The sequence below is a fragment of the Phytoactinopolyspora limicola genome, assembly GCF_011320225.1.
GTDB classification, from domain to species: Bacteria; Actinomycetota; Actinomycetes; order Jiangellales; family Jiangellaceae; genus Phytoactinopolyspora; species Phytoactinopolyspora limicola.
The window spans coordinates 1-51,682 of sequence record NZ_JAAOEN010000026.1; the positions used below are offsets into that span (position 1 = coordinate 1).

The following is a 51,682-nucleotide window of genomic DNA, read 5'->3' on the forward strand; positions in this document are numbered from 1 at the left end:
CCGGTGCCGCTGGCGCCAAGCACGCTGTCGGCCTCCCAATGACCGAACTCGGCTCGGTCCTCGATCACCGCGGGGCGCTGGTGGATCGGGATCCGATAGCGGATCTGGGGTGCTCGGCGGACCTTGCGGGCGGGTCCTCGCTTGCGACGTTTGCGCTGTCCACGTGCCAGGTATTGCCACAGGGCCAGCCCACGTTGGACTGGTGAGTAGATCCACGCATAGAGGGTTTCGTGGCTGACTTGGTGAACCGGGCCCTGTACAGCGCGAGCAAAGGCGCGGTCGCGGCGTTGACGTTGGCGATGGCCGCTGACCACGTGGGCGAGGGGATCCGGGTGAACTGTGTGAATCCGGGCACGGCGGACACGCCGTGGGTGCAGCGGTTGCTAGACGCGGCGGAGGATCCGGCGGCCGAGCGGGCCGCTCTGGACGCGCGTCAGCCGTTGGGGCGGCTGGTCACCGCGAATGAGGTGGCGGAGCCGATCGTGTATCTGGCAAGCCCAGCGGCGGGTTCGGTGACCGGGACGGCGCTGGCGATGGATGGCGGGATGCAGGGGTTGCGGGTCCGCCCGGTGGGTCAGCGATGAGCGGCCCGGCGGGGCACGGTGGGGCTGCCGGTCACCCCGGCGAGCCGGGCGAGGGTGCGGAGCGGGTGGTCGGCGCCGAGCGGGTGCTGGTGGTGTTGCGGGAGCTTGCCGGGCATGCGGACGGCGCGACGTTGGACGAGGTATCTCGGGCGGTGGGTGGGTCGAAGCCGACTATTCACCGCGCCTTGGGGGCGCTGCGCAAGGTCGGGTTCGCCCGTCAGGATGAGCGGGGGCGGTACGTGCTGGGGGATGAGTTCCTGCGGTTGGCCTTCGCCCACCATGAGCAGCGCCCGGAGCATGTGCGCATCCGCCCGGTGCTGCAGGCGCTGGCGTCGAGGTTCGGGGAGACCGCGCATTACGCGGTGCTGGACAGGCGGGAGATCGTGTACCGGGCGAAGGTGGACCCACCTACGGGCGCGGTGAAGCTGACCTCAGAGATCGGGGGCCGTAACCCTGCGCATTGCACCGGGGTAGGCAAGCTGCTGCTGTCCCACGCGTTGGGGTCGGATGAGGCGGTGCGGGTTTGGGTGCATGCGGGCGGGGACCTGCCGCGGCGCACCGCGAACACGATCACCCGTGCCGACGCGTTCGTGGCGGAGCTGACCCGGATCCGGGAACGCGGGTATGCGGTCGATGACGAGGAGAACGAGGACGGCGTCGCGTGTGTCGCGGTGCCGGTGTGGCTGGGCTCACCGTCGGTGCCCAGCGGCGCGGTGAGTGTCAGCGCCATCGCCTACCGCACCCCGTTGCGCACCCTGGTGGGCGCGGTGGACGAGATCCGCTCGATCACCGGGGGGATCGGATGAACTTCGATGTGGTGATCCACGGTGGGCTGGTGGTGGACGGGACGGGGGCGCCGCCGTGGCGGGCTGATGTCGGCATCACTGGTGGTGCGGTGTCGGCGTTCGGGCAGCTGGCCGAGGTGTCGGCGGGGGAGGTTGTCGACGCTGCTGGGCGGCTGGTGATGCCGGGATTCGTCGACGCGCATTCGCACGCGGATGTGCGGGTCCTCGACGACGACGTGCAGCTGGCGTTGTTGCGCCAGGGTGTCACGACGGTGGTGACCGGGCAGGACGGGGTTTCCTTCGCGCCCGGTGGTGCTGCGGCGGTGCAGTGGGCGGGGGAGTACTTCGCGGGAATCAACGGTCCGGCCGAGGTGTCGTGGCGGGATGGGTTGTCGCTGGCGGAGTATCGGGCCGGGCTGGATGGGCGGGCGCGGGTGAATACGGCGCATCTGCTGCCGCATGGCACGCTGCGCTACGACGTCGCCGGTCTGCAGCCGGAGCTGGATGGTGATCAGCTGCGAGGGTTGGTGCGCCGGGTCGAGGATGGTCTGGGCGAGGGCGCGGTCGGGTTGTCGACCGGGTTGCATTACGTGCCTGGCCTGTATGGGGATGTGGATGAGTTCACCCTCATCGGTGGGGCGCTGGCGGCTGCGGGCCGGCCGTGTGTGACGCATATGCGCGGGTATGAGGCCGATGCGTGGATCGGGATGGGCGAGGTCCACACCATCGCGACCCGGTCCGGGGCGGCGGTGCACGTGTCACATTTCCACGGCCCGTCGAACATGCTCGTGGACCTGGTCGACCAGGCCCGCGAGGACGGTGTTGACCTCACCTTCGACTCCTACCCGTACCTGCGGGGATTCACCCTGTTGACGGTGCCGCTGCTGCCCGCGGATCTGCTCGCGCTGCCGCCCAGGGTTCTGGTGGACCAGCTCGGCGATGCCGGTGTGGTGAGCCGGCTGCTCACCGACTGGTTTCCCAAGGTTGGGGACGTGTTCGACCGTGCCGTGATCGCGGGCGCACCCGCGGTGGAGTTCACCGACGTCGAGGGCCTGTCGGTGACGGAGGCCGCGGCGAAGGCGGGGATGGGCCCGGGGGAGTTCGCCATCGCGTTGCTGCGGGCGACCGGCGCGGCGGCGACGGCGGTGTTCTGCCAGCCTCCGACCAACACCGACGCAGATGTGCGGGCCCTGCTGCGGCACGAGGCACACATGGGCGGCTCGGACGGGATCTTCCTGGGCGGTCACCCGCACCCGCGGGCCTGGGGCACCTTCGCCCGCTACCTCGCGCTGCACACCCGAGACCTGGGCGATTGGACGTGGGGCGAGGCGAGCCTGCACCTGGCTGGGCATCCGGCGCGCCGGTTCGGCCTGGCGAGGCGGGGTGTGCTGCGCCCGGGCGCGGCGGCGGACGTCGTGCTGGTGGACCCGGGCCTGGTGCAGGACACCGCGACCTACCCGGACCCGGCCCGGCTGGCAGTGGGGATCGACGAGGTGTGGGTCAACGGTCAACGCGTCCTGCACTCCGGCGAGCTCACGCCGCAGTTGGCGGGACGGGCCCTGTCATGGGGCGACTGAGAAGAACCATCAACAAGAGGAATCATCGGCCAATCGCGTGTCCGATACATGCGACGCACGAAGGGGATCAGTAGTGCCTGAGTTCATCATCAGCGAGAATTTGCCGGAGCCGGCCGGCCCGTACAGTCATGTCGCCCGCGCGGGAGGCACCGTGTGGACGGCCGGGTTTGGCCCGTTCGACCCGGCCACGGGGGAGGTCCCGGAGGGGATCGAGGCGCAGACCGAGGTCACCATCGACAACGTCGAGCGAGCGTTGAAGGCGGCCGGGCTTGGGCTCGGCGACGTGGTGAAGGTGACCGCGCATTTGCAGCATCTGCATGAGCACTTCGCCCCGTTCAACGAGGTCTACGCGCGCCGGTTCACCGGCACTCGCCCGGTGCGCACCACGGTCGGCTCGGACCTGCTGAACATCCTGGTCGAGATCGACGTCGTCGCTGTGGCCGACACGACTGAAACGTCGTGACCCAGCCGATCGGCGTGAACGGGCAGGTCGCCGTCAACCAGACAGCAGATGCGAACCGACGGTCTGCGAGCGCGGATGGGTGGGTGATCGACTGGCGGTGCAAGAGCTTCCCACCTTCCGCGGACGGGGTGCACGCCGCGCAGGTCCACACCGCCGGGTGGGACCTGTTCGACGACTTCAGCACCCCGATCGCGGTGCTGGATGCCTCGGCGTTGGAGCACAACCTGGACACGATGCGCCGCTTCTGCGCCGAGCGTGGGGTGCGCCTCGCCCCGCACGGCAAGACGACGATGTCCCCGGAGCTGATCACCCGCCAACTCGCTCACGGGGCGTGGGGGATGACCGCCGCGACGGCGTGGCAGGCGCGCGCCATGGTCACCATGGGGGCGCGGCGGGTGATCATCGCGAACGAATGCCTCGATCCGCCCGGGCTGGGCTGGATTGTGGAGCGGATGCGCGACGACCCCGGTCTGGAGTTGTTCGTGTTCGCTGATTCCTCCGCGGCGGTGCGCCAGATGACGCTGATCGTGAACCAGATCGATGGCGGGCGGGCGTTGCCGGTGCTGGTGGAGGTCGGCGTCCCGGGTGGACGCGCCGGCGCCCGCGACGTCGCGTCGGCGGTGGCGGTCGGTGAGGCGATCGCGAGCGCGCCGGGCCTGGAGCTGGCCGGGGTGGCCGGGTTCGAAGGTGTGATCGGCGGGGCACGCGATCCCGCCACCCTGACCCAGGTCCGGGCGTTCCTGGCCACGATCAGGACCACGGCTCAGGAGTTGATGACCCGGCGGGCGTTCCGGTCCGGTGCGCCGGTGCTGCTGTCGGCCGGTGGGAGCATGTTCTTCGACCTGGTCGCCGATCAGCTCACCCCGGCCAGTGGCGGCGTGGGGTATCACCTGCCGGTGGAGGTGGTGATCCGCTCGGGCTGTTACCTCACCCACGATCACGGCATCTACCACGCGAACACACCGCTGGGCGGCCCGGACGGGCTGCGCCCGGCGATGCGGGTGTGGTCCAGGGTGATCTCCACCCCCCAACCGCACCTGGTGATCATCGACGCGGGCAAACGGGACATCTCCAGCGACACCGGGATGCCCACGGTGCTGGCACGCCGCCGCGACGGGCACGTCACCGACATCAACAATGCCACCAACCGTGGCTCGGTGGTGGACGACGTGGTCGTGGTCGATCACTTCAACGACCAGCACGGCTTCGTCCACACCACCACCCCCGGGACGCTGCAGGTGGGTGACCTGGTCGCACTCGGGGTGTCGCACCCGTGCACCACGTTCGACAAGTGGCGCGCGATCCCCGTCGTCGACCACGAGCATCGGGTGATCGAAGCGATCCGCACCTGCTTCTAGCGCACGAGTGAAGGGACCGTGAGGAGAGGGCTATGACTGACTGGACATCGAAGACTGTGGTGATCACCGGCGCCGCCGGAGGGATCGGTTCAGTGTTGAGCCGCTGGTACGCCACGGCCGGTGCCCGGGTGGCGCTGGTCGGCCGCACCGAGGCGATTGTCGCGAAGCTCGCCGCCGAGCTCCGCGACGACATCGACAGCGACGGCGACGTACGGGTCAGTCACCACGCCGCGGACATCTCCGACGCCGACGACGTCGACCGGCTCTTCACCGACGTTTATGCGGCTTGGGGGAGCATCGATGTGATGGTCAACAATGCGGCGTTCGCCTACGACGAGGACCTGCTCGCCACCACCCCGCAACAGTGGGACGAACAGGTCGCCACCACCCTGCGTGGTCCGTACCTGTGTGCCCGCGCGGTGCTGCCCGGCATGCGCGAACGCGGGAACGGGGTGATCCTCAACATCTCCTCGGTCAACGCCCAGGTCTATGTCGGCAACGAGGCCTACAGCGCCGCGAAAGCCGGCCTGGACTCACTCACCCGCAGCATCGCCGTCCGGTACGGCCCCGACGGTGTCCGCGCGGTCGGGCTCGGGGTCGGCACCGTCGTCACACCCGGGGCATGGGACGCCCGCATCGAACGCGACCCCGGCGTGCTGGAGCGGCTCACCCGCTGGTACCCCGCCGGGCGCCTCGGACAGCCCGACGACATCGCCCACCTCGCCGGATTCGTCACCTCCGATCAAGCATCCTGGATCACCGGCACCACCATCATGATCGACGGCGGGCTCACCGCCGGCAACCCCGTCATGGCCGCCGACATCCTCAGCGAGGTGTGACACGCATGCGAGCACTAGTGTTCAACGGGGCATGGGACCTCGCCGTCACCGAAATCCCCGAACCCGCCCCGGGCGAGGGCGAGGTGCTGATCCGGGTGATCGCCACCGGGATCTGCGGCTCGGACATCCACGGCTACACCGGCAAGAACGGTCGCCGCTTCCCTGGCCAGATCATGGGCCACGAAACCGTCGGCCGCATCGAGACCCTCGGCCCCGGCGTGCCCACCTCTTCCGGGCTGCACCCCGGCACGCTCGTCACCGTGAACCCCGTCATCGGCTGCAGCACCTGCCCAGCCTGCACCGGTGGGCAGGAACAGCGATGCGCCGACCGGCAGGTGATCGGAGTGACACCCGAGATCCAGTCCGCATTCGCCGACCTGTTCACCGCCCCCGCGACCAACGTCGTCGCACTCCCCGACAGCATACGCGCGGAGATCGGCGCACTGACGTGAGTGTCGACTATTTGATTCTGTTCTAGTTGTTCGAACTATGCCTGGAGGGCTGTGGTGGAAAGCGGTAATGACCTCGCTGGAGTTTCGGTCGTTGTGACGGGCGGTGCGTCGGGTATTGGCTTGGCTACGGCTCAACTGTTGGCGCGCGGAGGAGCGCAGGTGGCGGTGTTCGACCGCGACGTGGGCGTCTTGCCGGCTGGTCTGTACGGCGTTAGGTGTGACGTGAGTAACGACGCGTCGGTGCGGCGCGCCATTGACGGCGTCGCCGACCGGTTAGACGGCGTGGACGTGTTGGTGAACAACGCTGGTGTCGGTGCAGCAGGCACGGTAGAGGACAACAACGATGCCGAGTGGCATCGGGTATTGGACGTGAATGTCGTCGGAATTGCCCGAGTGACCCGTGCGGCGTTGCCGCACCTGCGCCGCTCGGGTCGGCCGGCGATCGTCAATGTCTGCTCAATTGCCGCGACAGTCGGGCTGCCACAGAGTGCGTTGTACAGCGCGAGTATGGGTGCGGTGCTGGCGTTGACTAAGGCGATGGCCGCCGATTATCTGAGTGAAGGGATCCGAGTGAACTGCGTAAACCCGGCCCCAGTGGATGCATTTTGGGCGCACCGGCAGGTGGATGGGGCAGGGGACCGTGATATCGAGCGCACCGCGCTACAGGCTCGTCAATCGCCCGGGGTCACAGTGAGCGCGGAGCAGGTGGCCTCGGCGATCGTCTATCTGGCGAGTCCAGCGGCCGCATCCGTGACCGGTGCCGCGTTGGCTGTGGATGCTGGCACGCATGGCGTGCGATTACGTGCGGAGGCGACATGATGGCGCTGGGGGACACCGTGCATGTTGATGAGATTTCTACTGATGTCGTGGTCGTGGGAGGTGGTCTTGCTGGTGTTTGCGCTGCGGTTGCCGCCGCTCGGATGGGTCGGTCTGTTGTGTTGATTACGAACCGACCGGTTCTCGGGGGGAATTCGTCCAGCGAGGTTCGTGTCTGGGTGGTCGGCGCGACCGCACACGGAAAGCACCGATACGCGCGAGAGACCGGAATCATCGGTGAATTGTTGGTGGAGAATCAGTACCGTAATCCGGATGGAAACCCGTACTACTGGGATCTCGTCGTGCTGGAGGCGGTGCGTTCCGAGCCGAATATCCAGCTTTTTTTGAACACGGATGTGCGAGAGGTCGTCGCGTCTGGGCCCGAAGATGCCAGATCGATTGATGCAGTTGTCGGGTGGACGATGGGTTCGGAACGCTTGACCACATTCCGTGGCTCGATGTTCCTCGACTGCACCGGTGACGGGCTGGTGGGGTGCCTGGCTGGCGCGCGGTACCGGATCGGGCGGGAGGCCCGTTCCGAGTACGGCGAGCTCTGGGCTCCAGACGTCGCCGACGATCTGACGTTGGGCTCGACGATCCTCTTCTACACCAAGGACGTCGGCCATCCGGTGCCTTACGTTCCACCTAGTTTCGCCCGGGATATTACGGCCACGCCGATCCCGGAACAGCGCATCATTCGGACCGGCAGCAACGGGTGTTTCTACTGGTGGATCGAGTTCGGTGGTGAGCTGGACACGGTCCACGACAACGAAGCGATCCGGGACGAGCTCTGGGCCGCAATCTACGGAGTCTGGGACTACATCAAGAACTCCGGCCGGTTCGATGACGCGGAAAATCTCACCCTGGAATGGGTCGGCGCTGTGCCAGGCAAGCGCGAGTATCGGCGATTTATCGGCGATTACACGCTGACGCAGCAAGACGTTGTCGGCCAGTACGACTTCTCTGACGCTGTAGGCTTCGGTGGCTGGTCAATCGACCTGCACCCTCCGGGCGGAATGTATGCCACGGAGCCCGGTGCGAAGAAGTGGCATATCGACGGCAGCTATCATATTCCGCTGCGGTGCCTGTATTCCGCTAACGTTTCTAACCTGTTCTTTGCTGGGCGGAACATCAGCGCCAGCCATGTCGCGTTCGGTAGCACGCGAGTGATGGCTACGTGTGCCGTGGTCGGCGAGGCCGCGGGCACAGCAGCCGCGCTCTGCGTCGATAAACAGGTCAACCCCAGGAGCTTGGCGCAGAATCACGTCGAGGAACTCCGCCAGACGCTACTGCGTCACGACGCCGCAGTCCTCGGATTGGCGAACACCGATCCCACAGATCTGGCCCGATCCGCAATGGCGTCAGCCTCTAGCACAATGGCCCGACTGACAGTCGACGAGCCCGACGGGCGCCACTTGCTGGAGGCCGATCTGGGTCTCATCGTCCCTGTCGATCCGGCGCTCAGCGGCATCGACCTGCTCCTCGACGCCGACGAACAGACCGAGGTCACCGTCGACATCTACGACACGGCGAAACCGCAGAACTACGTGCCCCACACGTTGATCGCGTCGACGACGACGGTGCAGCCATGCGCGGACGAGTGGGTCCGGTTTGATCTGCCATGGCACCCCAGCACACCGCGAAACGCGTTCGTTGTCGTCAGGGCCAATCCCGCTGTCACCGTCCACACTGAAACCGGCCGTACTCCGGGCGTGCTGTGTTTCACCCGTACCGAACCACCGGAGGCGGATTATCCACAGCCGTTGTTGGAATGGCGCAACACCCTGGGCCGGGAGACAGCGTGTTTCCGGCTTGATTCGGACACCAGCGCATACACGCCCCAAATGGTTGTCGGTGGGTATGCGCGTCCGTATGGTGGGCCGCAGATGTGGGTGTCCGAGCCGCTGTCGCGCGATGATCGGCCGTGGCTTCAACTCACCTGGCAGCGTCCTGTCGTGGTTGGTGCTGTGGAGATCATTTTCGATGACGATGTCCATGAGGATCTGATCAATCTTCATCACCACTACACGCCGGAACGGATCCTGCCCACGCTCGTGCGTGACTTCCGGATCGAAGCCAGGATCGGCGGCGGATGGACCACGCTGGTCGAGGTCAGAGGCAATCGTCGACGCAAACGTGTCGTGAAGCTCGACCAGGCGGTCACGACCGGCCGTCTACGTCTGGTCGTTGAAGCCACAAACGGCGCACCGCGAGTTCACGTCGTCTCGTTTCGTGTGTTTCCGCGAGCGTGACCTACCCCGGCGACAGAGCCGCTGGCAAGAAACGAACAGAAGGCAGATCCGAGCAATCAGTAGATCGGACTATCTCGATGCAAGGAGCATGAGGATGGCTAGGAAGCGGTATGTGGTGGTGGGTTTGGGTTCGCGGTCGCGGATGTATACGCGGGCGTTGCTGGCGGATCACCGGGATGACGGCGAGTTGGTGGGTTTGTGTGATGTGAACCAGAACAGGATGGATGTCCAGAACAAGTGGTTCGCTGACGAGTTTCACGTCGGCCCGGTGCCGACCTATGACGCGGCGGAGTTCGCTCGGATGCTGGATGAGCAGCGCGCGGACGCGGTGATCGTGACGTCGGTGGACCGTACGCATGATCATTACATCGTGGCGGCGATGCGGTCTGGCCGGGATGTGATCACCGAGAAGCCGCTCACCACGGATGAGGTGAAGTGTCAGCGGATCCTGGACGCCCAGGCCGACACTGGCCGGGCGGTGACGGTGACGTTCAACTACCGGTACGCGCCGCGTAACAGCAAGGTCCGTGAGGTCATCGCCTCCGGCGCGATCGGTGACGTGGTGTCGGTGCATTTCGAGTGGCTGCTGGACACCCGGCACGGGGCGGACTACTTCCGTCGGTGGCATCGGGACAAGCGCAACTCCGGCGGGTTGATGATCCACAAGTCCAGCCACCACTTCGATCTGGTGAATTGGTGGCTGGGTGCGGTACCGGAGACGGTGTTCGGTTTCGGGGGGCTGCATTTCTACGGTTGGGACAACGCCCAGGCGCGCGGCGAGGCGGTCCGTAGCTACCGCAGCCACGGCAGCGACGATCTGGTGACGAATCCGTGGGCGATCGATCTGGCCGAGTCGCCGGAGCTGAAGGGCCTGTACCTGGATGCCGAGCATGAGGACGGCTACCTGCGCGACCGTAATGTGTTCACCGACGGGATCAGCATCGAGGACGACATGGCGGTGCTCGCCCGGTATGACACCGGGGCCACGCTCACTTACCACCTGACGGCATACTCGCCGTGGGAGGGCTACCGGGTCGGGTTCAACGGCACGAAGGGGCGGCTCGAGCTCGACGTGGTGGAGCGGTCCTATGTCTCTGGTGGCGTCATCGATCCCAACGCTGCGGGTGTCGATCAGCCCGGAAACGAGGCGATTGACCGCACCCGGATGACGCTGCGGCCACACTGGGAGCCGCCGCAGCCGGTGGAGATCGACGAGGAGGGCGGCGGCGGGCACGGCGGCGGCGACCGCCGGCTGCTGGCCGATATCTTCGGTGAGCGCCCCGAGCCGGACCCGCTGGGCCGCGCCGCTAAGCACACCGACGGCGCCTACGCCATGCTCACCGGAGCGGCCGCCAACCGCTCCTTCGCCACCGGACAACCCGTGTCCATCTCCGACCTGATCGACCTGCCGTGAATTTCATCGCTGTGAGCCGAGGCAAGGTCTGCGAACGAGTTCGTTCGTTCTGAACCGCCTGCACGACGATCCGGCTGACTATGGCTGATTGAGATGTACGAACACCGCAAGACGAGGCGTTGGAGTGTGCACATGCCACGCCTCGACGCCGTCAATCACGCGATCTGAGCGATGTGTCCATGTCTGAGGCTGCTGCTCCATGGTTGGCCGGGGTCGGGAGGGTGATGATCGACGGAAAGGCATGAAACGTGTGCTGATGATGTCGAGATGGAACGGGTTGAGCGGTGTTGCGCAGGGTCGATGTCTGTATCTACGGAGGGACGCCAGCGGGGTGCGCGGCCGCGGTGGCGGCGCGCCAGGAAGGCGCATCTGTGGTCTTGGTGGAGCCGAGCCGGTGGTTGGGTGGGATGTTGGGGGCGGGGTTGGGTCCGGCGCAGGATTGTCCGATGCCCGACGCGGTGGGGGGTATGACCCGAAACGTGGTGTTCGGCTTTGGCGATTGGCCGCCACGGGCCCGGAAGGGGTTTGCGGCTTGGTTGGACCGCGAGGGAGTGCCGGTGTTGTTTGATCACCGGGTGCAGGAGGTACAAGCGGAGGCCGCGCGGATCGGCACGGTGCGGTTTGGTCATGCTCCGTTCGATGGATGTGGAGTGCCCGCACCCGGGTTTAGCTCGGAGGGCTCCCACGTGGTGGAGGCAAAGATCTTCATCGATGCATCCTACGAAGGTGACTTGATGGCGCAATCAGGCGTGAGCTACCGAGTTGGGCGGGAGAGCACTGATGCGTTTGGCGAGCCTCTGGCAGGTGTGGGCGAGCCAACGAACTGGACCCCCATCGACCCGTACCTGGATCCCGGTCAGCCGGAGAGCGGGTTGTTGGTTGGCGTTGACCCTGATCACGGACTGGCTCAAGGTTCGGCCGATGGATACACCCAGGCGTACAATTTTCGGTTCTCAGTGACGACTGACGCGCGCCGCCGGGTGCCGTTTGGTCGTCCGCGGCGGTACCGGTGCGAGGAATATGAGCTGGTTGGGCGGTACGTGCAGCACCTGGTTCAAGAACACGGCGACGACCAGGATGAGCTGGCTCGGCGCCTAGTTGGGATCTTCCCTGGGTGGTTGAACGAAGGGGACTACAACTATCAGCGCGCGTCGTTGGTGACCATCGCTCCGCTAGGGGAGAGCCGCCACTACCAAGACGCCGGCTGGGATGAACGCTCGGCGATCTGGCGGCACCACATCGAGTACCTGCGCGGTCTGCATTACTTCATGAGCACCGACCTGCGTGTACCGGAGTTCTTTCGCGTTCGCACGGCCGAGCTAGGGTTGGATCGGGCGATGTACCCGGATACGGAGGGGTGGCCGCATCAGCTGTATGTGCGAGTAGCCCGTCGCATGCGTGGCCGCTACACCCTCACGCACCAGGACGTGACCGACCAATTTACTGTCGACGACTCCGTTGGGTTGGCGCTGTACGGAGTCGACGTGTACCCGGTGCGCCGCTACGCGTGCCGCGGCTCAGACTACGACTCGCCGCAGATAGGTGTGGCCACTGAGGGCAATATGTTCATAGGTGGCTCTAACGGGACGGGCCGCCCTTTTCAAGTTCCATACCGCGCGATCACTCCCCAGCGAGACGAGTGCGTCAACCTCCTGGTTCCGGTCTCGTTGTCCGCGACCCACGTCGCCTACGCTGCGACCCGGATGGAACCCGTATTCAGTGTCCTCGGCGAATCCAGCGGCGTCGCCGCCGCGCACTGCGTACAAGAAGACCATGACGTGCAAGACCTTGACATCCCCAAACTACAGGAACGACTCCAGACGCGAGGACAAGTGATTAGTTGGCCAGAGTTGCCGACAGACGGATCATCACCCATTGTCGCGGCGCGATCGATCCCCGTTGCCGATGGCAGAGCGCGATGACACGTGCCGAGAAGGCGGATCTGAGCGGATTCGGTGACCTTTCCCGATCAGGAATCGAGATCGAGAAACACCGAGTGGCCGATTGCGTGTTGACGGTACAGACGCCAGCAGGGCCAGTGGAGCGAGGCGAGGTCAGAGTGACCATCCAACGTCATGGCTTCATGTTCGGCGCCAACGCGTTCGGCCTGGGAAAGATGGCCCTGGTGCCCGAGGGCGACAACCCAGACCAGAACGGCGCGGATGCTGCGGTGAGTGGTGCGAGGGTGAGCGGATTACCTCACGAGGTGGCGGGCAAGATCGCGGATGCGGCGATAAACCGGCGGGTTCAGCAGCACGGAGCAGAATATGAACCCCAACGCGCTACTGACGATCTGGTGTACTCCGAGTTGTTTACGCGGGTGTTCAATCTCGCGGTGGTCCCGGTTTACGAGGGAAGCCTCTCTCCTACGCCGGGCATGTTTAGGCTTTGCCGACCTGCGTCGATCATTAGATGGGCAAGAACGCACGGGCTCACTGTGAAAGGGCACCCGCTAATATTTCACAACCGCAGGCTCCTCCCACCATGGTTGACGCGCATAGATGAGGCCGCCTACTGGCCATGGGCGGAACGACGGATCCAGACCCTCCTCGCTCGGTTCGACTGCGTGGTTGACATTTGGGACTGCGTAAACGAACCCCTCGGCCACCCCCCACCGGGGTGCCTTGGCAGCGGTTCACCGAGCGTTCAGCTATGCGAGAGCACAAGCCCCACGTGGACCGCTGACGCTGAACATCAGCGGCTCAGAAGCGTTCAGCGCGCAGAAGATGCCACTCTCGGTCGAACTCCTAAAACGGGCATTCGATGCCGGAGCCCCTCCAGATGTAATTGGCCTCCAAGCCCACCTAGGCAAACTGAACGGTGTGGCCGAACGCCTAGTCCGTGGGCTGGACGCGTTCAGCGAGTTCGGGCTGCCGATCCACATCACCGAGATCACGTTCAAGACTGATGGCGATAACACGTTTGCCGATGAAGACCGCCAAGCCCGCGATGTCGAGGCGTTCTACACCTATATGTTCTCTCGTCCTGAGGTCAAAGCGTTGAACTGGTGGGATCTGACCGACCGCCACAGTTTCTCCGAAGTGGGCGGACTACTGCGACGAGACCTTTCGCCGAAACCCGCCTACGATGTGCTCACGGAGTTGATCCGGCGACGCTGGTCAACCGACACCACCACCTCGATTGAGAATGGAGAAGCTCACTTCCGGGGCTTCTTCGGAGACTATGAAGCGGAAGTCCGGCTTCCGAACGGCTCTACCGAACATGCGACCTTTACCTTGCATCCCGAAATTGACCAGCCTGTTGCGCTCCAAGTGGGAACGGGGTGCCGCGAACTTCGTCCAGTGTGGGATACGCCCACACGCCGAGGGGTACGACCTTCTGCGGCCGCACATCGACTACGTCCAGATCAAGGATGCGCTGATGGTCGATAGAACGGTGGTGCCTGCGGGGGAAGGTGACGGTGAGGTGGCCGCGACCGTTGTCGCGCTGCTAGCGGATGGGTTCGGCGGGTTCTTCTCCCTGGAGCCGCACCTGAAAGCTGGCGAACGCTACGGCGGCTACAGCGGACCGGACCTGTTCCGCGTGGCGACACATGCATTCACCGCCATCCTTGACCGCCACGACATCCCGTACCACTGATGACCCGTGGCCCATCTGATGGCCGTGCGACAACCGCGACGGCGCGATGTGTTCACCCAGGCCGTGACCGGCCTGATCAGCACGAGTGTTTGGAGTTTCGAGTGATGACGCAGTTAGGTACACCGCCAGCAGAGCCGATCGATGATGAGGAGCTGCGGGAACGTGTTGAGAGGCTGACGCTTGAGCAGAAGATCCGCCTGCTGACCGGAGCCGACAAGTGGCGTCTTCATGTCGAGCCCGCGGTGGGGCTGGGGCAGGTGGTGTTGTCCGATGGCCCGTCGGGGGTTCGTGGGGCGTTCTGGGATGAACGTGACCCTAGTGTGAATCTGCCGTCGGCGACGGCCCTTGGTGCGACCTGGGATGCTGCGTTGGCGTACCGGTATGGCGCGGCCCTGGCGGCAGAGGCCCGGGTAAAGGGCGCGCACGTGGTGCTGGGCCCGACGATCAACCTTCACCGTACCCCGTTGGGCGGGCGCCATTTCGAGGCGTTCTCCGAGGATCCGCTGCTGACCTCGCGGTTGTGCGCGAGCTATGTCCGGGGTGTGCAGGACAACGGGATCGGCGCGTGCCCGAAGCATTACGTCGCCAACGAGTTCGAGACCGACCGTAAGACGGTGAACATGGTCGCCGGGGAACGTGTGCTGCGAGAGGTCTACCTGGCCGCGTTCGAGGACACGGTCATCACCGAGCGGCCGTGGCTGGTGATGGCCGCCTACAACTTTGTGAACGGCGCCGCGATGACGGAGAACCCGCTGCTGGCGGAGCCGCTGTGCGGGGAGTGGGGCTTCGACGGCGTCGTTGTCTCGGACTGGGGCGCAGTGTATAGCGTCGAGCCGGCCGCACGGGCACGGATGGATCTGAGAATGCCCGGCCCGGACCGAGGGTGGGGCCTGCAGGTGCTAGACGCGGTGCGAGCCGGGCGGGTCAACGACGACGCGGTCGATGAGAAGGTGATCCGGCTGCTCAGGCTGGCTGGGCGGGTTGGTGTGCTTGATGGTGTCGAGCCGGTGGTGGCCTCGTCGGCGCCGCCGGTGGATGGTGCGGAGCTGGCCCGTGAGGTCGCGGCCGACGGCATGGTGCTGGTCCGCAACAACGACAACGAGCTGCCTTGGAACGCCTCGACGCTGGGCTCGGTGGCCGTGATCGGCAATCACGCTCTGGTGCCGCGTTCTCAAGGCGGCGGAAGCGCCCGGGTGGCACCCGCCCACGTGGTGTCCCCACTCGAGGGGCTTCGCCAGGCACTCCCGGGAACGCAGATCAGCTGGACCCTCGGCGCGGCGGTCGCGCACGGCAAGATCGCGCCGCTGGCGTTGGACTCGCTGTCTGACCCGGTGACAGGCGAGCCCGGGATCAGGGTCCGGTTCCTCGACGCCCAAGGTGAGGAACTGCTCAGCGAGAACCGCCGCAGCGCCGACCTCGCCGCACTGAATATCCGCACGCGTCCGGACGTCGCCAGTGTCGAGGCTCGGACCCGGTACCTGCCGCCGCACACCGGAACGGTCCAACTCGGGGTCGCCACGAGGGACCCTGTCCAGCTTGCCGTGGACGGGTCTGGCGTTCTGGAAGCTGGCCTTGGCCGGGCTGACAATGCTGGCCTGGATAGTCCGCTGCTGCCGCGCCCGGTCAGCACCCCAATTGAGGTGACCGCAGGACGGCCGGTGGAGCTCCTGGTCCGTCTAGACGTGCGGGCCCGTGGAACAGCGGAAGGGCCATTCTCGCTCACGATCGGCATCGACCACGCCACCAGCACACCGCAGGAGGAGATCGCCGCGGCGGTGCGGGCTGCCCGTGAGGCTGATGTCGCGGTCGTCGTGGTGGGCACGAGCGACGCCGAGGAGAGCGAAGGATACGACCGGACGACGCTGGCGCTCGCTGGAGGTCAGGACGAGCTCGTCCACGCGGTGGCAGCCGCGAACCCGCGCACGGTGGTGGTCGTCAACGCTGGTGCGCCGGTCCTCATGCCGTGGCGGCATGAGGTCGCCGCGGTACTGCTCACCTGGTTCGGTGGGCAAGAGTTCGGGCATGCGCTGGCCGACGTGCTTCTCGGCGTTGTTGAACCCGGTGGGCGTCTGCCCACCACATGGCCAGCGGCCGAGGCCGACGTGCCGCTGCTCGCCACCGCCGCGACCGACGGGGCCGCGGACTACGACGACGCCGGTGTCCACGTCGGATACCGCGCGTGGCTGAAGTCCGGTGCCGAGCCTGCCTACCCGTTCGGCTTCGGCCTGGGCTACACCACGTGGCAGATCACCGACCTGCAGGCACCCCAGACCATTCGCCCGGGCGAAAGCCTGGACGTCATCGTCACTGTGCGCAACACCGGCCACCGTGACGGCAAATACGTCGCCCAGCTGTACCTATCACGCGACACGACCGAGATCGACCGCGCGCGGCGGTGGCTAGCCGGATACGCCGTCGTCCGTGCCCGTGCTGGCTCCGAGGAGTCGGTCACCATCAAGGTACCGGCCCGGGCCTTCGCGCACTGGGACAACGGCTGGCACACCGAATGCGGCCCGTACACGATCCACGTCGGCCCACACATCAACGACCTACCCCACCGCGGCCAGGTCGACATTCACTGACGACCTGTCATGTCCGCGGGCTGGCGAGAGTCAGTTGGTTTCGGAGGATTGCCGGATGTCGTCGGCAGCCACGATGGTGTTGATCTCTGCGGAGGAGTGGTGGCGGGAAGGAAGGGCGCACACGGATAGGTCCTTCGGCCCAGCCTGCTCGGGCGGTCCAGGCGTCCGATGCTCGGCGGGTGGCAAGCTTTGTGAGCCTTCCTGCCTGACTGTGCGCGGCGTCGACTTCCCTCACGCCCGATTGCCTGGCGTGGTGCCGGTCGTGGTGCGAAATGGAGTGAACGAGGGTGGCTACAGGCATGTCGTGCAGCTGCCAACGCGACTGTTGTTGCTGGTAGTGGTTGTATGAGGCGCCGTCAGGTGGTCTTACAAACCAGGGGTCGCTGGTTCGAAACCAACTATGCCCACGCGATCGAACAGCGGGACGCGGGATCGTCCATGGGAATCCCATACCACGGGCGGTTGCCGTCGCCACTGTGCAAGCCGCGGACCCCGACGGCCTCGCAGGGGCCAGCGAGCGTGGGGGCTCGGTTCATCTTCTACTTCGTGCCCTGGCGAGTGGCTGTGCGCGTTGCAGGGGCTCCCTAAAGCTAGATGACACCTTCGGCGGTTAGGCAACGGCGCGCGCTCCGCTTTGGCCTCGTGTGCCTTTTGAGCTGGCGTGGGAGGTGCGAACCAGAAGAGGGACGTGGTCTTATGGCACGGGTAACAGGGACGCTCAGTGATTCCCCAAAACGTCGTCGGGCACCGCAGGCATATACACCGCGCCTCGGGTCGATCGCTGCCGCAGCAGAGTTTCTGGACGTTCACCCGCGTACTGTTCGCCGAATGATTCACGTGGGTCATCTGCGGTGCTATCGCGTGGCGCGGCTGCTCAAGGTGGACATGAACGAGGTTCATGCCCTCGCGCAGCCGGTTCCGCCAGAGTCCGTCAGCGCGTGATGGGCCGATGGCCGGCCGTGCTCTTTGCCTGTTGGGGCGAGGGTGGGGAGCTTGGCGAACTGCTTGAGAGACGGACAAAGACGCATCGCGGGGATGTCTGGGTTCGCGCCGCATGAGCCGCCTCTGAAGGTCCTGCGGTCTCTAGGCAGCGCTTCGCCGGGAAGTTCTGTGCTGCTTAGCGTGGTGAGGCATGTTCCTAGGTGACTTCCAGCGGCGGGGGTACGGAAGCGTCACGCCAGGACGATCCATGCGTGCACGACGGCCAGTTGCGCTTTACCGATCGGGTGAGGGTGGTCTCGACCGAGTGGCGTCGGCACCCGCCGCGCGACGCGGTGTTCGTCCCGACGACGAACACCGCGTCTGGCGGTGTACTCAGTGGCACGATAGTGGCACGGTCGCCACGATCGACTTCGTTGCTTCGGCTCTGAACTGCGCAAATGTGTAGCTCCCGCACCTGGACTCGAACCAGGAACCCTCTGATTAACAGTCAGATGCTCTGCCAATTGAGCTATGCGGGACCGCTGGCGCGTAACGCCAGCCGCCGCAGAAGGTTACCAGGAAACGGGGGCTGTTTCCCAATCGGCGAGCTGGCTCGGTGTGGGCTGGACGGGCCGGTTCGAGGGGTGCCTCACGGTCCCAATGTCACGGCAGGCATAGTAGGTTAGGACAGGACGTAAGAATGTCAGGACAAAGTCTTGACGAGTGACGTTTGCCCGAGCAAGACTCGCACCAAGCCTCGCGGCCAGGGCCACCCTGGTCAGCCGTTGTTACCGGGTGAGGCCCAGCGGGTGGGTGAGGTGCCGGTGCGCCTGTGGCCGGCTAGGGCAGACCGATATGAGGAGCGTAGAAGCATGCGGATCGGGTTGGTGGGTGTTGGACGCATCGGGGCGTCCCATGCGCAGGTGGTCCGGGACCACCCGGAGGTCACCGAATTGGTGTTGGCAGATGCCGATGCCGCCCGGGCCGCCAAGGTGGCTGCCGACCTCGGTGTACGCGCCGTCGAGACACCGGAGCAGGCGTACGAAAACGTCGACGCGGTCGTCATCGCGGCGGCCACGGCGGCACACGCCGAGCTGCTGATCGCGGCGGCCCGGCGCGGGCTGCCGGCCTTCTGCGAGAAACCGGTGGCGCCGGACATCGCCGGCACGGTACGTGTGCTGGATGAGGTGCGACGTGCCGGCATCCCGAACCAGATCGGCTTTCAGCGCCGGTTCGACGCCGGCTACGCGGCAGCGCGTGAGGCCGTCCGCACCGGAAAGATCGGCGGGCTACGCCGGGCGCACCTGGTGACCGCCGACGCCGAGCCGCCACCACCCGGATACATCCCCACCTCCGGCGGCATCTTCCGCGACTGCCACGTGCACGACTTCGACATTCTGCGGTGGGTCACCGGGCGGGAGGTGGTCGAGGTGTATGCCATCGGCGCCGCGCGCGGTGCGCCGGAGTTCGCCGAGTCCGGCGACGTCGATCAGTCCGCGGCGCTGCTCACGCTGGACGACGACACCGTCGTCACGCTCCAGGGGTCGCGCTACAACGGCGCCGGTTACGACGTGCGAATGGAGGTGGCTGGAACGGAGGGCACCTACGCCGTGGGTCTCGACGACCACACCGCACTCGTCTCAACCGAACCGGATGTCACCTTCCCGGCCGGAGAACCGTTCCGGGAGTTCTGGTCCCGCTTCTTGCCCGCGTATCAGGCCGAGATCAACGCGTTCGTCGACGTTGCCGCGGGTACCCGGCCGAGTGCTTGCACGGTGGCCGACGCCTTGGAGAGTTTCTACATCGCCGAGGCCGCCACCCGCTCCCGCGTCGAACACCGCCCGGTGCGCATCGAGGAGGTCCGGATCGGATGAGCGGAGCGCCACCAGACGCCATGAACGGCCCTCACGAGGTCCTCACCATGGGCCGCATCAGTGTCGACGTCTACCCCCAACAGGTAGGTGTCGGCCTGGAAAACGTGGAGACCTTCGGCAAATACCTCGGCGGCAGCTCCACCAACGTCGCCGTCGCAGCCGCCCGCCACGGCCGCCGGGTAGGCACCATCACCCGGACCGGTGATGACCCCTTCGGTCGTTTCCTGCACCGGGCGCTGCGCGAGTTCGGCGTCGACGACTCGATGGTTGCCGCCGTTCCCGGCCTGATGACGCCGGTGACGTTCTGCGAGATCTTCCCACCGGACGATTTCCCGCTCTACTTCTATGGGCGCACTCCAGCGCCGGATCTGCGGATCGCCGCGGACGAACTCGATTACGACGCGATCCGTGCCGCCGAGGTGTTCTGGGTGACCGTCACCGGGCTGTCCGAGGAACCCAGCCGCAGCGCCACCCTTGCCGCTCTGGAGGCGCGGGGGCGCGCCGGCATCACCATCCTCGATCTCGATTACCGGCCGATGTTCTGGGTGTCGCGTGAGGTGGCCCGAGAGCAGATCGAGCGGGCCCTCCCGCACGTCACGGTCGCCGTGGGCAATCTCGACGAGTGCCTGACCGCGGTCGGCGAAGACGAACCCCGAGCCGCCGCGGCGGCCTTGCGAGCTCGTGGCATCGACGTCGCCGTCGTCAAACAGGGACCCAAAGGGGTACTGGCCCAGGACACCACCGGCACCTACGAAGTCGCACCAACACCGGTCGACGTCGTCAACGGCCTGGGCGCCGGAGACGCGTTCGGTGGCGCGCTGTGCCACGGGTTGCTGTCCGGCTGGGACCTGGAGCGTGCCATCCGCTTCGCCAACGTCGCAGGTGCGATCGTCGCGTCTCAGATCGCTTGTTCGTCGGCGATGCCGACCACGGCCGAGGTCGAGACGCTCCTGAAAGGGGCTACGTCGTGATGGGTGAGATGATCGAACACGACCACCCGGTCGCCGCGGGCCAGCAGGCACCGGACGCTGACCGTGATGGGCGGCTGCGGACCATCGTGCGGGCCCGGACCGGCCGCCCGGGGGCGATCGCCGAGGCGGCCGCGCGGCGGATCCGCCCGGACAGCCTCGTGGGCCCGTCCGGCAAGCTGATGGTGATCGCGGCCGACCATCCAGCGCGTGGATCGCTACGGGCCGGCAGTGATGCGATGGCTATGGCCGACCGCGCCGACCTGCTCGACCGGATGTTGATCGCGCTCTCGAGGCCGGGGGTCAACGGAGTGTTGGGTACCGCGGACCTCCTTGAAGACCTCTTGCTGCTGGGGGCGCTGGACCGGAAGGTCGTCGTGGGCTCCATGAACCGCGGCGGGCTAGCCGGCACCTGCTTCGAGATCGACGACCGCTTCACCGGATACAACGCCGAAACCATCGACCGGATGGGTTTCGAGATGGGGAAGATGCTGCTGCGCATCGACCCCGAGGACCCAGCCACCGTCGCCACGATGGAAGCATGTGCCACAGCGGTGTCGCAGCTGGCGGCGCGGCAACGAGTGGCCCTGGTCGAGCCGTTCATCTCGCACAAAGTGGACGGCCGGGTCCGCAACGATCTGTCCACCGACGCGGTGGTGCGGTCGGTCGCGGTCGCGGCCGGGCTCGGCACCACGTCGGCCTATACCTGGCTGAAGCTGCCCGTCGTCGATGACGACCCCGAAGGTATGGAGCGGGTGCTGGCCGCTTCGACGCTGCCGGCGGTGCTGCTCGGCGGGGAGGTCCCCGACGACCCCGACGCCGCGTTCCGGCAGTGGGAGAAGGTGTTGCGGCTGCCGACGGCGATGGGGCTGGTGGTGGGGCGTACCCTGCTGTATCCGCCGGACGGTGACGTCGCTGGGGCGGTGGACACCGCGGTGAGTTTGTTGTGAGCGGCGAGTGTGGTTCGAGGTGGATGTGATGACGCGCAACGATCATTTTCTTCCGGCGGGGGATGCGGTCGGCGGGCCGTTCGTGCTGGCGGTGTCGCCGGCCACGGACGGCCCGCTCGGCTACTCGTCGTTGCGGATCGTCGAGCTGGTAGCCGGCGAGACACACACGTTCGATACCGGCGACGAAGAGATGTTCGTGCTGCCGCTGTCCGGATCGTGCACGGTGGTGTGCGACGGCGAGGAGTTCACCGTCGACGGTCGGGAGAACGTCTTCGCCCGGGTGACGGACTCGGTATACGTGCCACGCGACGCCGGGGTGTCGATCACGGCGACGGGACCTGGCCCCGGGCGGTTCGCGCTGCCAGCGGCGCGGTGCACCAACCGGCTGCCGGCGCGGTACCGGGCGGCTGAGGACGTCCCGGTGGAGATCCGCGGTGCTGGTCACGCCACCCGCCAGGTGAACAACTTCGGATCGGCCGGGGTGTTCGAGGCGGATCGGCTGATCGCGGTCGAGGTGATCACTCCGGCGGGCAACTGGTCGTCGTACCCGGCGCATAAACATGATGAGCACCGCCCGGGTGAAGAAACCGAACTGGAGGAGATCTACTACTTCGAGATCTCCGACGGTCCTGGAGCGGACGGGGCCGCCAGCCGTGGCACCACGGATCGGCAGGGGTTCGGCTTCCACCGGGTCTATGGGACTCCCGGCCGGCCGATCGACGTGCTCGAGGAGGTGCGTACCGGCGACGTCGTGCTGATCCCGCATGGCTGGCATGGCCCGTCGGTGGCAGCGCCCGGCTACCACATGTACTACCTGAACGTGATGTCCGGTCCTGGTGAGAAGCGGGAGTGGCTGATCTGTGACGACCCCGCGCACTCCTGGGTCCGCGACGAGTGGCCGGACCAAAACCCGGACCCCCGCCTACCCCTCACCTCCCCATGATCGTTGGCTTTCGACTACCGGATCCGGTAGTCGAAAGCCAACGATCATGGGATGGGGTGTGGACGAAGGAGAGATGAGATGGCGACGACGGTGCGGCTGACGGTCGGGCAGGCGACGGTCCGCTTCCTCGCCCAGCAGTACACCGAACGCGACGGCGTCGAGCACAAGTTCGTCGACGGCTGCTTCGGTATCTTCGGCCACGGCAACCTCGCCGGACTCGGTCAGGCGCTGCTCGAGGCTGAGGTCAACGACCCGGGCGCGCTCACCTATCGGCAGGCCCGCAACGAGCAAGGTATGGTGCACGCCGCGAGCGCGTTCGCCCGGATGCGCAACCGCCTCTCCACGCTGGCGTGTACCGCCTCGATCGGACCTGGCGCCACGAACATGGTCACCGGCGCCGCGTTGGCCACCATCAACCGGCTGCCGGTGCTGCTGCTTCCCGGCGACGTCTTCGCCACCCGCGTCGCCAATCCCGTGCTGCAAGAACTGGAGAGCCCGGCCGGTTACGACGTGTCGGTGAACGACACGTTCCGCCCGGTGTCCCGGTTCTTCGACCGCGTCTGGCGCCCGGAACAACTACCGTCGGCCCTGATCGGCGCCATGCGGGTGCTCACCGACCCGGCCGAAACGGGGGCCGCCACCATCGCGTTGCCACAAGACGTACAGGCGGAGGCTTTCGACTGGCCGGTCGAGCTGTTCGAGCGCCGCGTATGGCATGTGCCGCGGCCGGTGCCGGAACCAGCCGCGCTGGCCCGCGCCGTCGAAATGATCCGGTCCGCGCAGGCCCCGATGATCGTCGCCGGCGGCGGCGTCATCTACAGCGAGGCATCCGAGGCCCTGCGGGAGTTCGCGGAAGCCACTGGTATTCCGGTGGGGGAGACCCAGGCCGGCAAGGGTTCGCTGCCGTACGATCACCCGCTGGCACTGGGGGCGGTGGGGGCGACGGGCACGACGGCGGCCAACCGGATCGCCCGCGACGCCGACGTCGTCATCGGGATCGGCACCCGGTACAGCGATTTCACGACGGCCTCCCGCACCGCGTTCCAGCATCCCGACGTGCGCTTCGTCAACGTCAACATCACCGGGTTCGACGCGGCCAAACACGCCGGCGTGCCGGTGGTGGCCGACGCGCGGGAGACGCTGGTAGCGCTGACCAGAGACCTCGCGGGATACGACACCGGCGCGGACTACCGCGAGCAGGCGCGGGCGCTGGCCGCCGACTGGGACACCACGGTGGAGCGGGCCTACCGGTTGGGGCACGAACCGCTGCCGGCACAGTCCGAGGTGATCGGCGTGGTGAACGACCTCTCCGGGCCGCGCGACGTGGTGATCTGTGCGGCTGGTTCCATGCCCGGCGACCTGCACAGACTCTGGCGCACCCGCGACCCGAAGGGTTACCACGTCGAGTATGGGTACTCCTGTATGGGCTACGAGATCGCGGGTGGGGTCGGCGCGAAGCTGGCTAGCCCGGACCGGGACGTCTACGTCCTGGTGGGCGACGGCTCCTACCTGATGATGGCGCAGGAGCTGGTCACGGCCGTTCAGGAAGGTATCAAGATCATCGTGGTGCTGGTGCAGAACCACGGCTTCCAATCCATCGGGGCACTCTCCGAGACGGTTGGTGTCCAGCGATTCGGCACCAAATACCGGTATCGCGACACCACCACCGGGCGCCTCGAAGGGGACCGGCTGCCGGTCGATCTCGCCGCCAACGCCGCCAGTCTCGGCGTCGAGGTGCATCGGGCCCGCGGCATCGACGAGTTCCGCGCCGCACTCCGTCAGGCACGAGAAGCGACGGGGCCGGTGTTGGTGCATATCGACACCGACCCGCTGGTCTCCGCACCGGACAGTGAGTCCTGGTGGGACGTACCGGTAGCCGAGGAGGCCGAACTCGACGCCACCCGTGCGGCACGCACCGCCTACGAACAAGGCAAAGCCGCTCAACGCGACTACCTGTGACCCACCTGCCGCAGCCAGCTTGAAATAGGAAGAGGACACCGTGACAACCATCCAGCACTGGATCGGCGGACGGACCACCGCCGCAACGTCGAACCGGACCAGCCCGGTGTGGAACCCGGCCACCGGCCAACAGCAGGCCGAGGTACTGCTGGCCGAATCCGCCGACGTGGCCACCGCCGTCGCTGCCGCTCGTGCGGCCTTCGAGGGATGGTCGCAGACGTCGCTGTCGAAGCGAGCCAAGATCCTCTTCAGCTTCCGGCAGCTGGTGGACGCCCGCGCGCAGGACCTGGCCGAGATCATCGCCGACGAGCACGGCAAGGTGGTCTCCGACGCCCTCGGTGAGGTGCAGCGCGGCCTGGAGGTCGTCGAGTTCGCCTGTGGCATCCCGCACTTGCTCAAAGGCGACTACTCCGACCAGGTGTCCACCGGTGTCGACGTGTTCAGCTTCCGCGAGCCGCTGGGTGTAGTCGCCGGGATCACGCCGTTCAACTTCCCGGTCATGGTCCCGATGTGGATGCATCCGGTGGCCATCGCCTGCGGCAACACCTTCGTGCTCAAACCAAGTGAACGGGACCCGTCGGCGTCGATGCTGGTCGCCGAGCTCTGGGCGGAGGCCGGGTTGCCCGACGGCGTCTTCAACGTCGTCCATGGCGACAAGACGGCCGTCGACGCGATTCTCGACCACGACGACGTCGCGGCCGTGTCGTTCGTCGGCTCCACCCCGATCGCCCGGTACATCCACCAGCGGGCCAGCGCCAACGGCAAGCGGGTCCAGGCGTTGGGCGGCGCGAAGAACCACGCCATCGTCATGCCCGACGCCGACGTCGACTACGCCTCCGAGCACATGGTGGCCGCCGCGTTCGGCTCGGCGGGGGAGCGGTGTATGGCGATCTCGGCCGCGGTGACCGTGGGTGACGCGGGCGACGGGTTGGTGGACGCGGTAGCGGCGAAGGCGGCCAACGTTCGCGTCGGCCCCGGCCGCGACCCGCGGAGCGAGATGGGCCCGGTCGTGACGGCGGCTGCCCGCGACCGGATCGTCGGGTTGATCGGCACCGGCGCCGACCAGGGAGCCACCCTCGCCGTGGATGGCCGAGGATATACCGTCGACGGGCACGAGAACGGATTCTGGGTTGGTCCCACCGTCATCGACCGGGTGACTCCGCAGATGGACGTCTACACCGAGGAGATCTTCGGGCCGGTGCTGTCCGTCGTCCGGGTGGACACGGTGGACGACGCGATCGCGCTGATCAACGCCAACCCGTACGGCAACGGTACCGCCGTGTTCACCTCCAGCGGGGAGACCGCGCGCCGGTTCCAGCGAGGTGTGCAGGTCGGCATGATCGGCATCAACGTGCCCATTCCGGTACCTATGGCGTACTACTCGTTCGGCGGGTGGAAAGACTCCCTGTTCGGTGACAAACACGTCCACGGCCCCGAGGGTGTGTCGTTCTACACCCGGGCCAAGGTGATCACCTCCCGTTGGCCCCGCGTGGACAACCCAGTCGGCGCCAGCTACCACTTCCCGACCAACCAGTGACGGTGGAGGCCGCAGCGTGACGATCACAGGAATCGCGAATGCCCCGGTCAGCTTCGGGATCTTCGAGCTGACCACCGGCGCGGACTTCCCGGAGCCGGAAGCCATTCTCGCTCCGCTACAAGAGCAGGGATACACCGGGATCGACCTCGGCCCGGTTGGCTGGTTAGGCACCGGCGAGGTGCTCCGGGAGCGGCTGCGCCGGTTCGGGTTGGCCCTGGCCGGTGGTTGGCTCGACCTACCGTTCACCGCGGCCGATGACGAGTTCGACGCCGCACTCGACGGGCTCGACGAGGCGCTGAAGATCTTCGTCGCGGCCGCCGAGGAGTTCCCGGACCGGCCGCCGCTGCCCACCCTGGCGGACATGGGTTCCGACGCCCGCCGGGCCAACCCGGGTGGTGGCCCGGATCTGATGCTCGATGACGCGGGCTGGGAACGGCTGGCGACCAACGTGGCGCGGGCGGCGGCCCGGGTCCGTGCGGCTGGACTGAAACCGACGTTCCACCACCACGCATGTACCCATGTGGAGACGCCGGACGAGATCGACATCTTCCTGGACCGCACCGACGTCGACCTGACGTTCGACACCGGTCACCTGCTCATCGGCGGGGGCGACCCGGTGGAGGGCTGGAAGCGGTGGCGGACCCGGATCAACCACCTGCACCTGAAAGACGTGCGCCGCGAGGTGCTCGACCAGGTGGTGCGGGAACGGGCCGGCATGCGTGCGGTGTGGGAACGTCAGGCGTTCGTGGCGCTCGGCGCTGGTGACCTCGATCTTGCCGGGTTCATGGACGCGGTGACCGGTGATGGGTTCGACGGGTGGATCGTCGTCGAGCAGGACGTCGTTCCGTCGCCGGCGGATCCGCCGCGACGTGCCGTCGACGACCAGAGGGCGAACCGGGAAGCGCTGCGCCCCTGGGCTCCGTAGCCCGCCCAGCCCTCCCCACCCCGGCCCCATGATCATTGGCTTTTGACTACCGAATTCGGTAGTCAAAAGCCAATGATCACCGGGGGGAGGGGGAGAGGGTGTTTACCCGGCGGTGGGTCAACACCGCGAACCCGCTAGCCATCACCAGAAGGACGGCCAAGGACAGCAGCCACCACCCCGGAGCATGCGACCACAACGGGTCCTGCGGCCCATCCGGGACCAGCGTGCGCAGGTCGGACGTCGCGGCACTGGCTGCGTAACCCCATCGCGACGGGGCGAGCCAGGAGATCACACTCAACACCGCGCGTCCCGTCACCGGAATCAGACCACCACACAACACGAGCTGCGCCATCACCGTGATGACGAGGATCGGCATCACCTGTTCGGCCGACTTCACCATCGACGAAAGCCACAACGCCAGCAGACACGACGCGTAGGCGGTCAACGCGACCGCCATCGTGATCTCGACCGCGCCAGGTAGGACGGTGACACCGCTGGCAGGCATCGCCTTGACGATCGACACCGTGCCGACCAGCAGCAGCGCCTGCACGCAGCACACCGCGAAGAAAACGGTGAATTTGGCGCCGACGTAGGCCCATGGGGCCAGGCCGGCCATCTGTTCCCGGGCCAGGATCGCCCGCTCACCGATCACTTCACGCGCCGACACGGCCGCGCCCATAAACGACGCACCAACGATCAACACCACCAGCAGTTGGGTGGGTTCGGTCGGCGCGTCGATCGCCGGTGTGCGCAGGCCCTGGCCACCTGGCACCGCGAAGGCAAGCAAGGCGAGCATGACCGGCAACACCGCCAGGAACGCCGCGTAGGGCCGGTCGGCGACGATGAGCCGGCAATGACGAGCAGCCAGCGTGCGTGCCTGGCGCAGCCATCGCTGATCGGGATCGCTGGAGGTGGAACGGGTCTCCACACTGCTGTGCCGGGCCGATCGATCCGCCTGCTTCTGCCGGTCGGCTCGGTAAGCGGCGTGTGCGCCGGCCGGATCGTTGCTGACCGCGTTGAACACCTCCGACCACGACGACCAGTCGGCGCGGCGCAGGAGATCGGCGGATGTGCCCACGTAGGCGGGTAACCCACCAGGTGCCAGGAGCAGCACCTGGTCGCACAGGTCGAGGTTGGTCGGGCTGTGGGTGATGACCACCACGATCCGCCCGGAATCGGCGATCTGCCGCAACCCGGCCATGATCTGCTGATCCAGGCCGGGGTCCAGGCCCGACGTGGGTTCGTCGAGAATGAGCAGCGATGGCTCCGTCAGCAGTTCTAGTGCCGTCGACACCCGTTTACGCTGGCCACCGGAGAGCTGATCGACCCGGGTATCCGCGCGTGGCGTCAGCCCCAACTCCGCCAACACGTCGTCGACTCGGGCGTCCGCATCGTGCTGGTCGACATCGGGTGGAAGCCGTAGCCGAGCGGCGTAGGTCAGCGCGCGCCGGGTGCTGAGTTTGCCGTGCACGATGTCGTCCTGCGGGACGTATCCGATCCGGGTACGGACGACGTGTACGTCGCGATGTACGTCGAAGCCGTCGTACTCCACGCTGCCCGACGTGGGCGTGAGTATGCTGGTCAGCACCTTGGCGAGAGTGGACTTTCCGGCGCCCGACGGTCCTATGACGGCGACTAGGCTACCGGCGGACAGCTCGAGGTCCACGTCGTCGAGGAGGGTGACGCCGCCCGGCAAGGAGTACCCGAGCCGGCGCACGCTCAGCCAGGACCGTTCGGTAGCGACAACCAGCTCACCGTCGTCGAACACGAGGTCGGTGTTGCCGATCGTGATGGTGTCGCCGTTTCTCAACTGGGCCTGGCGCACTGGGCGGCCGTTGACGAAGGTGCCGTTGGGGCTGTCCAGATCGGTGATCGTCCATCCGGTGTTGGTGCTGGCCAGGACCGCGTGGTGGCGGGACGCGGTCAGATCGGGCACCACCATGTCGTTGCCCGCTCCCCGGCCAATGCGGATCTGCGCGGATGGAGTTGGTGTGTGCTGGGGCTCGGGCGTGGCCTCGGTTGTCTCGAGCTGGACGACAGGACCGCTCGCCGGGTCCGCCAGCCGGATCGTCGTGGGCTGTTCCAGTGGTAGCGACGACACGCGTTGCCCGTCGGCGAAGCTGCCAGACGTCGACTGGTCCCGAAACCACCAATGGCCATCGTCATGGACAAGGGTGGCGTGGATCCGGGACACCCGTAGATCACCGACGTGAAGTGCCGCCTCGTCGTCGCGCCCGATCGTGTACGGCCCCGGAGGGGATAACACGCGGCGCTGTGATGCTCCCAAGCCGTCGTCGACGACGACCACCAACGGAACCGGCATCGCCGGCTACTCGTCTTCGTCCGTTGTCTCGGGAACCTCGTCCGGGCTGCCCAGTACCTGGGCGTCGCCCCAGACGACATAGGTGCTCGAGCTGTTGGCCAGCGTGACCAGTTCCAGCCGGAGCACCCCGGTGACGTCGATGTCGATCTGCGCGGCGTCGCCGAGCCCCAACGTCTCCTCGAACAGCAGGCGACCGTCACCGTAGACCCCGATCTGGACTTCGGAGTCCGACGGTGCGTCGTCCCGCGGGCCCACCACGGCCCGGAACTCCCGGTAGCCCCGGCCGAGATCGAAGCCGGCCCGCCGGGGTTCGCTGCTACTCCTGGTCCACGTCAGCACCGACCGGGTGAACGTGTCGCCGGAGATCCGGGCGGCCGCGGTGTCGACCGAGCCCTCGACCGGTGATTGGTCGGCGAGGAAGGTGATCACGGGGCGCCGGGAGACGGTGAGAAGAACGTCGTCGGAGAACGGTTGCCCGGCGGCGGGTTCCTGCTGGATCACCTCGCCATCGGGAACGTCCTCGTCGAGAACGTCGATGGTCTCCACCGTCACACCCAAGCTTTCCAGTTCTCGCAAGGCGCTACCCAACCGTTCACCCACGACGTCGGGTGCGGTGACCGGCTGTTCGGCGACCACCAGTGTGACGGACTCGGTGGTGGTCGAGCCGGCCCGCGGCTGCTGAGACAGCACCGTTCCGGACGGCTCCGCGCTGGCCTCGCGCTCGACGTGGACGTCGAAGCCCAACTCGGCGAGCTGGTCCCGGGCGGCATCGACATCGTGTCCGGTGACGTCGGGGACCTCCGGGTCGTCCTCAGGTTCGTCGCCGGATTCACTTGCACCGACCTGCTCGGTGGAGTCCGCGTCGGTGTTTGCCGCGGGGTCGGCGTCTGCGGTGGCGTCGGCGTCGGTGGCGATGGGCGTGGTGTCACCGTCTCGCCCGGCGAGCGCGATGACGATGGCGATGGCCGCCCCGACGAGGATCACCGCCGCCGCGGCGATCCCGATGAGCCGTCCGCGCCGGGACCGGCCGCCGCCGGCGGCTCGGACTGGCTGAAACTTCTGTGACACCGTGCCCACCGCCAACGCTTGGGCCCATTCGACGACGTCGGTTGGCCGCCGAGACGGATCGCGTTCCAGCATCGACAGCACATGGCTGGCGAAGCCTTCGTTGTCGTCGACCCCGGTGACGGCCAGCAACCGCGTCCGCATTCCCGCGGTATCCAGCGGGTTCGGTGGTTCGCCGGTGAACAGGTAGTACGCGATGGCACCCAGGCCGAACCGATCCGACGCCTTCGATGGCGGGGCGCCGGCCACGATCTCGGGAGCCAGGTACGCGGGAGTGCCGACGAGCGTCGCGGAATCGGCGTCCGCGAACCGGGCGAAGCCGAAGTCGACCAGCCGGACCGCGCCGTCGGGGGTGACGATCACGTTCGCCGGTTTGACATCGCGGTGCAGCACTGCCGTGCCGCCGGTGGCCTCACCTCGGTGGAGGTAGTCGATGGCGGCGGCCAGCCGCGAGATGATGCGGGTGGCCTCGAGCGGATCCCGGTCGGGTCGGCGCTCCACCCAGGTGACCAAGTTCTCGCCCGGTACGAGGTTCATGACGAAGTACAGGGCGCGAGTAGACGGGTCCGACTCGCCGGGGCGGTGCGGTGCCGGTCCCTCGAATGCCTCTCGCACCTTGACCAGGTTTGGATGGTCGAGGCTGCGGAGAAGCTCGGCCTGTCCGCGTAGCCTTTCGGACAGTTGGGTATTACGTGCGTCGCTTTCCGCCGGGAGGATCTTCACCGCGACCGGCAGTTCCTGGCCGTCGACGTCGACGCTGCCCGCCCAGAGCTCACCCTCGCCGCCGCGGGATCGCAGCTCGGTCAGCTTGTAACGGTCGGGCGCGCCGAATGGGCCGACTCTGTCCTGCTCACCGTCACTCGCACTTGTCCCGGCGTCATGGTGCCGCACGCTTCCGCCTCTCCTGTCCACCAGCTGGTCGGGCCAAGCCGCGTCCCCGCCGGACACGTCGTCGGCCATAGTTGATCTCGGGAAGTTTTCCATGACAACGAGAAGAGTGCTAGTGCCCCTTCCTCCTCCCGGTGATCATTGGCTTTTGACTACCGGATCCGGTAGTCAAAAGCCAATGATCACCGGGAGGGGGAGGGGGTGGGGTCGAGCACCGTGGCGGCGTAGCGCTGCTTCATCAGGGTGACGACGTCGTCCGGGGCGGCCGCCCAGATGTCGGCGTTGAAGATCTCCACCTCGATGTCGCCCCGGTAGCCCGCGGCCTCGACGAGCCGGCGCAGGTGCCGCAGGTCGATGTGGCCGTCGCCCATCATCCCGCGGGCCAGCAGGGTATCGGCGGGCAGCGGGGTGATCCAATCGCACACCTGGAAGCTGGCGATCCGCCCGGAGGCGCGTCGGATCTGCCGCTCCACGTCCGGATCCCACCACACGTGGAACGTGTCGACGACGACGCCTACCGCCTCGACCGGATGCTGTTCGGCGAGGTCTAGTGCCTGCCCGAGGGTCGACAACACACCTCGGTCGGCGCAGTACATCGGGTGCATCGGTTCGAGCGCCAGCTGCACACCGCGGTCAAGGGCGTAGGGGACCAGTTCGGCGATACCGTCGGCGACCCGTTGCCGGGCGCCGTGTAAGTCGCGGTCTCGGCGTTGGCCCGCTTCGTCGTCGGCCGACTGATCGTGGGTGGTGCTGCCCGGCAGGACGGGCGCGCCGGAACCGCTGCCGTCCGGCAGTCCGCCCACCACCATGACCAGGCACCGGGCGTTCAGGTCGGCGGCTTCGTCGATGGCACGGCGGTTGTCGTCGATGGTCCGTCGCCGGTGTGCATCGTCGGCGACGGTCAGAAACCCGCCGCGGCACAGTGACGAGACCCGTAGGCCGGCGTCGCGCACCAGCCGCGCCGACTCGGCGACCCCGTACTCGCGCACCGGTTCCCGCCACAGTCCGATCGCTTCGAGCCCGGCCCGGACGCACCCGTCGACAGCTTCCGGCACCGACCACCCGTTGGTGGTCTTCTGGTTCAGCGACAGCCGCCGCATCTCAGGCCACCCCGTAGGTGCGCAGGAGCGTCGCCATCCGCGCCGCGGCAAGCTCCGGGTCGGGGAACAGCCGCGCGGCGTCGGCCAGCCGGAACGTCTCCACCAGATGCGGCAGGCTGCGGGCGCTCTGCAGGCCGCCGACCATGGTGAAACCCGGTTGGAAACCGGATAACCAGGACAGGAACGCGATCCCGGTCTTGTAGTAGTACGTCGGCGCACCGAACACGTGCCGGGCCAGCGGGACGGTTGGTCCGAACGCCGCCTCGTAGGCGTCGTCGTCGCCCCGATCGAGGGCTTCCAAAGCCGCGGCGGCCGCGGGTGCGATCGCGGCGAAGATGCCGAGCAGCGCGTCGCTGTGGTGGGTGCCGTCGCCGCCGATCAGCTCGGGATAGTTGAAGTCGTCCCCGGTGTAAACGCGGACCCCGGCCGGCAAACGAGTACGTAGCGCCTTCTCGTGACCGGCGTCGAGCAGTGACACCTTGATCCCGTCGATCCGCGCCGCATGATCGTGGATCAGCCCGACGACGTGGTCCGTGGCGGTCTCGACGTCGTCGCTACCCCAGTAGCCCCGCAACGCTGGGTCGAACATCGGGCCTAACCAGTGCAGAATGACCGGCTGGTCGGTTCTAGAGATGATCCGGTCGTAGACCGCCCGGTAGTCATCGGCTGTCTGGGCGACGGCGGCCAGGTGCCGGCTGGCCATCAGGATGATCTGCGCACCGGTACTTTGCACGACATCGATCTGGGTCTCGTAGGCGGCGGCGACGTCGTCGAGGCTGTTGGTGGGCTGGTCCAGGTGGTCGGTGCCGGCGCCGGCGGCGATCCGGTGTCCCGACGACGACGCTTCGGCGGCGCTGCGGCGGATGAGCTCCTGCGTCGTCGGCCAATCGAGGCCCATGCCGCGTTGTGCGGTGTCCATCGCCTCGGCGACACCGAACCCGTACCCCCACAGGTGGTGCCGGAAAGCCAGGGTGGCGTCCCAGTCGACGACGGCCGGCGCACCGGGCGTGTTGTCGCCCAACGGGTCGGCGACGACGTGCGCAGCGGCGAAGGCGATCCGGGACTGGAACGGCCGCTGGGGGAGGGGCCAGTCCGCAGCGTCGTTCATGGTGTGCCGGGTGCTGCCGCCGTCAGCGGTGGGCAAGGTGATCGTGGTCATGGCGTCTCCGTCCGTTGCGTCCTGCTCCCCGAGCGCCCCCGGCCACGCGTTGCAGGACGCAAGGTGGTCACGGCGTCAGCTCCGGCAGTTCGACGCGCGCGCCACGCCGCGAGGATTCGAGCCCGGCCTCGGCCAGTCGGACACCGCGTGCTCCGGCCAGGAAGTTGTACGGGTGCGGGCCATCGTCGACCACGTGCCGGATGAAGTCTTCCCACTGCGCCTTGAATCCGTTGTCCGTCGTGGAATTGGCGGGGACGTCTTGCCACTGGTCGCGGAAGGGTTCGGTCTCGACGAGGTCGGGGTTCCACACTGGCCGGGGGGTGGCGCCGCGGTGCTGGGCGACGCAGTTGTGCAGCCCGGCGACGGCGCTGCCGTGGGTGCCGTCGACCTGGAATTCGACCAGTTCGTCACGGTGCACCCGTACACACCACGACGAGTTGAGCTGGGCGACGACGCCGTTCTCCAGCTCGAAGATCGCGTACGCGGCGTCGTCGGCGGTGGCGTCGTACGGTTTGCCCTGCTCGTCCCACCGCTGGGGGATGTGGGTGACGGCGCGGGCGGTCACCGCCTCGATCCTGCCGAACAGGTTGGTGAGCACGTAGTCCCAATGGCAGAACATGTCGGTGACGATGCCACCGCCGTCTTCGGCGCGGTAGTTCCAGCTGGGCCGTTGGGCCGACTGCCAGTCGCCCTCGAAGACCCAGTAGCCGAACTCGCCGCGGACGGAGAGGATGCGCCCGAAGAACCCGCTGGCGATCAGCCGGTGCAGTTTGAGCAGACCCGGCAGGTACAGCTTGTCGTGGACAACACCGTTCTTGATGCCGGCCGCCTGAGCCCGGCGGGCCAGGTCCAGTGCGCCGTCGACCGTCTCGGAGATCGGCTTCTCGGTGTAGATGTGTTTACCGGCATCGATCGCTTTGATCAACGAAGCTTCGCGGACCGAGGTGAGTTGCGCGTCGAAGTAGATCTGCATCTCTGGGTCGGCGAGCGCGGTGTCGACGTCGGTGGTCCAGCGGCTGAGGCCGTGGCGGTCGGCGATCTCGCGAAGCTTGGTTTCGTTACGCCCGGCCAGTAGTGGCTCGACCCGCACCCGGGTGCCGTCGGCGAGCTCCACTCCGCCCTGCTCGCGGATAGCCAGGATGGATCGCACCAGGTGCTGGCGGTAGCCCATGCGGCCGGTGACGCCGTTCATGATGACACCGATCGACGTGCGTGCCATTCGTCCTCCTCGTCGGAAAGCGCTTACCGACGAAGCTACACCACGCTGCCGCGTTTCGGCCAGCTCCCACCACCTCCCGCCTCATGATCGTTGGCTTTTGACCCCCATATACGGTGGTCAAAAGCCAACGATCATCGGAGCGAGAGGGGGTCACTGGGTTAGGGCGTGTTTGATGGTTTCGTCGATCTCGGTGGTGCATTGGTGGACCCGGTCGCCCGCTGGGCGCAGCAAGCCGTCTTCGCCGGCGGCGTACATCTCGGCCAACTGCTCGGCGAAGTCCGACGGCAGTCCCGCCTGCTCCAACGTGCTGACCCACTCCTGGCGTGGCACGTTGACGACAGTGGCGGTCGTGTTGAGCGCCGCCGCCAGCTTCTCCGCAACCTGGCGTTCGGTGTAGGCGTGGCCGTCAAGGTCGATGACTTCGCTGTGTGTAGGTGGTTCGACCAGGAGGTTGGCCGCGACCGCGCCGATGTCCCGGGTGGCGATCATCGGGATCGCAACGTCGGCGGACGAACCGAAGTTCGGATAGATACCGTCGTGCCGAACGGCGTCGATCGCTTCCTCGAACTTCTCCTGGAAGTGGGCCGACCGGACTGCGGTCAGCACCGTCCCGGTGTCACGTAGTTCGTTCTCCAGATGGTGCAGCCAGCGGATCGGACCGGTACCCGCCGGTAGGTGAGCACCGATAGAAGACAACATGACGACGTGTGGCACGCCGCTGTCGCGTACCGCACCGGCAATGGAATCGATCAAACCACGCTGGGCTTCGGCGTCGGTAGCGCCCGGTATAAACGGCAACATCACGAAGAAGCCGTCGACACCGTCGATCGCCTTCGCCAAGCCGGCGCGGTCTCGCAGATCGACGACGGCGGCTTCGGCACCTAGATCGGTCCACGCCGCTGCCTTGGCCGAGTCCCGAACCAGGGCTCGGACGGGCACCCCCTTAGCCCGCAGCTCGCGCGCGGTGGCTCCTCCGACGTGTCCTGTTACTCCGGTGATGGCGTACATGGGCTCGCTCCGTTCGATCGTGGATGTGGTGAGCCTGAACGGCTCTGAAGTGGCGGTGGCCGTGTCTCTATTCGACCGGAACGCCGCTGCGCGGACCATGGTTGGAACGCCTGCCCACATGTCTGTGCGTCTGGCTCACCGCACACCGGCCTCGTAAGCTGGACCCATGGATGCGCTCGATGGCCTGCTGGATGGAGCCCGGGCGCGTGGGGCGATGTTTCACCAGACGATGCTGGAACCGCCGTGGTCGTTGTACATCGCCGAAGAAGCGCCGCTGACCCTGCTCACCATGCCCCGCGGTGACTGCTGGATTCTGCCCGAGGGCCTGCCGCCGGTACGGCTGAACACCGGCGACGTCGCGGTAGTCCGAGGCACCGTGCCGTACGTCGTCGCCGACGATCCGTCTACCCCGCCGCAGCTGGTGATCCATTCGGGAAACCGGGCGAAGACGATTGATGGGGTCGATCTCACCGACGAGCTGACCATGGGTGTGCGCACCTGCGGGCTGGACCCCCACGGGTCCGACGTGTTGCTCAGCGCCGCGTACCCGGTTCCGTACGACGTCAACGAGCGGCTACTGGCCACCCTTCCCACCGTCCTCGTCGTGCCGGATGCCGACGCTCGCGGGCCCCTCATGGATCTGATCGTCGTCGAAGCGGACCGAGACGATCCTGGCCAGCAAGCCGTCCTGGACCGCCTGCTCGACCTAGCCTTGATCGCCACTCTGCGGACCTGGTTCGCCCGTCCGGAAGCCGAAGCACCGGGATGGTACCTGGCGCAGCGCGATCCGATGGTTGGTCCGGCGCTTCAGCTCATCCACGATCAGCCGGCCCGGCCATGGACAGTGGCGGCGCTGGCCGGCGAGGTAGGGCTGTCCCGGTCGGTGTTCGCCCAGCGCTTCACCGAGCTGGTGGGCGAGTCGCCGATGGCATACCTGACCGGGTGGCGGCTGGTGAAGGCCGCCGACCTGCTGCGGGAGACCGACGCGACGATCGAGTCGATTGCCCGCAAGGTCGGCTATGCCAACGCCTTCGCGCTGAGTGTCGCCTTCAAACGGGTTCGTGGGGTCACACCGAGTCAGTTCCGGGCGTCAGCGCCGCGAGAGTTCGTCGAGGCGCCCTAGCTCGGCGTCGAGTGCGGGCCGCAGCGCCGGTGCCACCACCATCCGGATCGGCGCGGGGAAGCGTAGCACCTGGAGCCGGCCGAATCGGGTGCCGTCCGGGTGCGGGGCAGCGGCCATGCCGATGACGAGGAACCTGCTCTGCATCCAGCACCAGCGTGGTCTCAACACCACACTCATCCGGGCCCGCAGGCCGAGCCGGCCCCGCACGTCGGCAGTGAGCTGGTCGCCGCTGCGGTCGGTGATGCGTAACGAGCGGACGTGTGGCTGGATGTCCGGCACGGTGTGTTCCAGGTCGGCGGCGAGCGGCCACAACTGGTCCGGATCGACACCGATGACACGTTCGGCTACGACGGCGCCAGGCAACGCCGCAGCAAGGATATGCAGGCGCGCGACGGGATCGATGTCGGCGACGGGCCATGGTGTGTTCATCGTTGCCACTCCTGACGGAAGCGTCGGCGGGCGCGGAACAGCCGTGAGCGTACGGTGCCTGCCGGGACGTCGAGTACGTCGGCGATCTCGGTTTCGGTCAGCCCTTCGACACCGCGGAGGACCAGCACGGCCCGATGTTCGGGGGCGAGACGTTCGAGGACAGAGGTGATGTCGGTGTGTAGTTCGGGATCGTCCGGTGCTGGTATGTCCGCGAACCAGTCGACCGGCCCGGGGGGAACCGCCTGGCGCTGACGTGTGGTCCGGATGGCGGCACGGATCGCGATCCGCCTGGCCCAGCTCCACAGGGCGGCCGGTTCGCGGAGCTGGCCGAGCTTCTGGAAGATCGTCGTGAGCGCTTCTTGGGCGGCGTCGGGACCGTCGTGCAGGGCGATCGGGCCGCACCACCGGCCCACCGCGGGTTCTAAGCGGGCCAGGAGGTCATGCATGGCCATCGCGTCGCCGGCCTGCGCCGCCCGGACCAGGCTCGCGTCGTCACTCTCACTCAGCAAGGAAGTTCAGGAGCAACTGCTCCACCTGCTCAGGGCAGTCGGCGTGGACATTGTGCCCGCACCCTTTCAGCCGGTGGACCTGGGAGTTCTCGATGCCACGGCCTAGCCGGTCGGCGAACTCGGCCGGTAGGAAGGCGTCTTGTTCACCCCACACGATCAGCGTCGGTACGTCAACTAAGCCCAGGTCATCTTCGGTATCGGCCCAGTCCAGCCGGCGTTGAGAGAGAACCAGCGCACGCCGGTTGTCGACCTGCAGCGCGGTACGCGAGATCTCCTCGACGACCTCATCGGTCACGCGGTCGCCGTTGACAAAGGCTTTGTTGAGGAAGCCGCCGACGTCTGCGCGGCCCATCACGTTGGCCGCCGCCTCGCCGATCATCGGAATCTCGAAGATCCGCCAGTCCCACACATCGGGCTCGTCGATGCCGCTGGCGCCGAGCAGCGTGAGGGAACCGACCCGGTCTGGATGCAGCTGGGTGTACCGCAACGCCCAACCACCGCCCCATGAATGCCCGACCAGGGCGAATTCGGTGAGCCCGACAGCGTCGACGAAGACACCTAGCGCCGAGGTCATCGCGGGAACGTCGTAGGCGAAGCCGGCATCGGTGGTGGTCGTATAGCCGTTTCCGGGCATGTCCACCAGGTAGACGGTGTAATCCTCCCGTAGCGCCTCAACGGTGTCCCGGAACGTGTAGGACCACTCACCACCGCCGTGCACCATGACGACGGCAGGCCCGTTCCCGAGCTTCTGGTAGGAGAAACGCGCGACCTCGGTGTCAACGATGGACGGTGGGTGTTCGCGGTGAAACTGTGAACCAGACAACTCCGGTGACGGAGGAGTCCATAGGTACGCCAGACCCGTGAGTGCGAGAACGGCGGCTGCGACGAGGCTGCCGAAGACGAGCAGGATCCGGCGCGTCCAGACGCGTCGCGCGGGTTGGCTGGTCGGTGCCATGAGACTCCTTCACTAGATAGCTATGAAGAAGGAGCCACGAGGAAGGCGCCGGCACTCCATCAAGTGATGCAGCACACACCGCTTCGGTGCGTCGAGTCAGCTCACGCCGGAGTCCGTGCGGCCGAGCCGCGCGACGGGCGCTACCCGTTGTCGCGTGGTGGGGTGCTCTGGCGGATGACGACCTCGCCCGAGATCCTGCGTACCCTCGGCGGGTCGCCGGGTTCGGCTTCGAGTGCGAGGTCGAGGGCGATCGCCCCGGCAGTTTCCAGAGGCAGCTGAACCGTGGTGAGCGCGGGGCTGAGGTCGCGCAGGGTGGTGATGTCGTCGAAGCCGGCCATACCAAGCTGGCGAGGTAGGTCTAGGCCGTGCTCGCGGCAGGCCGTCATAGCGCCGACAGCCATGACGTCGTTGGCGGCGAACACACAATCGAGGTTCATACCTCGGTCCAGCATCTCGGTCATGGCGGCGTAACCGCCGTCGCGGGTGAAGCCACCGTGAACGACGTCGGCTGGTGCGACCGCCAACCCGCGGGCCACCAGGCCGGCCCGGAAACCTTCGACGCGGTCGCGGGCGGTGAGCAGAGTTTCCGGTCCGCCGAGGATGCCGAACCGCTGATACCCCAGGTCGACCAGCTGGACGGCGAGGTCATAGGCACCGGAGTAGTTCTCCAGCACGACGGTGTCGACCGGCAGAAGATCTTGGCTGATCATCACCACTCGGCCACCGATGCCTTCGAACGAGGCCACCTCGCGGCGCAGCGCGTCGTCGTCCGGGCTGTCGGCCATCCGGCTGCCGACCACGATGACCACCCGGCTGTGCTGCCCGCGTAGTGCGCCCAGGTGTTCGACCTCCCGGTCGGTGCGGCGTCCGGTGTTGGCCAGGGTGACGAGCATCTGATGTGCTTCCGCGGCCCGGATGACACCGGTGGCGATCGAGGAGAAGTAGGGGTCGGCGATGTCGTGGACCAGGAGGCCGGCGATGTTGGTGCGGCCTTTGGCCACCGCCTGCGCCTGGGAGTTGGCCGCGTAGTTGAGTTTGTGCGCAGCGGCCAAGACACGTTGGCGGAGTTCGTCGCCGACCTGGCGCGTGCTGCCGTTGATGGCGCGCGAGGCGGTGGCGAGCGACACACCTGCCTCCCGAGCGACGTCGGTCAGCGTGACCGCGCTGCTTCGCTGGTCGGGCATGGAGTCCCCGTTCCTGACGTGCCGGCTGGAAGGCGGTTTCCACTCTAACGCGAGCCAACCGGCTCCGGTGATGTTTTGACGGTGAGCGTCCGTCGTCGGGGGAGTGGGGCCGGTCCCACAAGACGATCGCCTGGTTGTGGCCGCGGCGGCGACAACCAGGCGATCTCGGTGCTGTTGGTGATGTGGTTAGCTGGCCCAGGCGAGCAGCGTGTGTTTGCGCTGTGGCTCGCGGAGGGCGGCCAACGCGTGCTTCTCGAGTTGGCGCACGCGTTCCCTGGACACCCCGACCTCGTCGGCCACGTCCTGGAGTGTGTGTTCGCGGCCGTCGGCGAGGCCGTAGCGCAGTTCGATGATCCGTGCCTCACGTGGCGGCAGGGAGTCGAGCACGGTGCGCAGGGAGTCGACCAACGCGTGGTGTTCGGCGACGTCCTCGGCCCGCACGACGTCGTCGTCCTCGATGATCTCGCCGACCGAGGTGTCGCCGTCTTCGCCGATGGGGGTGTCGAGGCTCAGCGGATCCCGCGAGACCCGTCGCAGTTCGATTACCCGCTCGACCGGAAGCCCGGCCTCTTCGGCGATCTCTTCGACCGTCGCGTCGCGGCCCAGCAAACGCTGGAGGTCACGCCCCACCCGATGCAGCTTGGCGACCGTCTCGGCGACGTGGACCGGCAATCGGACCGTCCGAGTCTGCTCAGCCAGTCCGCGCTGGATCGACTGGCGGATCCACCACGTCGCGTAGGTGGAGAACTTGAACCCCTTGGCGTAGTCGAACTTCTCGACCGCCCGCATCAAGCCGAGGTTGCCCTCTTGGATGACGTCGAGGAAGGGAAGCCCGCGGTTGGACAGCTTTCGGGCGACCGACACGACCAGGCGGAGGTTGGCCCGGATCATGTGGTCTTTGGCATGCTCGCCGTCCTGGGCGATGGACTCGAGCTCCCGGCGATGCTTCGGGGTGATCTTGCGCTCGCCTTCGCCGGCGCTGGCGGCTCGAAGCAACTCGGCCGCGTATACGCCCGCCTCGATGCGCTTGGCAAGATCCACCTCCTGGGCCGCCGTGAGAAGTGGTGTCTTTCCTATTTGCGCGAGGTAACGACCGACCAGGTCAGGTTCCCCGTCGGAGCCGCCGCCGCGCTTGTTGGCGCGGGTGACACTCGTGTCTGTGGCCACGGTCATGGCTCCTCCCTTCCTGTGGTAATCGGACGGTACCCAGTTCGTCCGACGAACATACGTTCACAACGTCCGGGGCGTCCGAGAGATTCCGAACTAGCTGAGAAGTTGCTGAGAATGAGGGCAACCGAAAGGGCCGGCGTTCGGCATATGGGCCCGCGATTGGCAGCCGTCGTCGTCGATCGCTGCCGCACCGACCCCAGTTCCAACGTCGCTACTCCGCCCCCTATTCCCATGATCATGAACACTTTGCCGTGTCATGACACGGCAAAGTGTTCATGATCATGGGAGGGGTGGGTCAGCGGGCGGTGGTGACGAGCTCACGGGTGTCCGCTGCGGCGGTGCCACCGGGGGTCTGGTCCGGATCGGGACTGGTGGTCGAGGCCTGGGCGTGGGCGGTGCGGTGCTGCCGGGTGACGCGGACGAGTGCCAGCACGCTCACCGCGGCGAGCACGGTGGCCATGACGAGCGCCAGGCTCATCCCCGCCGTGTCGTCGCCGCTCATCCGCCAGACCACCGTGGCCAGCGCGGGCCCGAGGGCGATACCCAACTGGCGGACGAGGCTGGTGGTAGCGCCGATGGTGGCCATGAGGTGCCGTGGTGCCCGCGACATCGCCATGTTCTGGTTCTGGCCGGCGAACAGTCCGGCCCCGACACCGGCGATAGCCAGTCGCCACGCGAAGTCGAGCGGGCCCCATCCGGCGTTCAGCGGCACCAACAGCACGATCCCGGCGGTGACGCCGACCGCCCCGGCGATGGCTACCGGCCGGGCTCCCCAACGGTCGGCCAACGCGCCTCCGAGCAGGCCGAACAGCATGACCCCGGCCGGGAAGGCGAGAACGGTCAGTCCGACGGAGCTGGCGGAGAGGCCGGACTCGCGTTGCAGGTAGAACGGGATGAGGAACTGTACGGCCATCACGGCGGTCATCTCGACTAGCAGAGCGATATGTAATCCGAGCATTCCTGGAGCGCGGACCGCTTGGAGCACCTGGGTGCTGCCGGGCTGACGGCGCCAGAGGACGAGCAGCGGTAGCGCGACGAGGGTGACGGCCAGCCACGCGGCCCCGTGTTCGGCGGTGAGGGACAACGCCAGCAGGATCGCGACGCCCGCGCCGCTGAGCACGGCGGTTTCGGCCAGCCAGGCCCGGCCGGGCAGCTTCGGTGCCGGCCCGGGGGAGAGCTGGGTGGCGGCGATGGTGATGACGAGGGCGCTCACGGGGACGTTGAGATAGAAGATCCAGGACCAGCCGAGAGAGTCGATCAGGAGGCCGCCCAACGCCGGTCCGCTGATAGCGCCGAGCGGGCCGAGGGTCATGAAGATGGACATGCCGCGCCCGCGGGCCTGGGGGAGTACCGCGGTGGTGACCAGGACTGGCAGGATCGCGAACAGCGCTGCGCCGAAGGCTCCTTGGATCACCCTGGCGGCGATGAGGGTCCCGATGTTCGGTGCGAGACCAACGGCGATGCTGGCGAGTGCGAAGCCCGCGACGGAGCCGAGGAACGCCTGGCGTTGTCCCATCTGATCGAGCCAGCGGCCGGCCGGCAGGCTCAACGCGACCATGGGTAACACGTAGCCGAGGATGATCCATTGGGTGAGTGTGGTGCCGATGCCGAAGTCGGCCTCGATCGTCGGCAGCGCGACGTGGACGACTGTCACGTCGGCTTGTGCCATGAAGACGGCGAGGCCGGCGGCGATGACCAGCCACCAGCGGTTGCGTTGAGTCGTGTCGTTGGTGTGCATGGCATCCTCCGAAACTTCACATGGTGTGCATAAAGTAAACTACACACAGCGAGTAATTTCGTCAATAGGAGGGCGCATGACTCGATCCATCGACGCGCCACGTAACGCGCGCAGCCAGCGCACCCGCGACGCCCTGCTCGGCGCCACCCGCGACATCCTCGAGGGGGACGGATTCGAGGCGCTGACCATGGCGGCAGTGGCTGAGCGGGCGGGGGTGTCCCGGCGTGCGGTCTACCTGCATTTCACGTCGCGCGTGGAGATGGTCAACGCACTGTTCGACTACATCGCGCGGCACGAAGGCCTAGCTGACTCGTTAGCCCGGATTTGGCGGGCGCCGGACGCTGAGGCGGGATTACGAGAATGGGTGGCACACCTGGTCCGGTATCACCCGAGGGTCATGGCCGTCGATCGTGCTATCGAGCGGGTCCGGCGGGTGGACCCTGACGCCCAGCGGCACCGGAATGCGGTGACCGAGAGTCAGCTGGCCAGCTGTCAGCGCCTGGCCCGGTGGCTAGAGACGGAGGGTCGCCTGGCGCCGGAGTGGACCGTCGACGGCGCGGCCGACCTGCTTTTCGGGCTGATCTGCACGGAGCTGTTCGAGCGGCTCCTCGAGACTCGGTCGTGGACGCCGGATCAACTGGAAAAGAACCTGTGGGTGGTGTGCCGTTCGGTGCTTGTATCGGGGTGAGGTTCGCTACGGGCCGGCTGCTGCCGCCTGTTGCGGCGTGCCATTCATTGACGACAGCAGCACCTGAACCCGGTTGAGAACCCGCGCGAATAGGGCGCCCCTATTCGCGCGGGGAACATTAGGAGGCGTCGAGCCCCCAGGAGCGAACGCGGTCGGGGTGGATGCGGATCAGTGGCTGCGGTCCGTCGATGGCCTCGGCTCGGCCCCGGATCTCGACGGCGCGGGGCCGCCATGGAGGCAGGATGTCGTCGACGACGATGGCCGCCCGCCCGGACCGGCCGACGTCGCGGAACTTCTTGGTTGCGGAGAAATCGCGTCCGCCGACGTCGATGGTGTCGAGGTCGCGGTTGTAGGTCCAGCCGACGGGGGTGACGTGTGGTGTGCCGTCCGGGCCGACGGTGGCGATACGTGCGAGCCGCCGCTCCGACAGTAGATAGTTCAGCTCTTGGTCGCTGAAGACACTCATGAATGACCTCCCGAGAACGATGCAAGAAGTATACGTTATGTGAACTTTCTGGTCGAGATGGTTGTCCCGAAATCTGCGCTCCGAGCCAAGCGGTGCATCTAAGCTGACCAAAATAGCCTCGCTGACCTGCGAGAACCGAACGAGCAGAGGATGCGTCTCTACTGACGTGAGAAGACGACGGTCGAAACCGAGCACCACCGTGTCCGGTGCGCGGGCCGAACCCAGCGACGACGAGCTGCTCCGCGCCATCGGCCGCGGCAGCCAGGAGGCGTTCGAGGAGTACTACACCCGGAACGCAGCCTGGCTGCTACTCCGCCTGCGTCGCCGATGCGGCGATGCCGAACTGGCCGCCGACGTCGTCCAAGAGACCTTCCTGGCGGTGTGGCGGGCAGCTGGGTCCTATCGTGGGCGGGGCCAAGCGGGAGGCTGGTTGTGGTCGATCGCCACCCGGCGACTGATCGACGCTCATCGGCGACGGGTGGCCCGTGGTGAGTCCGTGGCCGTCGACCTGGACCACGACCCAGCCGTAGCTCCATCCGCGGAAGAGGAAGCCCTGGCCGCCTCGTTGGACGCGGATCTGGCCAGCGCCCTGCACCGGCTCGCGCCCGAGTTGAGAGCTGTTCTACAGGCCACTGTGCTGGACGGGTTGTCGGTCCGAGAAGCCGCCGTCCTCCTGGACATTCCCGAGGGAACGGTGAAAACCCGGGCCCGGCGGGCGCGGCTGCACCTCAAGGAGGCACTGACATGACCTGGCATGTTGCACGTCCCACCATCCTGGCCTACGTCGACGGTGACGCGGCCGAGGCCGATGCCTGGTCCATCGAGGCCCACGTGACCGACTGCGAGCGCTGCCGAACTGAGCTCGCAGCGGCCGCCGCCGACGATCCGGCGCTCGCCGCCGATCTGGCCGCCTCGCGGACCGCCCTTCTCGCGGGGTTGCCGCCGCAGGGCCGGATACGCCGTGGTTCACCTGCGCGCGGCCTGCGGATTCTGCTCGCGTCGGGGCCCGCGGCACGCGGCCCGTGGTTGCTGGCTACCCTGATGGTTCTCGCCCTGGCCATCGGGCTTGACCTGGCCAGTTCCGGAGCGGGCCTGCTCGGCTCGACGGCGCCGGTGCTCGTGCTTTTAGCACCGCTGCTGCCGGTGCTGGGGGTAGCGGCGTCGTACGGATCCGGCCTCGACGACGCACACGAGATCATCGCGACGACGGCGGCGGGCGGCCTACGTCTGCTGCTGATCCGCACCACCGCGGTGCTCGCCGTCACCGTCCCCGCGACGATCGCCGCCGGCCTGGTGACCGGCCTGGCGTGGTCGGCGACGTGGCTGGTTCCCGGGTTGGCGCTGACGACACTCACCCTCCTGGGCGGGACCGTCGTCGGCGTTACCCGTGCCGCCGCCCTCGTCGGGGGCGGCTGGGCCTTGGTGGTGGCCGTCGATGTGATCAGCGAGACCACCATCGCACTCCTCACCGGTCCAGCGACACCGGCCTGGCTGGCCGTATTCGGGCTCAGCGCCGCCGCCCTGGTGCTGCGACGCGCGGCGTTCAACCATCTCCCCACCTCGATCCGACCCCATAGCGAGGCTTGATATGACCGCTCCAACCACACTCGGCACCCATGTCGAGGTCCGCGATCTCGTCGTGCGATTCAAGAACCGGACCGCACTCGAAGGGCTGGATCTGAACCTGGATGCGGGCGTCCATGGCCTGCTCGGCCCCAACGGCGCGGGGAAGACGACCCTGATGCGAGTGCTCGGCACCATCGCCCGGCCAACGTCTGGTCAGGTGGCGGTTCTCGGGCACGACCTCGGCAACCAGCGCGCACTACGTGACGTCCGCCGCCGGCTGGGATATCTACCGCAGCATTTCGGCTACTACCCGCGCTTCACCGTGCGGGAATTCGTCGAGTATTTCGCCTGGCTCAAAGAGATGCCATCGGCCTCGATTCCGCTGGCCGTCGATCGAGCCATCGAACGGGTCGGCCTGGCTGACCGCGCCGACGATCGGTTGAAGCGGCTCTCGGGTGGGATGTTGCGACGGGCCGGAATCGCACAGGCGATCGTCAACGACCCCGACCTGCTCCTGCTCGACGAGCCGACGGCCGGCCTCGATCCGGAGCAGCGAGTGGACTTTCGCCACCTGCTCCGCGCCATCGGTGTCGACGCCTGTGTCTTGGTGGCCACGCATCTGGTCGAGGACGTCGCCGTGGCCTGCACCGAGGTGAGCCTCGTGAACGGCGGCCGGACTGTGTTCAGAGGTACCCCCGACGAGCTGGCCGCCGCCGGCGAGCATGCGCCGGACGGCGAGTTGAACTCCGGCGATTCGCCGATCGAACGCGGCTACACCGCGGTGCTCCGCGCGGATCGGGCCCGATGACGATGGCGACGTGGCGGATTTTCCGTACCGAGTTTGTCCGCGGCGTGGCGCCGGTCGCCCTGGTCGCGATGGCCGGGGCAGCCGTGGTGCTGCTGGCCGCTGAGGCTTCGGCATGGGTGGGCCGGTGGGGTGCGCTGGCCGAACAGATCCGGGTGATCCTGCTGGTCCTAGCGCCGGTCGCTGTCACCGCCGGCGCATGGCAAGGGGGACGGGAACACCGCCGCCGGATGCCCGAGCTGACCGGAACGACGTCGCGGCCGCCGTTTCATGCGGTGTTTATGGCCTGGGGGTCGACCACCGTCGGAGTGTGGCTGGGATTAGGTGTGGCGTGGCTGGTGGCGGTGTTGTTGGTGGCGCCGAACGCGACATATAGCGGCGGTAGCTGGTGGTGGACATTGGTGGTGTCACTGCTGGGCCTCGCGGCGGCCAGCGCCATCGGGGTTTGTGTCGGACGGCTGGTGCCGGGCCGGCTGGTGGCACCGATCGCCGGAGTACTCATGTTCGTGGTGGGCGGTGTGGCCACCGGCCGCAGCGACGGGTTGAGCTGGGTTGTGCCGGCGATGGGCTATCAAAGCCGTGGGCTGAGCAGCCTGGATACCGGGTTCCAACTGCTTCAGATGGGCTGGTTCGCGGCGTTGGCGGCGACGGCCCTGGTGCTGGCCGGCGCGATCCGGACATCGCTCGCCGTTGTGCCCGCCGTGCTGGCGGCGGTGGTGGCGGTCCCGATCATGACTGGGCCGGGCGATGAGCGATGGCAACCCGATCCAGCGGCGCGGGCCTTGGTGTGTGCCGGTGAACGCGGTGCCGAGGTGTGTCTGACCAGGGTTAACGCGTTCCTCATGGACGAGGCGGCGCCTCGGGTCCAGGCCCTGCTCAAGCGGTGGGACGACGTGCCAGGTGGGTTCGAACGAGCCGTCGACTCGTCGGCGCTTAGTTCTGACGAATGGCTGATCGAGCCGGATGGTCAGACTGGACGCCGCACGGCGGTGCTGGATATCACTGGTGGGCTGATGACGTGGGATGGCGGATTGATCCCCGAGGACGATCCGGGGATCACCATCGAGACCGTCTTCGGGTGGAATCTTCCCGGGGTGTTGATCCAGAGCTGTGAGACCGCTGGCCGCTTCGACGACGTCCCGCTCGAGATCTGGGCGGTAGGAACCGTCGCCGAAGAATGGGCGGGCGGCAACCCGGATGTCGGCACGGTCCGGGTGTCCGACGTCGGCCCAGGTGAACAGCCGAGTTCGGCTGAGACCGGCCCGGGGCCCGAGGCTAGTGCGGCCCAGCACCTAGCAGCGCTTCCGGAGGCCGAGCAGAAGGTGTGGATGGGGCGGTATCTGGAAGCCGCCAGCATCTGCGACGCCGACACCCTGCTGGCCCTCGGTGGTGAACTCCAATGATGGGTGCACTGGCCACGGCCGGTGTCCGCGGGCACCGGTTCACGAGCAGCAGTGGTTATGGAGCCTTCCTCGTCCTGCACCTGCGGGCCCGGGGTGTCATGTTCAGTGTGATCGCCGTCGGCGTCGTGGCCCTGATCGCCTGGGCAGGTGCCAACCACCTCATGAGCCAGCCGTTCTCGTCCGGGCCGGACGCACGGATTCCGGTGGTGATGGGGGCACCGTTGCTGGCCGCCATCGTCGTGTCGTTCGGGCTCAGCGGGCGCGACGAGTGGCTGGAGCGTTCTACCGCCTTTCCATGGCGGCGGGTCAGGGCGGTGCACGCTACCGTGATGGCGGTCGTGGCAGGTGCGATCCTGGCGCTGACCGGGCTGCGAGCGGCGCAAACGTACGGATCTTTCGAGCTGGTGCGTAATACCGTCGGGTTCCTGGGGCTGGTGCTGGTGGCGGCGGCGGTTGTGGGGGTCGGCTTGGCGTGGCTCCCGGTGAGCGCGTATGCCGCGGTGATCTACCTGGCCGCACCTCGTGACCTGGGAGGGCACACGGTGTGGTGGACGTGGCCGCTCCAGCCGTGGAGCACATCCACCGCGGCGTGGATGGCGGCCATGCTCGTCGTCGTCGGCGTCGTCGCCTATTCGTGGTGTGGTGCCCGGCTGACGAGCGACAACAGTCACACCTGACGCTGATCAAAGGTGAGGCAAACGAGCTGAACTCACCGGACGTCGCCCGATGTGCTCAGGGGTTCGATCCGCGACAGGTCGAGGCGCCGGTAGTCGGCAGTGTCCCAGCACCACACCTCGAGTGCTTCACCGTCGTACGTCACGTCGGAGATCAACAGGCTTGATGTCTGGCCGTCGTCATCGTGGTAGGTGATCCGGGTCGGCACTCCGTACTGCAGTCGTATGATCAGCTGAGTCCAATCCGGCCCAGAGGACTTGCCGAACAAATCCCGGAATGCGGGACGGATCCCGCCGCTGCGACCAGGACCGGCTACTGCCGTCTCTACTTCCGGCGGCTCCCCGAGTAGCCGTTTCGCGTGTTCGACGGGGTCTTGAGGCGCTTCCATCTGACGGCGGATGAGATCGTCATCCGGATCGGGCTCGGCGTCGTCCAGCGGAGGGCCGAGTTCGGTGAACGACGCATCACGGCCGCCCATATAGACCTTGCCTGTCGACCGGGGGGCGGCCGCCGATGAGGGAGTCGCGTCGGCGGCGCGCTCGACGCTGAGCACTGCGCTTCCGTCGACCCGCTTCTGGACGGGGACATATCCGGCAGAGCGTAGCGCCTCCAGGGTGTCGGACACGCCCGACGACGCGACCAGCACGGTCGGAGCGACCTGACCGAGCTGGAGCTTGGCGAGTCTGCGGTGAGCTGCGATTTCGGTCACCAGTGTGGAGTCGGCGCTGACGATGACACTCGCGGCGTGGATGACGCTGACCTCACCGTGCCGCCGTTCGACGTCGTTGATCATGTACACGAGTGGCTGCGGAAGCTCATGGTTGGCGGAGATGCTGGTGAGGTCGCCGATCAGCTTCTGGGCGGTGCTGCCGGTGTCGAAGGCCCGACGAATGCTGGCCGGCGTGAATCGCCAGCTGGTGGCCGCACCTTGGGATTCGCGATCCGCGGCTTGGTCGAGCAGGCTCGCCAGGTCGGCGTCGGCGGATCCAGTGACGACGGCGGTCAGGTCGGTGCCGAACAGCGCCGTGGTGCGGGCACCGGCGACGAGGACGTCGACTGCGTCGACCAGGTCGGATGAGTTGACGTCGACGGCAGGAGAGGGATGAGCGACGAGCGCCCGGCCGGCGTCGCTGAGAACGCCGGCAGCGACGAGCCCGAGGAGAGACGCCTCGGTGAGCGTGGCGTTCGTCAACTCGGCGATGACATCGTCGCGAATCCTGGGTACGTGCCAGCCAACTGACGTGGCCAGCGCACTACGGTCGGTCAATGCACCGTCGTGCTCGCTGAGAACCTGGAAGACGATCCCGTGCACCTCGTGAAACAGTCCGTGGGGACCATCGAAGACGCTGTTCAGGAACTTCTGATCGGCTAGCGGCGCCCATCCGAGGTTCCACCAGTCGACGAGCAGAGAACGCAACCGAGTGCTCGATGGCATCGCTTGCCATGGGGCGAAGGCGGCGGACGGCACTAGTTGTTGCGCCGGTTCGGGTTCGGCACGGCGCTTTCTGGATCTGCCCTTCCGCCTGGAGGGTGGTTGGTCGTCGCCGGAGTCAACTGGCTGGCGCTCCAGCAGGAGGCCCTGGATGGCGAGTTCGACCGCCAGCGTGGTCTCCGGTGTCGACGATCCGAGCTTCTTGGTGATGGCCGAGATCGCTCGGGTGCCGACGCCGCCGCTCTTGAGTAGTGGTATCGGTGTGGTCGAGGCGTACTCGACGACGCTGACGACACGATCGAGCGCCCGCAACGCGGTGGCGGACGCTTCAGCGGAAACCTGCTGAGGTTCCATCGGCGTGACCGGTAACGCGGGACGATTGGGCGTGAACGGGAGCCTGAAGTCGGGCCCGCGTAGCGCGAGGCAGATCTCGAGCGGCATGTGCGACGTGTATTCATACGCGTCGTACACCACGAACCCGTGCCGGACCGCCCACACACCCGGTGACATTGACTGATCAGCGCGGTGTGGGTAGCCGGAGGTATAGCCGAACCTGGGCGTAAGGTCGCTGTTCGGCCCGCGCCACGCGATCTCCTCGAGGATCTCGCGAGTGTCCGCGGTGGCTTGCGCGAAGAGGTGACGCACGTTGCCTGCCCGCCCGAACCAGACGACGAGCCGGTCGACGATGTTTTGCTTTCGTCCAGCGATGCTAAGGCCCAGCGCTGCGGCGATCTGTTTCAGTTCCTCGACGGTGAACCTCGGCAGGAGTTCGGCCATCGGCGACCCGAGATTGTGCAGCTTGACCTCGTCACCGACCACCTGGTTGAGATGGATGCGGCCGCCGTTGTCAGTCCACGCCAGGCCGTGCGCGGCAAGCTGGCGGAGAACCGATTCGACATCGCCGGGCAAAGCTCGATCAAGCCAGCCGACGACGTCGGCGGACGCCGGTGCCGTGCCGCCGCCCAGGTCGGTCGCCAGCCGGATCGCGTCTATCAGCTCCAAGCACGGCAGCGGCAGCTGGTCGATGACCACGGCTGCGGACTTGGGCTCGGAGAGTCGAAGCGCCAGCTGGTCGAGGTCGCGGGGCCACGGCGGCACCAGGACGTCGGCCCGGTGCGCCAGGACCTGTGCCAGATCGTCCGTGCTTAGACGCCGCAGCCAGGCGATCAGCTGCGGGTCAGCTTCCTGGGGGTGGGAGTGAAACATGTGTCCTCGCAGCGATGCGGAGCCGAAATCACCGCCGAGACTACGCGATTTGTCTAGCCTGCCGTTTGAGCCTCTGCATTTGAGTGCTGGCAGCCGTGGTCTGATCTTGTTCGGCGTTCCGCCGTGTCGCGGTGGAACCCGTCGCCACCGGGTGCGCCCACCCTCCCCCACGTGTGCACCTGATCTCCGTTTTGACGCCTGATCGTCTTCGTGGGGGTAATCAGATGCGGTCGACGACGCGTTGACGGCGTGTGACGCGACGGTGGATGCATCTGATCGGGTCTTGGAGTCTGGACGCGCAAGCGATCAGATGCATAACCGGGACTTACCGGTGCGTTGGTGCATCTGATCGTCAACACCCTGGACGCGTCGATTTGCGTCGTGCGACAAACCCGCGGCACGGGCGCACCCGCCCCCGTGCTCCGGACCGCCGAGAGTGCCTGGGTGCCTGACCCACTAGATGATCAGCGAAAGATAGACGGCCCGACGGTGCACCGTTAGCCCATTTCACCCCGCAGGGATGGGCAACCTGCCCGTCACCCGATCAGATGCATAACGCGCCGTAAAACGCCTGTCCGTGCATCTGATCGTTATGCGTCCAGACTCTAAGACCCGATCAGATGCAGCCACCGCGCTGTCACGCGCTGTCCTGTTTCGGGACATCGCTGACAGTTGATGTCTCGGGACATCGCTGACACCTGAATTGTTGTGGACTGTGTGTTCATGACGGGGAGAGTGGCAGCGATGGATATCAGGATGGCCGCGGCGTTGG

General features: G+C 67.0%; 42 protein-coding genes, 1 tRNA gene and 3 pseudogenes. 30 read left to right on the plus strand and 16 right to left on the minus strand.

The features are described from left to right. A pseudogene (locus G8760_RS31260) lies at positions 1 to 242 on the minus strand (IS30 family transposase); the annotation flags it as partial. Between G8760_RS31260 and G8760_RS28285 the strand changes: the two are divergent. From G8760_RS28285 to G8760_RS31040, 16 genes and pseudogenes are all read left to right on the plus strand, one after another. Further along, positions 234 to 584 (plus strand): annotated as a pseudogene (locus tag G8760_RS28285) (SDR family oxidoreductase); the annotation flags it as partial. The pseudogenes G8760_RS31260 and G8760_RS28285 overlap by 9 nt on opposite strands. Continuing rightward, positions 581 to 1,390 (plus strand): IclR family transcriptional regulator, encoded by an 810-nt coding sequence (locus G8760_RS28290; protein ID WP_166356163.1) that lies wholly within the window; start codon positions 581 to 583, stop codon positions 1,388 to 1,390. The pseudogene G8760_RS28285 and the gene G8760_RS28290, both read left to right, overlap by 4 nt. After that, positions 1,387 to 2,946, plus strand: coding sequence for an N-acyl-D-amino-acid deacylase family protein (locus tag G8760_RS28295; RefSeq protein WP_166356164.1), 1,560 nt, complete (start codon positions 1,387 to 1,389; stop codon positions 2,944 to 2,946). The genes G8760_RS28290 and G8760_RS28295 overlap by 4 nt, the downstream gene beginning before the upstream one ends. Positions 2,947 to 3,019: 73 nt before the next feature. Continuing rightward, positions 3,020 to 3,409: a RidA family protein gene (locus tag G8760_RS28300; protein WP_207782828.1), complete on the plus strand. Its 390-nt coding sequence runs from the start codon at positions 3,020 to 3,022 to the stop codon at positions 3,407 to 3,409. An 83-nt stretch (positions 3,410 to 3,492) separates the two neighbouring features. Further along, a complete protein-coding gene (locus tag G8760_RS28305) occupies positions 3,493 to 4,767 on the plus strand; it encodes an alanine racemase (protein WP_166356166.1) in 1,275 nt (424 codons plus the stop codon). A 32-nt stretch (positions 4,768 to 4,799) separates the two neighbouring features. Beyond that, positions 4,800 to 5,606 (plus strand): SDR family NAD(P)-dependent oxidoreductase, encoded by an 807-nt coding sequence (locus G8760_RS28310; RefSeq protein ID WP_166356167.1) that lies wholly within the window; start codon positions 4,800 to 4,802, stop codon positions 5,604 to 5,606. Between the two features lie 5 nt (positions 5,607 to 5,611). After that, positions 5,612 to 6,058 (plus strand): zinc-dependent alcohol dehydrogenase, encoded by a 447-nt coding sequence (locus tag G8760_RS28315; RefSeq protein ID WP_166356168.1) that lies wholly within the window; start codon positions 5,612 to 5,614, stop codon positions 6,056 to 6,058. Between the two features lie 54 nt (positions 6,059 to 6,112). Then, positions 6,113 to 6,877, plus strand: coding sequence for an SDR family oxidoreductase (locus tag G8760_RS28320; protein WP_166356169.1), 765 nt, complete (start codon positions 6,113 to 6,115; stop codon positions 6,875 to 6,877). Then, positions 6,877 to 9,126 (plus strand): FAD-dependent oxidoreductase, encoded by a 2,250-nt coding sequence (locus G8760_RS28325; protein WP_166356170.1) that lies wholly within the window; start codon positions 6,877 to 6,879, stop codon positions 9,124 to 9,126. The genes G8760_RS28320 and G8760_RS28325 overlap by 1 nt, the downstream gene beginning before the upstream one ends. 94 nt (positions 9,127 to 9,220) lie before the next feature. Then, positions 9,221 to 10,540, plus strand: a complete 1,320-nt coding sequence (locus G8760_RS28330) for a Gfo/Idh/MocA family protein (RefSeq protein ID WP_166356171.1) — start codon at positions 9,221 to 9,223, stop codon at positions 10,538 to 10,540. Between the two features lie 284 nt (positions 10,541 to 10,824). Beyond that, positions 10,825 to 12,462, plus strand: a complete 1,638-nt coding sequence (locus tag G8760_RS28335; RefSeq protein WP_166356172.1) for an FAD-dependent oxidoreductase — start codon at positions 10,825 to 10,827, stop codon at positions 12,460 to 12,462. A gap of 194 nt (positions 12,463 to 12,656) precedes the next feature. Then, positions 12,657 to 13,130 (plus strand): annotated as a pseudogene (locus tag G8760_RS31265) (endo-1,4-beta-xylanase); the annotation flags it as partial. A 34-nt stretch (positions 13,131 to 13,164) separates the two neighbouring features. Then, a complete protein-coding gene (locus G8760_RS30685; protein ID WP_166356173.1) occupies positions 13,165 to 13,932 on the plus strand; it encodes an endo-1,4-beta-xylanase in 768 nt (255 codons plus the stop codon). Next, positions 13,922 to 14,140, plus strand: coding sequence for a hypothetical protein (locus G8760_RS28350; RefSeq protein WP_207782830.1), 219 nt, complete (start codon positions 13,922 to 13,924; stop codon positions 14,138 to 14,140). Before G8760_RS30685 ends, G8760_RS28350 begins: the two co-directional genes overlap by 11 nt. 104 nt (positions 14,141 to 14,244) lie before the next feature. Then, positions 14,245 to 16,722, plus strand: a complete 2,478-nt coding sequence (locus tag G8760_RS28355) for a glycoside hydrolase family 3 C-terminal domain-containing protein (protein WP_166356174.1) — start codon at positions 14,245 to 14,247, stop codon at positions 16,720 to 16,722. Positions 16,723 to 17,418: 696 nt separating this feature from the next. Continuing rightward, positions 17,419 to 17,664 (plus strand): excisionase family DNA-binding protein, encoded by a 246-nt coding sequence (locus G8760_RS31040; RefSeq protein WP_166356175.1) that lies wholly within the window; start codon positions 17,419 to 17,421, stop codon positions 17,662 to 17,664. Between the two features lie 445 nt (positions 17,665 to 18,109). On the opposite strand, the gene G8760_RS28365 is transcribed toward G8760_RS31040, so the two are convergent. Continuing rightward, positions 18,110 to 18,182: transfer RNA gene (locus tag G8760_RS28365), tRNA-Asn, on the minus strand. A 333-nt stretch (positions 18,183 to 18,515) separates the two neighbouring features. Between G8760_RS28365 and G8760_RS28370 the strand changes: the two genes are divergently transcribed. From G8760_RS28370 to G8760_RS28400, 7 genes are all read left to right on the plus strand, one after another. Next, positions 18,516 to 19,517 (plus strand): Gfo/Idh/MocA family protein, encoded by a 1,002-nt coding sequence (locus G8760_RS28370; RefSeq protein WP_166356176.1) that lies wholly within the window; start codon positions 18,516 to 18,518, stop codon positions 19,515 to 19,517. Beyond that, positions 19,514 to 20,488 carry a 5-dehydro-2-deoxygluconokinase gene (gene iolC / locus G8760_RS28375; RefSeq protein WP_246222716.1) on the plus strand — a complete coding sequence of 325 codons (975 nt, stop codon included), beginning with the start codon at positions 19,514 to 19,516 and terminating at the stop codon, positions 20,486 to 20,488. The genes G8760_RS28370 and iolC overlap by 4 nt, the downstream gene beginning before the upstream one ends. An 8-nt stretch (positions 20,489 to 20,496) precedes the next feature. After that, positions 20,497 to 21,435: a Cgl0159 family (beta/alpha)8-fold protein gene (locus tag G8760_RS28380; RefSeq protein WP_425502410.1), complete on the plus strand. Its 939-nt coding sequence runs from the start codon at positions 20,497 to 20,499 to the stop codon at positions 21,433 to 21,435. A gap of 28 nt (positions 21,436 to 21,463) precedes the next feature. Further along, positions 21,464 to 22,378 (plus strand): 5-deoxy-glucuronate isomerase, encoded by a 915-nt coding sequence (gene iolB, locus G8760_RS28385; RefSeq protein ID WP_166356177.1) that lies wholly within the window; start codon positions 21,464 to 21,466, stop codon positions 22,376 to 22,378. Between the two features lie 78 nt (positions 22,379 to 22,456). Then, positions 22,457 to 24,337: a 3D-(3,5/4)-trihydroxycyclohexane-1,2-dione acylhydrolase (decyclizing) gene (gene iolD / locus G8760_RS28390; protein WP_166356178.1), complete on the plus strand. Its 1,881-nt coding sequence runs from the start codon at positions 22,457 to 22,459 to the stop codon at positions 24,335 to 24,337. A 40-nt stretch (positions 24,338 to 24,377) separates the two neighbouring features. After that, positions 24,378 to 25,874 carry a CoA-acylating methylmalonate-semialdehyde dehydrogenase gene (locus G8760_RS28395; RefSeq protein WP_166356179.1) on the plus strand — a complete coding sequence of 499 codons (1,497 nt, stop codon included), beginning with the start codon at positions 24,378 to 24,380 and terminating at the stop codon, positions 25,872 to 25,874. A 16-nt stretch (positions 25,875 to 25,890) separates the two neighbouring features. Continuing rightward, positions 25,891 to 26,799 carry a sugar phosphate isomerase/epimerase family protein gene (locus G8760_RS28400; RefSeq protein ID WP_207782831.1) on the plus strand — a complete coding sequence of 303 codons (909 nt, stop codon included), beginning with the start codon at positions 25,891 to 25,893 and terminating at the stop codon, positions 26,797 to 26,799. 76 nt (positions 26,800 to 26,875) lie between these two features. Here the strand turns inward: G8760_RS28400 and G8760_RS28405 are convergent, their stop codons facing one another. The 6 genes from G8760_RS28405 to G8760_RS28430 form a co-directional block, all read right to left on the minus strand. Continuing rightward, entirely contained in the window at positions 26,876 to 29,122 is a 2,247-nt protein-coding gene (locus tag G8760_RS28405; protein ID WP_166356180.1) for an ATP-binding cassette domain-containing protein, read from the minus strand. A 6-nt stretch (positions 29,123 to 29,128) separates the two neighbouring features. Continuing rightward, positions 29,129 to 31,078: a protein kinase domain-containing protein gene (locus tag G8760_RS28410; RefSeq protein WP_166356181.1), complete on the minus strand. Its 1,950-nt coding sequence runs from the start codon at positions 31,076 to 31,078 to the stop codon at positions 29,129 to 29,131. A 179-nt stretch (positions 31,079 to 31,257) separates the two neighbouring features. Further along, the gene (locus G8760_RS28415; RefSeq protein WP_166356182.1) at positions 31,258 to 32,175 is read right to left on the minus strand and encodes a sugar phosphate isomerase/epimerase family protein; all 918 of its coding nucleotides are present in this window, start codon (positions 32,173 to 32,175) and stop codon (positions 31,258 to 31,260) included. 1 nt (position 32,176) lies between these two features. Further along, positions 32,177 to 33,334, minus strand: coding sequence for a dihydrodipicolinate synthase family protein (locus G8760_RS28420; RefSeq protein ID WP_166356183.1), 1,158 nt, complete (start codon positions 33,332 to 33,334; stop codon positions 32,177 to 32,179). A 67-nt stretch (positions 33,335 to 33,401) separates the two neighbouring features. Then, positions 33,402 to 34,553: a Gfo/Idh/MocA family protein gene (locus G8760_RS28425; protein WP_166356184.1), complete on the minus strand. Its 1,152-nt coding sequence runs from the start codon at positions 34,551 to 34,553 to the stop codon at positions 33,402 to 33,404. A 150-nt stretch (positions 34,554 to 34,703) separates the two neighbouring features. After that, the gene (locus tag G8760_RS28430; RefSeq protein WP_166356185.1) at positions 34,704 to 35,561 is read right to left on the minus strand and encodes an NmrA family NAD(P)-binding protein; all 858 of its coding nucleotides are present in this window, start codon (positions 35,559 to 35,561) and stop codon (positions 34,704 to 34,706) included. Positions 35,562 to 35,727: 166 nt separating this feature from the next. Here G8760_RS28430 and G8760_RS28435 point away from each other — a divergent pair, with 166 nt between their 5' ends. After that, entirely contained in the window at positions 35,728 to 36,684 is a 957-nt protein-coding gene (locus G8760_RS28435) for an AraC family transcriptional regulator (RefSeq protein WP_166356186.1), read from the plus strand. Here the strand turns inward: G8760_RS28435 and G8760_RS28440 are convergent. The 6 genes from G8760_RS28440 to G8760_RS28465 form a co-directional block, all read right to left on the minus strand. Continuing rightward, positions 36,652 to 37,113 carry a hypothetical protein gene (locus G8760_RS28440; RefSeq protein ID WP_166356187.1) on the minus strand — a complete coding sequence of 154 codons (462 nt, stop codon included), beginning with the start codon at positions 37,111 to 37,113 and terminating at the stop codon, positions 36,652 to 36,654. The two genes, G8760_RS28435 and G8760_RS28440, sit on opposite strands and share 33 nt — an antisense overlap. Next, a complete protein-coding gene (locus G8760_RS28445) occupies positions 37,110 to 37,622 on the minus strand; it encodes an RNA polymerase sigma factor (RefSeq protein WP_207782832.1) in 513 nt (170 codons plus the stop codon). Before G8760_RS28445 ends, G8760_RS28440 begins: the two co-directional genes overlap by 4 nt. Next, positions 37,612 to 38,577 carry an alpha/beta fold hydrolase gene (locus G8760_RS28450; protein WP_166356188.1) on the minus strand — a complete coding sequence of 322 codons (966 nt, stop codon included), beginning with the start codon at positions 38,575 to 38,577 and terminating at the stop codon, positions 37,612 to 37,614. The genes G8760_RS28445 and G8760_RS28450 overlap by 11 nt, the downstream gene beginning before the upstream one ends. 140 nt (positions 38,578 to 38,717) lie before the next feature. After that, complete coding sequence (locus G8760_RS28455; protein ID WP_166356189.1) at positions 38,718 to 39,761, minus strand: LacI family DNA-binding transcriptional regulator; 1,044 nt, start codon at positions 39,759 to 39,761, stop codon at positions 38,718 to 38,720. 186 nt (positions 39,762 to 39,947) lie between these two features. Next, on the minus strand, positions 39,948 to 40,934 hold the full coding sequence (locus G8760_RS28460; protein ID WP_166356190.1) for a sigma-70 family RNA polymerase sigma factor: 987 nt from the start codon (positions 40,932 to 40,934) through the stop codon (positions 39,948 to 39,950). 292 nt (positions 40,935 to 41,226) lie between these two features. Further along, on the minus strand, positions 41,227 to 42,669 hold the full coding sequence (locus tag G8760_RS28465) for an MFS transporter (RefSeq protein WP_166356191.1): 1,443 nt from the start codon (positions 42,667 to 42,669) through the stop codon (positions 41,227 to 41,229). Between the two features lie 76 nt (positions 42,670 to 42,745). On the opposite strand from G8760_RS28465, the gene G8760_RS28470 reads away from it, so the two are divergent. Further along, complete coding sequence (locus G8760_RS28470; protein ID WP_166356192.1) at positions 42,746 to 43,357, plus strand: TetR/AcrR family transcriptional regulator; 612 nt, start codon at positions 42,746 to 42,748, stop codon at positions 43,355 to 43,357. 118 nt (positions 43,358 to 43,475) lie between these two features. On the opposite strand, the gene G8760_RS28475 is transcribed toward G8760_RS28470, so the two are convergent. Next, positions 43,476 to 43,823: a PPOX class F420-dependent oxidoreductase gene (locus G8760_RS28475; RefSeq protein WP_166356193.1), complete on the minus strand. Its 348-nt coding sequence runs from the start codon at positions 43,821 to 43,823 to the stop codon at positions 43,476 to 43,478. Between the two features lie 166 nt (positions 43,824 to 43,989). Here G8760_RS28475 and G8760_RS28480 point away from each other — a divergent pair, with 166 nt between their 5' ends. From G8760_RS28480 to G8760_RS28500, 5 genes are read left to right on the plus strand one after another with little or no spacing between them, the layout of a single operon-like run. Further along, positions 43,990 to 44,571 (plus strand): RNA polymerase sigma factor, encoded by a 582-nt coding sequence (locus tag G8760_RS28480; RefSeq protein ID WP_246222718.1) that lies wholly within the window; start codon positions 43,990 to 43,992, stop codon positions 44,569 to 44,571. Then, on the plus strand, positions 44,568 to 45,410 hold the full coding sequence (locus tag G8760_RS28485; protein WP_166356194.1) for a zf-HC2 domain-containing protein: 843 nt from the start codon (positions 44,568 to 44,570) through the stop codon (positions 45,408 to 45,410). Before G8760_RS28480 ends, G8760_RS28485 begins: the two co-directional genes overlap by 4 nt. 1 nt (position 45,411) lies before the next feature. Next, positions 45,412 to 46,197: an ABC transporter ATP-binding protein gene (locus tag G8760_RS28490; protein WP_166356195.1), complete on the plus strand. Its 786-nt coding sequence runs from the start codon at positions 45,412 to 45,414 to the stop codon at positions 46,195 to 46,197. Then, positions 46,194 to 47,597 carry an ABC transporter permease gene (locus G8760_RS28495; protein WP_166356196.1) on the plus strand — a complete coding sequence of 468 codons (1,404 nt, stop codon included), beginning with the start codon at positions 46,194 to 46,196 and terminating at the stop codon, positions 47,595 to 47,597. Before G8760_RS28490 ends, G8760_RS28495 begins: the two co-directional genes overlap by 4 nt. After that, complete coding sequence (locus G8760_RS28500) at positions 47,594 to 48,274, plus strand: hypothetical protein (RefSeq protein WP_166356197.1); 681 nt, start codon at positions 47,594 to 47,596, stop codon at positions 48,272 to 48,274. Before G8760_RS28495 ends, G8760_RS28500 begins: the two co-directional genes overlap by 4 nt. Before the next feature lie 32 nt (positions 48,275 to 48,306). Here the strand turns inward: G8760_RS28500 and G8760_RS28505 are convergent, their stop codons facing one another. After that, positions 48,307 to 50,910, minus strand: a complete 2,604-nt coding sequence (locus G8760_RS28505) for a helicase-associated domain-containing protein (protein ID WP_166356198.1) — start codon at positions 50,908 to 50,910, stop codon at positions 48,307 to 48,309. Between the last annotated feature and the right edge of the window lie 772 nt (positions 50,911 to 51,682).

What these genes read in the sequence shown, in the direction of transcription:
- G8760_RS28500 (WP_166356197.1), top strand. Translation starts at nt 47,594, where the DNA reads ATGATGGGTGCACTGGCCACGGCCGGTGTCCGCGGGCACCGGTTCACG.
- iolD (WP_166356178.1), top strand. Translation starts at nt 22,457, where the DNA reads ATGGCGACGACGGTGCGGCTGACGGTCGGGCAGGCGACGGTCCGCTTC.
- G8760_RS28355 (WP_166356174.1), top strand. Translation starts at nt 14,245, where the DNA reads ATGACGCAGTTAGGTACACCGCCAGCAGAGCCGATCGATGATGAGGAG.
- G8760_RS28435 (WP_166356186.1), top strand. Translation starts at nt 35,728, where the DNA reads ATGGATGCGCTCGATGGCCTGCTGGATGGAGCCCGGGCGCGTGGGGCG.
- G8760_RS28505 (WP_166356198.1), bottom strand. Translation starts at nt 50,910, where the DNA reads ATGTTTCACTCCCACCCCCAGGAAGCTGACCCGCAGCTGATCGCCTGG.
- G8760_RS31040 (WP_166356175.1), top strand. Translation starts at nt 17,419, where the DNA reads ATGGCACGGGTAACAGGGACGCTCAGTGATTCCCCAAAACGTCGTCGG.
- G8760_RS28485 (WP_166356194.1), top strand. Translation starts at nt 44,568, where the DNA reads ATGACCTGGCATGTTGCACGTCCCACCATCCTGGCCTACGTCGACGGT.
- G8760_RS28475 (WP_166356193.1), bottom strand. Translation starts at nt 43,823, where the DNA reads ATGAGTGTCTTCAGCGACCAAGAGCTGAACTATCTACTGTCGGAGCGG.
- iolB (WP_166356177.1), top strand. Translation starts at nt 21,464, where the DNA reads ATGACGCGCAACGATCATTTTCTTCCGGCGGGGGATGCGGTCGGCGGG.
- G8760_RS28415 (WP_166356182.1), bottom strand. Translation starts at nt 32,175, where the DNA reads ATGCGGCGGCTGTCGCTGAACCAGAAGACCACCAACGGGTGGTCGGTG.
- G8760_RS28455 (WP_166356189.1), bottom strand. Translation starts at nt 39,761, where the DNA reads ATGCCCGACCAGCGAAGCAGCGCGGTCACGCTGACCGACGTCGCTCGG.
- G8760_RS28350 (WP_207782830.1), top strand. Translation starts at nt 13,922, where the DNA reads ATGGTCGATAGAACGGTGGTGCCTGCGGGGGAAGGTGACGGTGAGGTG.
- G8760_RS28430 (WP_166356185.1), bottom strand. Translation starts at nt 35,561, where the DNA reads ATGTACGCCATCACCGGAGTAACAGGACACGTCGGAGGAGCCACCGCG.
- G8760_RS28450 (WP_166356188.1), bottom strand. Translation starts at nt 38,577, where the DNA reads ATGGCACCGACCAGCCAACCCGCGCGACGCGTCTGGACGCGCCGGATC.
- iolC (WP_246222716.1), top strand. Translation starts at nt 19,514, where the DNA reads ATGAGCGGAGCGCCACCAGACGCCATGAACGGCCCTCACGAGGTCCTC.
- G8760_RS28490 (WP_166356195.1), top strand. Translation starts at nt 45,412, where the DNA reads ATGACCGCTCCAACCACACTCGGCACCCATGTCGAGGTCCGCGATCTC.
- G8760_RS28405 (WP_166356180.1), bottom strand. Translation starts at nt 29,122, where the DNA reads ATGCCGGTTCCGTTGGTGGTCGTCGTCGACGACGGCTTGGGAGCATCA.
- G8760_RS28420 (WP_166356183.1), bottom strand. Translation starts at nt 33,334, where the DNA reads ATGACCACGATCACCTTGCCCACCGCTGACGGCGGCAGCACCCGGCAC.
- G8760_RS28315 (WP_166356168.1), top strand. Translation starts at nt 5,612, where the DNA reads ATGCGAGCACTAGTGTTCAACGGGGCATGGGACCTCGCCGTCACCGAA.
- G8760_RS28460 (WP_166356190.1), bottom strand. Translation starts at nt 40,934, where the DNA reads ATGACCGTGGCCACAGACACGAGTGTCACCCGCGCCAACAAGCGCGGC.
- G8760_RS28295 (WP_166356164.1), top strand. Translation starts at nt 1,387, where the DNA reads ATGAACTTCGATGTGGTGATCCACGGTGGGCTGGTGGTGGACGGGACG.
- G8760_RS28310 (WP_166356167.1), top strand. Translation starts at nt 4,800, where the DNA reads ATGACTGACTGGACATCGAAGACTGTGGTGATCACCGGCGCCGCCGGA.
- G8760_RS28330 (WP_166356171.1), top strand. Translation starts at nt 9,221, where the DNA reads ATGGCTAGGAAGCGGTATGTGGTGGTGGGTTTGGGTTCGCGGTCGCGG.
- G8760_RS28290 (WP_166356163.1), top strand. Translation starts at nt 581, where the DNA reads ATGAGCGGCCCGGCGGGGCACGGTGGGGCTGCCGGTCACCCCGGCGAG.
- G8760_RS28470 (WP_166356192.1), top strand. Translation starts at nt 42,746, where the DNA reads ATGACTCGATCCATCGACGCGCCACGTAACGCGCGCAGCCAGCGCACC.
- G8760_RS28495 (WP_166356196.1), top strand. Translation starts at nt 46,194, where the DNA reads ATGACGATGGCGACGTGGCGGATTTTCCGTACCGAGTTTGTCCGCGGC.
- G8760_RS28380 (WP_425502410.1), top strand. Translation starts at nt 20,497, where the DNA reads ATGATCGAACACGACCACCCGGTCGCCGCGGGCCAGCAGGCACCGGAC.
- G8760_RS28465 (WP_166356191.1), bottom strand. Translation starts at nt 42,669, where the DNA reads ATGCACACCAACGACACGACTCAACGCAACCGCTGGTGGCTGGTCATC.
- G8760_RS28370 (WP_166356176.1), top strand. Translation starts at nt 18,516, where the DNA reads ATGCGGATCGGGTTGGTGGGTGTTGGACGCATCGGGGCGTCCCATGCG.
- G8760_RS28325 (WP_166356170.1), top strand. Translation starts at nt 6,877, where the DNA reads ATGGCGCTGGGGGACACCGTGCATGTTGATGAGATTTCTACTGATGTC.
- G8760_RS28425 (WP_166356184.1), bottom strand. Translation starts at nt 34,553, where the DNA reads ATGGCACGCACGTCGATCGGTGTCATCATGAACGGCGTCACCGGCCGC.
- G8760_RS28440 (WP_166356187.1), bottom strand. Translation starts at nt 37,113, where the DNA reads ATGAACACACCATGGCCCGTCGCCGACATCGATCCCGTCGCGCGCCTG.